Here is a 57,671-nt window from a genome sequence, read left to right as displayed (position 1 = left end):
GAGGCGTTTGTGATGGCTCTGTTGGCAATGAATGCACATCGTATGCGGACTTTTCTAACAATGCTTGGGGTGATTATCGGTATTGGGGCGATTATTGCTATGGTGGCTTTAGGGAATGGTACACGAGAGAAAATTTTGGAAAATTTTAAAAGTTTGGGTACTAATACATTAACCATTTTTCCTGGTAAAAGTTTTTCTGATCCACAAGCAGAAAAAATAACCAGTTTGGTTGAAGCTGATGCAGAAGCCTTGTCTGGATTACCTTATGTTTCTGGTGTAACACCACAGATTTCAGCAAGCTCGAAAGTGCGTTTTGGTGCAGTTGAAGTTAATGCCGTCATTGCGGGGGTGGGAGAACAATTTTTTCAGACACAGGGGCTCAAAGTTTTCAAAGGACAGTTTTTTGATCAAAAAAGTGTCCATGATCGGGCGGTTGATCTCGTGATCGAGAAAGAAGCATTGTCTGTTCTTTTCCCCCATAGCTATGAAAGCCCCCTTGGAAAGGTGGTGCATGTGGGGAATGTTCCAGCGCGTATTATTGGTGTTGTTGATTCGCAAAATAATGCAAGTGGAGATACATCAAATACGTTACAGCTTTATTTGCCCTATACAACAGTGCAGACACGTTTTCTTGGCACAACAGAAGTTCGTGCAATTACTGTTAGAATTGCTGATGATATTGATTCACATTTAGCGGAGACCATGATAAAACGTTTTCTCATTATGCGGCATGGTGGGGAGGACTTTTTCATTAGAAATTCTGAATTCTTCCGTGAACGTGTTATGGAGAGTACAAATATTTTAACACTTTTAATTTCTTCAATTGCAGCTATTTCCCTGATTGTGGGGGGTATTGGGGTGATGAATATTATGTTGGTCACTGTTTCTGAGCGGATCAATGAAATCGGCGTGCGTATGGCAGTTGGTGCACGGCAAAGTGATATTTTACAGCAATTTCTCATTGAAGCGATTTTGGTTTGTGTGATTGGTGGTGGTTTGGGGATCTTGCTTGGGCTTTCTATCGGTGGCTTATTTCTTCTGTTTAAGGCGCCTATCCATTTGGTTTATACTATTGAATCGATCATTATGTCTCTTACTTTTTCAACACTCATTGGAATATGTTTTGGCTTTTCTCCAGCGCGGCAAGCTTCACGGCTTGACCCTGTTGTCGCTCTTTCACGCGATTAAGCTTTATCAATTGGGTCATGTTTGTTCGTGATGCTTTCCACTTGGATGAAGCGTTTATGAAGCGAAACATGAATGGGAAAAGTTTGGCATTATTTGCTGCTCTATTTTAGAAAACGCTTTGTTTATTAAGTGGAGCATACCACTAGAGGTGAACGTTTCTTATAGCACACCACATCATGTGAGATATGATAGGCATATAAGCCTTCTTGAGGCATTGAATGTTTTGAGAATGCATAATGAATATTTTTAAATCTTTCTTGTCGAGTCTTATGGAAGTAAATCCTATTAAGGAGAAGTTAAATGGAACCCGTTAGAATGAGATTGCTTGCAGACTGAATTTTGTTAAAAATCTTCGTCTTCTGAGATATGAAGAGGAGAACAAATGAAATAGATTGCGCGACGGTTCTTAAGATTTAATTTAAAAAGAGGCGGGGAAGTGAATAGTGTATCTGCTAACAAACAAAAGAACAAAAAAGAAGGTTGATGCCAAAAACAGCTTAAACCTCCATTCTTCCAAAAAAATGAACTGGTATCGAGATAGCTGAGAAGTTTAAGAGGTTTCGTTTAGTATTTTTAAGATTTTCGGAAAAGAGGTTATGAGTATTTCTCACTTTTGGTTTTGCAGAGGGTGGTGCAAATTATAGGTGTTTAGGTTTATGCAAATAAATTATGATTGTGCTCAAGTTTTAAAATGTGACCTAAGACACAGCCATTTTCTGTTCCTTTATGCGAGTAACTTAGCTTTCTTTAGAATATTTTGTTTAAGGCATCGCTTTTTTCTGCCTTATCTCATGATTTTGGAGCTGAAGGATAAACAAGCCATTTGAGTTTCTAGGGTAAGGATGCCGTCAGATACTCGGTAGGGGGGCGTGATCTTAAGAACTAATACCGTGAAATGCGGGTTTAATTTAATGGTTTTGGTGAGGAAGACAAAAAGTTTGAGAGGCGGATAGCTTCTTATTTTGAATGATGTATCAATGAAAAGGGCTTTCATTTATTGAAAAAGAATAAGCTCATATTCAGCAGGTGTGAGATGAAGTAAGAGAACATCGTAATACCAAGCTGCAGTTATGCTGCTAAAGAACATAATGGCGCTAGTGATGAGCAATGGTATGTCTAGTTGGTATGGTGGTTATTCTCCCTCCTGCTACAAGTCCGATACAGAGCGCCATTGGTTTGCACATTCACGGGCTTGTTTTAAAGAGACATCTCTTAAGGCACCCAATCCCATTTCACGACGGCGCTCGTGAATGGTACAACGGTAAATCCATTGAGCACCTCCATCTTTACGCTTATGAAGTAACAAGCCGGCACCATCATTATATTTGCCAGCTCGTGGGTGTTGCGATAGACCTTGCATTAAGACGGTTCATAAGAGCCATTTTTAGTCATTTCTTGTACAGTTTTTATCCACACACTCATCCCGCTTGTGATGTGCAAGTAAGTGGTTTTAGTTGATTCAATAGAGAACAGATTTGAAATGAGAGAATCTGATGATATTGAGAGCTCTCATTCAAGTTGTAGCGTAATAAAATTTCATTATAAATCAATATGTTGTATGTAATAAAGCACCTTAGGCAGTGAGGTCACTAAAATTATGACGCATGAGCTTTAGCGGCAGTGATGAATATTCTCAGGCAGGGGTTTTCTTGTCGAGCTTTATGTGAGTAAACCATATAAATGGGGAAGCTGAGAGGAACCTGTCCAGAGAAAGTGAACTGTTTACAAATCGTTGCTGATAGGAATCATCGTCCTTTGAGATGTTGAGAGGAAATCACAATTCTTATGAAATCTGTCTTTTGAGGTGTTCTGATATTGAAGTGAGCAGGTGGAACGCGTTAGACAAGAAGCTGAGTTATTATTGTTTACAGATCAATAGAGTTTAAAAATTTTCGTTCTTTTTCTGGGAGGAAACCAGACAAAAAGTGATCTTAGAGAGCAAAATGATTTCAAAAAAGATTGCGATAAAAAACGTGGGGTATTTGTAGCTGTGTGCGTTTTGAGCTTATTCCTATCTGTGATCTAAAATGCTCTTAAGAAGATGCTTTTTAGAATAAGAGATTGTTACTAATATATTGACTTATAATGATAGTTTAACATTCTCTCTGTTGAATGAGAAATCTAACTATCATAAATTTTCTCATTTTAAATCTATTAAAATTACTTCTTTGCATGTCATATGAGATTGGTATGTTTGTGTTTAAGAAAGGCGTAATGCATGCCTCTTACCAATCATCCCAAGAGGCTTGAGCTATCGTAATACTTGGGGGGCGGCAAAATATAGGGTGGAGCGGTTTGTATTTTTATGAAGCGTAAAGACGGTGGTATCAATAGATCTCCTATAACAAGTCGGGAGATCTTATAGTTGTCTGGGGGCTCTATTTACAAGAGCTTATATATTGAGATGGCATGTACAGATCCCGTGCTGTGAGATATGTTTGGGATGTAAGAGATGTTTTGGGTGAATGTGCAATACAGTGATACATGTATTGTGGGGTGTTCTGTGTTGTATGAAGGTAGCTCTGTCGAGCTTTTATAGAAGCAACCTCTTGTGGAAGAGTATGAGAGAAAGGTATGAAGAGGTCAGAAGATGGCAAGGTTTTTAAAAAGTCAGAAGGATAAAGATTAGAATGCGGTTCTGATATAGACTTGGAGCGTTTTAATATATTGGAATATGAGAATGCGGATTTGATTGATCTGTTGTATTGCGCTTTCAGCATTGTTCTTTTTAACAGGATAGGCAATGAAATGGATATCAGGCATTAAATATTTAAGTTCTCGCATCGAGCGCCACACATGGTAATCATGGGTGACGATATAAAGGGTTTTATAGTGGTGTTTTTTGATCCAATCGGCGCTTTCTTTAGCATTTCCTCTGGTGTTAATCGCTTGATGCCCGATGTCAATACAACAGGAGATAAGCCGTCGGGTAATATGCATGTTATGCATGAGACTTTTCAGGTTGGTTGTGGTATTTACACCACTGATGAGGAGACGTGAACCAAGCCCCCTTTGTAAGAGATTAAGTCCTGTCTCTATTCGGTTTTCTCCGCCTGTCAGCACAATGATGGCATCAGCTTTGGGGAGAGGCTGTGGGGGAGAAAGTCGTTCAGTTTTTTCAGAAAAAATGATAAAACCGCTCCAGAAAATGAAAACAATGATTGAAAGAGTAAGGGTTGTCGGTGGAAAATAGCGAAATAAAAAGCGGGGAGACCAACTATAGTGGAGCCGTTTTGGAAGAGGACGTTCTAAATTGTTTTGCGTCAATGAGTTGTAAGTGTTGTGAGTCATAAAATTAAAATAAACCGTTTTCACATTGATCGATTTTTTTCAGTTGTGTTAAAATAGTCATGCGGTTTGTAAGGGTGGTAAGAAAAGAAACGAAAATAATAAGAAAAATGATTTTTCCGTAAGGAATGGAACTTATGGAAAGATGTCCAAACAAAGCTGTTATTTGGCTAGCTTCCACTCTTCCCAAGTTATAATTCGTCCAGAGACAAAAGGCTGAAAACAGAAATATGCTTGTAAGACCACCATATAAAGAACCACGCAGCGCGGTTTTAAAAAAATGCCAGTCAAATTGGCGGGCAATGAAAAGAGTTTCAGTACCAAGGAAATATAAGACATTGATAATATGTGTATTTTCTGCCAATGCATTGCGGGTGGCAAAAATGATGGTGAGGATAAGAGAACCTAGAACCAATGCTAAAATTGAAAAACCAATGAAAACAGTGGTGTGTGCCATGGTCGCAAAACGATGAACCCAAACACGGTGATCATCAAATTGACCTCCTGGAATTTGGGTTTTAATGGCGTGATTAATGGCTGCAAAATTGATTTTTTCATCCCCATTCAGGGTCACAATGATGAGGCGGGGAAGGGGTAGTTCATTGACATTGAAGCCTGTTCCAAGCCATGGCTCCAGTAACTTTTCTGTAGCTTTTTGGTCAACAATTTTTGCATCTTGTACACCAGAAAATGTTTTAACCAATTGTACGGCATCACGGAGTGCTTTGTTGATATCAACATTGTCAATGGGACGTATTTGTATTGTTGCTTCATAGCTAATCTGATTACTCCAATTTTGGGCAGCATGTTGGACTAAATCAACACCGATTAAGGTGAGGCTTGAAAGAAATGTCATAATAGCAATTACGGCAACCAATGCTTTTCCAGAAATATTACCACTGGGAATAATCGCTGTTGTATTTTTTTTATTGCTTGTAAAAATGGGGAAAGACTTATTCATGAATCGTCATCCGTCCGTTATGGAGAAGCATACGCCGTGCTGCAACTTGTTCCATTAAGGCAATATCATGGGTGGCAATGATAACAGCCGTTCCAAAACGGTTTAATTCAATAAACAAACGGAGGAGGCGTTTTGCCAAGGGCGGATCGACATTTCCAGTGGGTTCATCGGCAAGTAGAATTTCAGGTTGATCAATGAGTGCGCGTGCAATGGCTACCCTTTGTTTTTCCCCACCGGAAAGAACCGGTGGTAAAACATGAATATGATCTCCAAGACCTACCCAACAGAGAAGATCTTCCACTTCACTGCGATAGGTTGCTTCTTCCTGTCCTTTAATGCGTAAAGGTAAGGAGACATTTTCATAAGTGGTCATGTGGTCGAGTAAACGAAAATCTTGAAAAACCACACCGATACGTTGTCGCAGCGCAGGGAGCTCTTGTCGTTTGAGTAATGCTGTGTCTGTTCCAAAGAGATCAATATGACCGCGGGTGGGTTTGAGTGCCAAAAACATAAGACGCATCAGCGACGTTTTCCCTGCTCCAGAGGCACCTGTGAGAAATTGAAATGATCCAGGAGGAATATGAAAGCTAATATCACGAAGGACCTCAGGGCCCATTCCATAGCGTAGGCCGACATTTTCAAAATGAATCACTTTTTATTATTACTCCTGATTTTATATTGCATCATTTATTCTAAAAACTCTTACTTTCATTGCTTTAGATTTTTGTTGTAAGCTTGTTTATTTTAGATTTCATGGTTTTCAATATTTTTTATACACCCTCGTTATCGATAAATATTTTTGCTCAAGAATATTATCACTTATACTTTCTTTTTTTAGCTTTATTTATGATTTTAGCAGGAATTTCAAAGGGATTCTAGCATAAACATCAGAACTATTTTTCCTTCTTACTCAGAGGCTTTTTTTGCATTGAGTGGACATTGGGTGATTTTAAAAAGCTATGTTGCTCTTTTTATCTTACTTTCTTATTCTTGTTCGCATCCCAATCTTGAGGTTTTTGCTTAAATTATTTCTTACCTGTTATGAAAAAAAGCGTTTGTTGTTAGAATGATTGAGCTTCTCATGCATTGTTTTGTTTTTTATTCTCCTTGGTGGTTTTCGTAATAATGCTGAGATAATTTTAGCAAAAAAAACAAAAACCACCGTATGTTGTATTGCGTCGTGTTTTTTAGTTTTGTCGGTTGGCAATCAGATCTTCAACAACTTGTGGTTCGGCAAGGGTTGAAATATCTCCGAGAGTATCAAAATCGTTTTCAGCGATTTTTCGTAAAATACGTCTCATAATTTTCCCTGATCGTGTTTTGGGAAGCTGCGGAGCAAACTGAATTTTATCCAATATGGCAATAGAGCCTATTTCTTGTCTCACATGCTTGATAAGGTCTTTTTGCAATTCTTCACTTGGCTCTGTTCCTTCCATGAGAGTCACAAAACTATAAATTCCTTGTCCTTTAATGGGATGCGGGTAACCCACAATAGCTGCTTCTGATACAGCGGGATGAGAAACAAGAGCTGATTCAATTTCAGCAGTTCCTAACCTGTGCCCCGAGACATTGAGAATGTCATCAACTCGTCCTGTGATCCAATAATAACCGTCGCTATCGCGCCTACAGCTATCGCCTGAAAAATATTTTCCTTTATAGGAGGAAAAATAAGTTTGAATAAAGCGTTCATGATCCTTATAAAGTGTGCGCATTTGTCCGGGCCATGAATCACTGATACAAAGATTGCCTTCTGCTTCACCTTCTAAAACATTGCCTTGGGCATCAACAATTTGGGGTTGAACACCAAAAAAAGGACGTGTGGCCGATCCTGCTTTGAGGGGTGTTGCACCGGGCAAGGGCGTGATCATATGCCCTCCTGTTTCCGTTTGCCACCATGTATCGAGAATCGGACAACGGTCATTTCCAATTATATGATAAAACCATTCCCATGCTTCTGGATTAATCGGTTCTCCTACCGTGCCTAAAAGACGCAACGATGTTCTGTCTGAGTGTTCAACAAACGAATTTCCTGCTCCCATTAAGGCGCGGATAGCTGTTGGTGCTGTATAGAGCGTATTGACTTGGTGTTTGTCGACAATTTCCCAGAATCTGCCTTTGTCAGGAAAGGTTGGTGTGCCTTCAAACATTAAAGTGGTCGCACCATTGCATAAAGGTCCATAAACCAAGTAAGAATGACCGGTAATCCACCCAATATCAGCTGTGCACCAGTAAACTTCATTGGGGTGGTAATCAAAAACATATTGGTGAGTCATCGAGGCAAAAACAAGATAGCCCGCTGTGGTATGCAAAACACCTTTAGGTTTGCCGGTGGAGCCTGAAGTATAAAGAATAAAAAGTGGATCTTCAGCATTCATTGGTTCTGGTGGACAAGCTGTTTTGGCATGAGCTATCTCTTCGTGGTACCAAAAATCACGCCCCTCTACCCATTGAATGGGTCCACAAGTTCGCCGTATAACCATGACTTGGTCCACCTGCACGTTTTGGCGCGCGGCTATCTCAATAGCATGATCAACATTGTCTTTTAAGTTGATCCGTTTGCTGCCACGCAAGCCTTGATCAGCGGTAATAATGAAGGTTGATTCACAATCGACAAGGCGTCCTGCTATTGCCTCAGCAGAAAAGCCAGCAAAAATAACCGAATGAATAGCTCCAATGCGAGCACAAGCAAGCATGGCATAGGCTGCTTCGGGTACCATGGGGAGATAAATGGTTACTTTATCGCCTTTCTTAATGCCACGACTTTTCAAAAGATTAGCAAAACGACAAACATGTTCATAAAGCTCGTTATAGGTTATTTTTTTATCATGGTAAGGATTATCTCCTTCCCAAATGAGTGCGATTTTGTCTCCATGGGTTTTCAGGTGGCGATCAATGCAATTATAGGCAACATTTGTTATCCCATCTTCGTACCATTGAATGGAGACATCTCCGTTAAAAGAAGTGTTTTTTACTTTTGTAAAAGGTTTAAACCATTCAATGCGTTGACCATGTTTTGCCCAGAAGCTTTCTGGATCATCGATGCTTTCTCGATACCATTGTTGATAAGTTTCCTCATCGAGTAAAGTATTTTTTTTGATCTCTTCTGATACTGGATAGATTTTTTCAGTCATGTTTCCCTCTTTTTATTGTTTTGAAAATCTGCCTCTGTATTTTTGTATGGTTATATTTGTGGCAGAGTTTTCCCAAAAGCTTTTCATTGTGAGGTTAGACTAAATGACAAAGATTAGAATAGTCAATTTTTAAATCTGATGTGATGATATTAAAGAGGGTATTCTATGTTTTTAGGATACTCAAATATAGCAAAACCTATTGCGGTATAGAGCTTTTTATAAACACACTAAGACATTTTAAAAATGTCTATTATAAAATATTTCTCAAAATTTGATATAAACCAATATAGTTAAATAAAAGACTAACAAGAAATAATATTGAGCTTATTAATAATGATTTTTTTAGAGAATCTTTCCAACTATAATAAATAAACTTATAATAAAAAAGATATATTAAACCAAAAAAAATGTTGCTATAAGCGTTTCAATAATTTTATGAGTAAAATCTGTCATCACGCAATCCAAATTATAATATAATTACAAATTATTAACTTCAGAGATATCTTTATAGTTGCTCTCTAAAAATTAGAACCAACACTCATGAACTTTCTGTACGAACCTTAAACCAAAACCTCCGAAGAAACCAGTCGTGGCACCAGTAAGTCCACCCATAAGTGCACCTGGACCAGTTGCAGCTCCCAATGCTGCTCCGGTTATCCCTCCTGCAACTGCATAGTCAAAACCTTGTGCATTCATGTGAGAAAGAAAAGCATTAGGACTGCATGCATTTCCATGAGTAGGTCTTGAATTGTGCGAATGACCAAAAGAAGGCTTTGTCGCTATATGACCGAATGTGCTGCATGAACCAAAAATATTAATTCTCCTTAATTATCTACATTAAAAGTAGTATCATAATGATACATTTCAAATGTCTATCATGTATTTTTAGAAAAATGTCAAATATAAATTTTAAAAATAACAATAAAAATACTGTATAAATAATATCTATACTATGTATACATGAAATCTTCTTCTTAAGAAGATAATAATATTATTTGCAATATTTTAAAATATAAGAAATATCCCCTGTTTTTCCTTAATTAAAGTTTAAAATTAGAAAAATTAGGCATATGAAAAGTTGAAGTTTTTCTCTTTGTTTACGAGATCGACAAAGGAATAATGATAAAGGAATATCGTTATTGAAATCGTTCTCATTTCCATTGTTTTGCGTGCATGTATTATGCGCATATGCTTGGGATTAGTTCTTTTATTTTTCAGGCGGATATTGACTGTATTTTACGCTTTGTAGAGCATAGAAAGGCTCTATGCTATCGTTGACCTTATAGATTGCTATCATGTTGTTTAGCGCGGTTCTTGGTGCTCTATTGAGCATTTGAGATGTTTATTTTGCTCAAGTGACTTACATGAAAGAGTTTTGTTACTGTATTATGTAACCATAAGCCTCTTTTTGTCTGCTTTATGCCATTGGCATGTGGGGAAATTGTTTACGCGTGTTGGAGAAGTTAAGAGAATTCATGATTTTCAATGGAAATCATTGCGATGATCTTATTCAATATTCTTTTGTAATTATTTATTTCGCGACAGTTTTTTCATTCATGCGCAACGCCCCTCTTATCATTTTGCCTTTATATAAGGATTTATTTTTTATATTGCTTTTGCTGGAGAGGCGGTCAGAGGGGAGTAAAGTAGAGCCAATGTGCGAGAATATGAGAGCCAAATTGCAATGCTATCTTGAAGCTATTGTACGTGTTGTGGATGTGCCGGTGAGAGATTTGAGAAACCAGCTTTTGCTAACAGGATGAAAGAGGGACTGGAATCTTTTTTGCTAGAATTGCTCTTTTATTGATATTGAAGGAAATATTTTTTCTCATTTCTGCTGTTTTTGGCTTGTTCGTAGAATTTTCAAGGGAGATTATATGAAGGGGGAATGAATTTACACAGGACGTTTTCCAAATAAAGCAGAGCCAATGCGAAGGACGTTAGAGCCAAACTGTAGAGCGGTTTTGAAGTCACTGGACATGCCCATGGAAAGCTTTGGAAGACCTGCTTGTTTTGCTAATTTTGCTAACAGTGCGAAATAGGGGCCGGGGTTTTCATCGACAGGGGGAATGCCCATAAGTCCGATGATATCAAGTCCATAGTTGTTTTTGCATTGGTTGACAAAAGATGTAGCTTCTTGTGGTGCGATACCACTTTTTTGCGGTTCTAAGCCAATGTTAACCTGAACATAGCAAGGAAGATGCCTTTTTTGTTTTTCCATTTCTTCAGCTAAGCTTTTGGCTATTTTTTCACGGTCAACCGTTTGAATAACATCAAAAAGTTTGATCGCCTCTGCTGTTTTATTTGATTGTAGGGGACCGATGAGATGAAGTTTAATATTTTCAAATTGTTGACGTAAAGCAGGCCATTTTTGTGCTGCTTCTTGTACGCGGTTTTCTGCAAACAAAGATTGGCCTGCTTGCAAAAGGGGTCGTATATCAATAGCAGAAACAGTTTTTGAAACAGCGATAAGTTCAATTTCTTCTACAGGGCGTTGTAGCTCTTGGCATATTGCTGCAATGTCTTTTTGAAGGTTTTGCCATGCTTCAACGGAAGGGGCATCGAGGGGCGTTTGTGTATTCATATTTTTGTGCTTTACCTTTTTTGTTCAAGAGTTGGTCGTTTTTTTTAAAGTTTTATAAAATACTTAGGGAAATATTTCACGAAAATGTTGACGATGAGGTTAATCCATGGTCAAGCATAATAAAACAAGTTTTTGGTTCTGTTTTATTAAAAGAGTATAATGGGAATGACAATTGGACATTATAATATAGGCGAACGCTATAATCCACGTGCGAGAGAAAAAAAATGGCAAGAAATTTGGGATGAAAAGAAAATTTTTCAGACTCTTCAAGAAGATGCTCGTGAAAAATATTATGTTTTAGAAATGTTTCCTTATCCTTCTGGCCGTATTCACATGGGGCATGTGCGCAATTATGCCATGGGGGATGTGGTGGCACGCTATAAAAGGGCAAAGGGTTTTAATGTGCTTCATCCCATGGGGTGGGATGCTTTTGGTATGCCAGCTGAAAATGCTGCTCTGCAAAGTAAAGTGCATCCTAAAACTTGGACCTATCAAAATATTGCGGTCATGCGCGGGCAATTAAAACAATTAGGACTCTCACTCGATTGGGCGCGTGAATTTGCAACTTGTGATGTGGAATATTACCACCGCCAACAAATGTTGTTCCTTGATTTCTATCAAAAGGGGTTGGTAGCACGTAAAGTGGCTAAGGTGAATTGGGACCCTGTTGATCATACTGTTTTGGCCAATGAACAGGTTGTTGATGGGCGGGGATGGCGTTCTGGTGCGTTGGTGGAACAACGTGAGTTGACGCAGTGGTTTTTCAAAATTAGCGACTTTAGTGAAGATCTCTTGGCAGGGCTTGAAGAGCTGAACCAATGGCCGGAAAAAGTTCGCACCATGCAAAAAAACTGGATTGGAAAATCACAAGGTTTGCTGATTCGTTGGGCTTTAAAGTCGGCGGGTGATGCTGATGATGTTTGTGAGAAATTTGATGAGGTTGTTTGTTATTCAACGCGTCCTGATACACTGTTTGGCGCTTCCTTTTTGGCTCTGTCTGTTGATCATCCTATTGCACAAGCTTTGGCAAAAAAAGACAAAGCGTTGAGTGCTTTTATTGAAAATTGTCGGTGTGGTGGAACGACAACAGCAGCACTTGAAACAGCTGAAAAACAAGGGTTTCTCACGCCCCTTTTGGCTGTTCATCCTTTCGATTCAACAGTACATATTCCCGTTTATATCGCGAATTTTGTGCTTATGGACTATGGAACAGGGGTTGTTTTTGGTTGTCCGGCTCATGATCAGAGAGATTTCGATTTTGCGCGTAAATATGATCTTCCAATAAAACCGGTGGTTTTACCAAAAGGAGAGCAAGCAGAAGATTTTGTTATTACTGAAACAGCTTATACGGGTGATGGGGTGATGATCAATTCCAGTTTTTTGGATGGTTTAACACCCCAACAAGCTTTTGAAGAAGCTGCTAAAAAGCTTGAAAAACAAATGCTCAATGGGCAACCGCAAGGGAAGAAAACAGTGCAATTTCGTTTGCGTGATTGGGGGATTTCGCGTCAACGTTATTGGGGGTGTCCCATTCCGATGATCCATTGTACAACTTGTGGGGTTGTTCCTGTTCCACGTGCCAATTTACCGGTTGTGTTGCCTGATGATGTTACTTTTGATCAACCAGGAAATCCTCTTGCACGACATGAAAGGTGGCAGAATGTTACTTGTCCTTCCTGTGGTCAACCTGCCAAACGCGAAACCGATACCATGGACACATTTGTTGACTCTTCTTGGTATTATGCACGCTTTACGGCTCCTTTTGCGCAGGGACCTGTTGACAAACAAGCAACAGCTGAATGGTTGCCTGTGCAACAATATATTGGTGGAATTGAGCATGCCATTTTGCATCTTCTTTATGCGCGCTTTTTTATGCGTGCTATGAAATTGGTCGGTCATGTGACGGTAGATGAGCCTTTTAAGGGGCTTTTTACCCAAGGGATGGTGGTGCATGAAACCTATCGGGATGATCAAGGGTGGGTTTCTCCAGCAGAAATTTCGATTGTTGAAAAAGATGGAAAGCGGTGTGCTTATAAATTAACCGATCAAAGTGAAGTGACGATTGGTTTGATTGAGAAAATGTCAAAATCAAAAAAGAATGTCGTTGATCCTGATGATATTATTGCATCTTATGGCGCTGATACTGTGCGTTGGTTTGTGTTGTCAGATTCTCCTCCCGAGCGGGATGTCATTTGGACAGAATCTGGTGTTGAAGGTGCACATCGCTTTGTACAGCGTGTTTGGCGCCATGTGGCTGTGAGTGCTTCTATTTTAAAGGATGTGGCACCTTGTGCAGGGCATCAGGGGGCGGCTTTGGAACTCTCAAAGGTCGCACATCGCACGCTTTGCGCTGTAGAAGATGATTTGGAAAAATTCGCTTTTAATCGGGCTATTGCACGCCTTTATGAATTCTTGAATATTATGGCACCGTTGTTAAATAGGATAGAAAGTGTTGACGATGAAATGAAAGCTTCTTTACGTCAAGCTATGGATTTTTTTCTTGCCATGATTGCACCCATGATGCCCCATTTAGCAGAAGAATGTCATGCTGCTTTAGGAGGAAAAACTTTAATGTCTGCGCTTGCTTGGCCTGTTTATGATCGTGCGTTAACCGTTGCGGAATGCTATACTTTGCCAGTACAAATTAATGGTAAAAAACGCGGTGAGGTGAGCGTTGCAGCAACTGCTGATGAGGTGATGATTAAAGAAGCGGTTTTGGCGTTAGATTTTGTAAAGGCGCAGCTGGTTGAAAAGCCTGTGAAAAAAATCATTGTTGTTCCACAAAGGATTGTGAATGTCGTTTTTTAGAAGTTCTATTCTTGTCATTTTAGCTGGTGTATTCACACTGTTGTGTGGATGCAAAGTTGAACCGCTTTACCGTCAAGAGTTGCAGAGTGCAATGACAATGGATTCTGCTTCTTATGGGAATCCTGCTTCTGGACATCCTTCTGGACAAGCTTCTTTGGGGTTAGCGCAAAAGCTTGCTTCTATTGTTGTGGAAGAACCTTCGGATCGTTTTGGTCAAATGGTGCGCAATCATCTGCTTTTTCTTTTGTATGGAAATGGTGCTAAACCTTCTCTACCTGCTTATCAATTGGCATTACAGATATCCGTCTTTACAAGAGAATCTATGCAGATAGAGGTTGATTTCGAGAAAAAGAGAAAGGGACGACCTTCTGTTGGAACTGTTATGAGCAGAGCTTCTTATACTTTGCAGGATATGAAAAATACTCTTGTTGCAAAAGGAACAGCAATGATGAATGCATCTTTTGAGCAACTTCGTCAAGAATATGCAACGCTGCAAGCAGAAGAAGATGCAAAAAAACGTGTTGCGGAAGAGTTGGCTGAACAGATCTTTTTGTTACTTTCAAAAGATCTTTCCAATAAAATTTCTAGACATTAAGCAATATTTTGTCCTGTTTTTTTCCAGTCGTCGAGGAATATTTGCAACCCTTTGTCGGTGAGAGGATGTTTGACTAGTGCTTTTAAGATTGCTGGTGGAACTGTTGCAACGTCAGCACCGCTTAGTGCTGCTTCTTTGACATGATTAACGGTGCGGATTGAAGCGGCCAAGATTTGTGTTTCAAAGTTATAGTTATCATAAATTGTGCGAATTTCATGAAGCAGTTCACTTCCATCATTTCCACAATCATCAAGTCTACCAATAAAAGGTGAAACGAATGTTGCGCCTGCTTTGGCGGCTAATAAGGCTTGATTGGCAGAAAAACAAAGTGTGAGATTTGTTTTTAGTCCTGCTGCTGTGAGGGCTTTACAGGCTTTTAATCCATCGAGTGTTAAAGGAAGCTTGATACAAATATTGTCGGCAACCTTTGCTAAAACAGCTGCTTCTTTCATGATGCTTTCAAATTCCGTTGCTGCAACTTCAGCAGAAACAGGTCCGCTAACGAGAGCACAAATTTCTTTTGTAACATCAAGAATATTGCGTCCTGATTTTAGGATAAGAGAGGGATTGGTGGTAACACCATCAACAAGGCTTAAATTCTGTAACTCTTGAATTTCTTCAATATTGGCGCTATCCACAAAAAATTTCATCTCTAACCTCTTTTTTTAGCTTTATCCTATTTTTTGTTATGCGCTATTGTTGACTGCAAAAGCAAGAGAAAGAATTAATATCTGTGTAAAGAACAAGAATGCTATGGTGTTAATCATGTATCCGTTTTCGGTAAAGAAATATGATTTATCGTTTCCACACCCATTTCATAGTGTTGCTCGTGATAAGGCATAGAATTCATTGCGTACCAACATTTTTGCGTATTGGCATCTTTGCGTAGCGGTGTTTTTATATTTATGGAAATAAGCTAGCATTATCAAACACTTTGCTCATTTCCTATTTGCGATTGCTCTTGATATTTGAGAGTGCATCATAAGATACCTTCCTTTTTTAGGGGGTATGTTTAACTTTATTTTTGATGAAAGCGGATGGATTTATTTTGTCGTAAAACACTGTTGAAGAACGCCTGTAAAATTTTACGCATGAAGGGTTTTTTTTATGGTCAATTACATTGATTTATTCTGTTTTCCCCATTCTTCAAAAATACGCTTTTGTGCTGCTTGTATTGTTGCTTGATTTTCAATCAAGCTGAAAGATGTATACACGTGTTTTCACTTTTTGGCACAAAGCCAAGGTGAATATTGTAACGGCTCCATTTGCAATATTATTCTCCTTATAATTAAAATCATGGGATACTTTTTCATCAATAAGGATTTACAAATGTTCCTCGATGGGTTTGAAATGAAAAAAAATCATCGTATTGAGGGTTTTTATTACAATAGGTAAAATAATGATTATATCTTTATAAATCAGTTTATTGAAGATAAATTGAGATATGAGGCGGTAAAAAAATAAACGTGTGCGTTGGGAAGAGGTCATACTATGGGATCGCTTTGTTGAAGGATGCACTTAACCGATAGCATGTTGAATGCTTAATAGTGATGCGTTTTATTTACACAGAAGAATAGTGCTGTTTTTTTGCTATAGAGTTTTTTGTTATAGACGATGAGATTGGTTCTTTATATTGGCACTTTGGTGAGGGAATGCGTGTTAAAAAGAATTTTTGTTAGAAAAGTGTTGTGATCGGGGGGGATTGAATCCTGCAATGAATTTTATAAGAGTGTTTAAAGATAAGGTGTAGACTTGTTGATGCTCAATAGGTCGTAGATTGGTTTACAAGATGAATTCAAGCATGATAGAGGAAAAGATTGTATCCGTATTGGTTCCTCTTCCTGTTGCTCACGCTTATAGTTATAAAGTTCCATCTTCTATGGAGGTGAACGTTGGTTCCTTTGTTCGGGTTCCGTTGATGGGGCGTGAGCTTTGCGGTTTTGTTGTAGATGTTGGAGAGCAGACAGCCGATGGGCACAAGTCTGCTTCGGTGGCGCGTGAAAAATTACGCTTTCTGCTTCATGTTTTTGATTGCCCCCCATTAAAAGCAGAAATGATCACATTTTTGCGTTTTGTTAGTCGCTATACAATGGCACCTTTTGGTCTTGTAGCACGATTGGTTTTGTCGGTACCGGCTGCTTTAGAGCCGGAAGCGCAGATGCTGGGTTTGCGATATTGTGGTGGAAATGTAGAACGTCTCACACCAGCGCGATCACGGGTTTTGGAATTGGTGCGTAATGAGAAGATATGGACACGTTCTGGTCTGGCACATGCGGCTGGAACTTCGGTTTCTGTTGTTGAAGGTTTAAAAGCGCTAGGAATTTTTGAAGATGTTAAGGTTCCTGCTCCTGATCTTGTGGCAATGCCTGATCCTGATTTTTGTCCCCCTCAGTTGCAGGGAGCGCAAAGTGAAGCAGCAACATTATTGCGGGAAGGTGTTTTATCTTCTCAGTTTCAAGTTTTTTTGCTTGATGGTGTTACGGGTTCAGGAAAGACAGAGGTTTATTTTGAAGCGGTTTCTCAAGCCTTTAAAGAGGGCAAGCAGGTTTTAATTTTATTGCCGGAAATTGCTTTAACACAGCAGTTTTTAGATCGTTTTTATGCACGTTTTGGCGCTGCGGCAGCAGAATGGCATTCTGATTTGACGCCACGTCGTAGAGAACGCGTCTGGCGACAAGTTGCAGAAGGGCGGGTGCGTGTCGTTGCGGGGGCTCGTTCGGCGCTTTTTCTTCCCTTTCATGAGCTTGGCTTGATTGTTGTCGATGAAGAGCACGATAGCGCTTATAAACAAGAAGAGCGCATTTTTTATCATGCGCGTGATATGGCTGTTGCACGGGGCTCTTTTGAGCATTTTCCTGTTATTTTATCTTCAGCCACACCGTCGATTGAAAGCCAAGCCAATGTTTTAAAAGGGCGTTATCAAAAGGTGCATTTACCTTCCCGTTTTAAAGAAGCTGCACTTCCACAGTTGCGGGTGGTTGATATGCGCCAAGGAGGGGTGCAAAAGGGGCGCTTTATTTCCTTTGCTCTTGAAAGGGCTTTAAAACAAACGCTTGATAAGGGCGAACAAGCTCTTCTTTTTCTTAATCGTCGTGGTTATGCACCTTTAACTTTATGCCGAATTTGCGGACATCGTTTTCATTGTACCGATTGTTCAAGTTGGTTGGTCGAACATCGTGCGCAAGGGCAACTGAAATGTCATCATTGTGGATATCATGAACCACTTCCTCAAGCCTGTCCTGAATGTGGGACATTAGATCATCTCGTGGCTTGTGGACCGGGTGTGGAAAGAATTGCCGAAGAAACACAAATGCTTTTTCCTCAAGCGCGATCATTGATCCTTTCAACAGATCTCAAAGGAGGGATTGGGAAGTTGCGAAGCGAATTACAAGCCATTGCAAATGGCGATGTGGACATTATTATTGGAACACAGTTAGTCGCTAAAGGACATCATTTTCCCAAGCTCTCTCTGGTTGGCGTTATTGATGCTGATCTTGGTCTTGCCAATGGCGATTTACGCGCAAGTGAACGTACCTATCAGCTGCTTTCTCAAGTTACCGGAAGAGCAGGGCGTGTGGGATTGAAAAGTTTAGGATTATTGCAAACTTATCAACCAGATCATCCGGTTATCAAAGCCTTACTTGCATGCCAGCCAGAAGATTTTTACACACGTGAGATTGCAGCGCGTCAGCATTATCATTTGCCCCCCTATGGGCGGCTTGCCTCTTTGATTATCTCTGCACAACAGCGCCAAGCAGCAGAACATTATGCGCGCGCATTGCGTCAGGCAGCGCCACGGGAAAAAAATATCTCGGTTATGGGACCAGCAGAAGCGCCTTTGGCTTTGGTTCGGGGGCGTTATCGTTTTCGGCTTTTGCTGCAAGGACAGCGTTCTTTTGATATACAAGGGTTTATACGTGCAATGCTTAGCGGTACACCCAAAATGCCCAGTTCCGTTCGGGTTCAAATTGATATTGATCCGCAAAGTTTTTTCTAAAACCAGTATCGCATAAAGTGAAGGTCTCTTTGCTTAAGATGCTTTACTTGAACTCTTATATTATTCAGAATAAGCATCCAAGCAGCAAAATATGATACATGTCCATTGCATTAAGTAGAGCTACGGGAAAAAATATCTTTGTTATAGAACCAGCAGAAGCGCCTCTCTTCTTCGAGGGCACTATCATTTCGGCTTTTACTCCTTTTTTGTATGAGGGACAGTATCTTTTTGATAGGCGGATTCTTTTTATAAGGGCTGAAAATGCTTAGCTGTACACCCAAAATACCCAATTCTATTCGCGTTCAAATTGATATTGATCTATGCTTTTTCTAAATCAGTGCAATATAGTGCCATATAAAGTGACGCTATGTGGGCTTAATGAGGGACGTGTTTTTGATGTTATTTGACCTTAAAGCCTTATGAAGCAGCGTTCATAAGATGTATCAGCGCTGTACGAGTCGTACCTGCGTTTGTATGCTAGATTAGGGCGAGAATATTGCATATATCTATTTTATTTATCTTTGACGAGAACACGGACTCATTTTGGAGCGTGAAGGTCAAAATGAGCATTCATCGTTGTCATCCTTATTCATTCGGCTCTAGAATTTTCAAAAGCATCCATAATAATAATTTTTATAAATAATAAATATTGATTTATAGTGATAATATGCCGTTATTCATATTATAGCCTCAACTATCGTAGGATTCTCTTATTTAAAATCTATTTATATTGATCAATCAAAACCATTCGTTTGCATGTTACAGATGGGGGAGCCTGTGTCGCGTAAAACTATACAAGAGAGGACCAAAATACCTAATCATCTCAAGAATTAAGGGCTGTCGTAAAATTGGGAGATGGCAAAGTGTGTGATGGTGCCGGCTTGTTCTTTCATAAGTGTAAAGATGGGGCTGCTCAATGGGGTTACCATTATAGCATTCATAGGCGTTGTCGTGAAATGGAGATTATCCATTGTTTCATGCTTTTATTACTTTCGTTCTTTAACGGGGCACATTTTTCATGTAAAGCAGAACGCCCAAAGCGGAATATTACAGAACATCTATTGTATTACTACATTCATATGCTTGTTTAAGCAAATGTTTCTCAGCATACTCGAATTCATTTTACGATGTTTTTCGAGTGTAGAATATCAAAGCTTTCATGAATGAAAAAACCACGTTAAGGCTCCCCATCTTTATTTCATAAAGGTATAAAATGGCGCCATTTATTATTTAGCTTTGAGTATTACGAAAACTCTTAGTACTTGAGAGCGTTTATAAGAGGTGTTGTTTTCTTTAATCATTTCCTTTTTTGTTTGTGATGAAGCAAGGGAGTGATTTTGATAAAAAAATTTGAAAAGAGAGAATCTTTCGATATTTGAAGCTCATCCGGTATGGAAAATGATATATTATCATTATAAATCAATGTTTTGTATATTAAAAGAGTGTGCTTACAAGAAAATATTACTTGGTAAAATTTTTTAAAAGGAGTGGGTGTTTGAAGAAAAAAGATCAATTTTTTCTTTAATTTTTAGGAGGATATTCATTGTTTTTTCTTTCTTATCAGTTTGAAATAATAGACTTTTTCAGTCGCCGTCGTCTTTCGTTAAAGGTTTTGTGGTGATAAAGGGAATGTTTTGTTATGGTGACAAGAGCGTTTGGTGACAAGAGCGTTTGAAGAAAAATCAAAGAGAGTGAAAAAATCGCTCAGAGAATGTCAAAAAGAGGCATAAAAAAACTGTGATGCCATCCTGTATATCTAAAAAAATGCTTTTCAAAAATATTTTGAATATTTTATTAAAATTTTTAAAAAGCAGCGATTTGTGGTGTTGCGAGTCGGCTATGTCTATGCTAGAAACCAAGTGATTTTTGTTCTAGGTTTTAAGAAGAAGATTCTTAAGATTGAGAATGTCTGTTTCATTTCATCTGATAACTATCAGAGAGTCGCTCAAGGGAAAGAGGCGGTATTTCGTGTCGGATTCATTTTCTCTCATACCGCTGCCGTTGGTAGATCAACGCTATGCGCAAGCGCTTTTTGATTGCGTTCAAGAAGCCGGAAACGTCGAAAAGGTTGAAAAGGCAGTAGAGGATCTTTTGCTTGTTTTGGAGAATAAGGATTTAAAATTCTTTGTGCTTAGTCCATTCTTTTCAGTTAAAGAGCAAATTAAGGTGATGCAATCTGTTTGTGCAAACATCAAATTTGCTGATAAAAACGCAGGGCAGGTCATTGGTAATTTTTTACGCGTTATTGTAATAAACCGTAGGCTTAGTGCCGTATTTGGTATTTTACATGCTTTCCAGCGTTGTGTTGCACGCGCTCGTAGGCAGGTTACTGCGCAAATTGTTTCTGCGCGCCCCTTAAGTTCTCAACAAAGACAAGAGTTGTGTGAGGCTTTGGAAGGTGTTGTTGGAGGAAAAGTCTTGCTGCACATCATTGTGGATCCAACAATTCTTGGTGGATTAATCGTTCGTGTGGGGTCGTCTCAAATTGATACGTCTCTTCTCACAAAATTGTCTTCGCTTAAGCTTGCATTGAAAAAAGAGGTCAGCTGATGGATATTAGACCATCTGAAATTTCAAAAATTCTAAAAGAGCAAATCAAAAACTTTGACCAAAAGGCTGAGGTTTCAGAAATTGGTTGGGTTCTCTCTGTGGGAGATGGTATTGCTCGCGTTTATGGTTTGGATAATGTCCAAGCAGGGGAAATGGTCGCCTTTCCAAACGGTGTGCGCGGTATGGCACTCAATTTGGAAGTTGATAATGTTGGTGTGGTCATTTTTGGCTCAGATCGTGATATTCGTGAAGGTGATTGTGTAAAGCGGTTAGGCGCTATCGTCGATGTTCCTGTGGGCCCCGCTTTGCTTGGGCGTGTGGTTGATGCGTTGGGAAACCCTATAGATGGTAAGGGGCCCATTAAAGCAACAGAGCGTCGTCGTGTCGATGTTAAGGCTCCTGGAATTATTCCGCGTCAGTCTGTCCATGAACCGATGTCGACCGGATTGAAAGCGATTGACGCACTCATCCCTATTGGACGGGGGCAGCGTGAATTGGTGATTGGTGATCGCCAAACAGGAAAAACAGCAATTTTGCTCGATACATTTTTAAACCAAAAACCTTTTCATGAAAAAGGGGCTGGACGAGAGCAAGATAAAGTTTATTGTATTTATGTGGCTATCGGTCAAAAACGTTCGACGGTGGCACAATTCGTTAAAGTTTTAGAAGAACGTGGAGCGCTGGAATATTCTATTATTGTTGCAGCGACTGCTTCTGATCCAGCACCACTGCAATTTATTGCACCTCTTGCTGGATGTGCTATGGGTGAGTATTTCCGTGATAATGGGCAACATGCTTTGATCGGTTATGATGACTTGTCAAAACAGGCGGTAGCGTATCGTCAGATGTCTCTTTTATTGCGTCGTCCTCCAGGTCGTGAAGCTTATCCGGGAGATGTTTTCTATCTGCATTCTCGTCTTTTAGAGCGGGCTGCAAAGTTGAATGCGGAAAATGGATCTGGGTCGTTGACAGCTTTGCCAGTTATTGAAACGCAAGCAAATGATGTTTCTGCCTATATTCCTACAAATGTGATTTCGATTACTGATGGACAAATTTTTCTAGAGACTAATTTGTTTTATCAAGGAATTCGTCCTGCTGTAAATGTTGGTCTTTCTGTATCGCGTGTTGGTTCTGCTGCACAAATTAAGGCGATGAAGCAAGTTGCTGGCTCGATTAAAGGTGAATTGGCGCAATATCGTGAAATGGCAGCTTTTGCGCAGTTTGGCTCTGATTTGGATGCGTCAACCCAGCGTTTGTTAAATCGGGGTGCGCGCTTGACAGAGTTGTTGAAGCAGCCGCAATTTTCTCCACTCAAAACAGAAGAACAGGTGGTGGTTATTTTCGCGGGTGTGAATGGCTATCTTGATGCTTTGGCGGTTTCTGATGTTGCGCGGTTTGAGCAGGGACTTTTGGTGCTTTTGCGTAGTGATTATCAAGATCTCTTAAAGGCAATTGCTGAGCAAAAGCAAATAACAGATGAGCTGAAAGATAAGTTGATAACTGTTCTTGATACTTATGCGAAAAATTTCTCGTGATGAATTGATGGAATGCTTGAATGGCTTCACTAAAAGATCTTAGAGACCGTATCGCTTCGGTTAAAGCAACACAAAAGATTACCAAAGCTATGCAAATGGTTGCAGCGGCAAGGTTGCATCGTGCTCAAGAGGCAGCGCAGTCTGCACGCCCTTATGCGAAGAAAATGGCTGATATTTTGACCAGTGTTGCTGCTGATGTAGATGGTGTTGATGCGCCTGCTCTTATGCGTGGTACGGGGCGCGATGATGTGCATCTTTTGGTGGTGTGTACTGCTGAGCGCGGTTTGTGTGGTGCTTTTAATGTGCAAATTGCTCGTCGTGCACGTGAACAGATTAAGGCATTGTTGGCGGCTGATAAAATAGTAAAAATTATCACTGTGGGTAAAAAGGGCGCGGATATTTTATCGCGTGATTACAAAGGCTTGATAATTGACCATATCGATTTGCATGCTGTAAAGCGAATTGGTTTTGCAGAGGCAGTGATGATTAGTCAACGGATTGTTGATTTATTCAATGAAGGCGCTTTCGATGTCTGTACGCTGTTTTATTCTGAATTTGTTTCCGTAATTAATCAGCGTCCAACAGCTTTGGATTTGATTCCAATGGTTGCTCCAAAAGCAGCTGTTGGGGCAATAGATGTTGTGGAGCAAACCGATCATAACACAGGTTCACAATCGATTGTTTATGAATATGAACCTGATGCTGCGTCTCTTTTAGAGGCCCTTGTACCACGTAATCTTTCGGTGCAAATCTTTCGGGCTTTGCTGGAAAATGTTGCTGGTGAGATGGGCGCCAAGATGACAGCTATGGATAATGCATCGCGCAATGCGGGTGAAATGATTAGTAAATTGACGGTGGCTTATAATCGTCAACGTCAAGCACAGATTACGACAGAATTGATCGAAATTATTGCGGGCGCTGAAGCGCTTTAAATGGAGAAGGTAAGGATTGATGGTAAAAGCAGTAACCTCAAGCAAAGGAACAGAAAAAGGTGAAAAAAAGAAACCAGCTGCTCGTTCCAGCGTGAAAAAAGCCGCTTCGAAATCTCAAGTGGATGTAAAGGCTTCCTCTGTACCTGCGCGTGATGCAGCTAAAGATACACCTGTAAAAAAAGATACATCCGCAAAAAAAGAAGAGCGTGCAAAAGGCGCTGTTGGTGAAATCAAGCAGATTATTGGTGCTGTCGTTGATGTGCAATTTGAAGGTGCATTGCCAAATATTCTCAACGCTTTGGAAACAGAGAATTTAGGTAATCGCTTGGTATTAGAAGTTGCGCAGCATTTGGGTGAAAATACCGTGCGTACGATTGCTATGGATACGACTGATGGTTTGATGCGGGGCCAAAAGGTTGTGGATACAGGCACACAAATTAGCGTTCCTGTAGGAGAAGCAACGTTGGGACGTATTATGAATGTGATTGGGGAACCGGTGGATAATGTGGGACCAATCGCTTCAACCAAAACACGTTCTATTCACCAAGAGGCACCTGAATATGTTGAGCAATCGACTGTTTCGGAAATTCTCGTCACCGGTATTAAAGTCGTGGATTTGTTAGCCCCTTATTCTAAAGGGGGTAAAATTGGCTTGTTTGGTGGTGCTGGTGTTGGAAAAACCGTTCTCATTATGGAGCTTATAAACAATATTGCAAAGGCACATGGTGGCTATTCTGTATTTGCTGGTGTGGGAGAACGTACACGTGAAGGAAATGATCTTTATTATGAAATGATCGAAAGCCGCGTGAATGTGAATCCAAAAGAGAATAATGGTTCAACGGAAGGGTCAAAGTGTGCCCTTGTTTACGGGCAAATGAATGAACCACCAGGAGCACGTGCGCGTGTGGCTCTTTCAGGATTGACAATTGCAGAAAGTTTCCGTGATGAAGGACAAGATGTTCTCTTCTTTGTGGATAATATTTTCCGTTTCACGCAAGCAGGAGCTGAGGTATCTGCTCTTTTAGGGCGTATTCCTTCTGCTGTTGGGTATCAGCCTACCTTGGCAACGGATATGGGGGCGTTGCAAGAACGTATTACCAGTACAAAAACAGGCTCTATTACTTCCGTTCAGGCAATTTATGTTCCGGCAGATGACTTGACGGATCCGGCGCCTGCAGCGTCTTTTGCTCATTTGGATGCAACAACTGTGCTTTCGCGCTCTATTGCGGAAAAGGGAATTTATCCGGCGGTTGATCCGCTTGACTCTTTTTCACGTATGTTGGATCCATTGATTGTGGGGGAAGAGCATTACACAGTTGCTTGTCAAGTACAAACCATTTTACAACGTTATAGAGCGCTTCAGGATATTATTGCTATTCTTGGAATGGATGAACTTTCTGAAGATGACAAGTTGCTGGTGGGGCGGGCGCGTAAAATTGAACGTTTCCTTTCACAACCTTTCCATGTTGCGGAAGCCTTTACTGGTTCGCCGGGGAAACTCGTTCCTTTAGAAGAGACAATCAAAGGCTTTAAAGGTCTTTGTGCTGGCGATTATGATGATTTGCCAGAAGCTGCTTTTTATATGGTTGGTTCGATTGATGAAGCACTTGAAAAAGGAAAGCGTCTCATGGCAGAGGCTTCTTAGTAAGAAGCTTCTTATTCAAGAAAAAACTGTCATGGGTATTTTTCGTTAAAAAGGACGCATCGTTGAAGAAAACAGAGAGTCCTTATATCGGGTATTGTGGAGATTTTTGTGGAAAACAATAGAGAAGAGCATTTTTTATTTGAGCTTGTATCGCCTGAAAAAATTGTGTTTTCAGAGCAGGTAGTGTCTGTTGTTCTTCCTTCAGCCTCAGGTTATTTGACAGTTATGGCGCATCATGCGCCATTGGTGGCAAGTATTGTGTTGGGTAGTGTTCGTGTTCGCACCTCTTTGGGTGAAAAATTATTTGCTGTATGCGGGGGCGTTGCAAATATTACCTTTTCGGGCTGCTCTTTATTGGTAGAGCACGTTGTGGCTGTAGAGAATCTTTCTTTTGATGCATTAGAACAGCAGATTTTGCAGATTCAAGCGACGTTAGAAGGAGGGACAAGTGATGAGGACAATCATAAAATAGAGTCTTTTTTCCAGCAGTTGTCAGCTGATGGTGCTGTATTGATAGAAGCGTAGCAGAGTATACAGGAAAAGGTGACATGAGCGGAAAAAAGAGTACGGTTGTGTCTGCTAAAAGGAGCGCAAAACCCTTTCCTCGTCCTGGTCGTGTCTTTGCGGGACCTTTGCCAAAGTGCTTTGTTTATATTTTGGCTTCTCTTATTTTGCAATGGGCTTATGGTTTAGGGGCTAATATTGTTCAGTCTAATATTGTTCATCTTACGGGTGATTTTCATGCAACTTTGGCCGAGACGACATGGCTGGTAGCGGCCTATATGGCGCCAAATGTGAGTGTAGCGATTATGTTGATCAAAATCCGCTATCAATTTGGGCTACGCGCTTTTGCTGAATTATCAATTCTTGGCTTTGTTTTGGTTTGCGTGTTGCAGCTCTTTGTTACGGATTTGCGTTCTGCATTGATTATTCGCTTTTTTGCTGGGATTGCTGCTGCTCCTTTGGCTTCGCTTGCGCTGCTTTATATGATGGAGGCTTTTGCTCCAGCAAAGAAGTTTACTATTGGTCTTAGTTTGAATTATATGAATGCGGCTTTAGCGGCACCTTTATCACGTTTGATTTCTCCTGATTTGCTGGAAAATGGTGGTTTTTCCAGTCTTTCCGCTCTGGAAATGGGGTTGGTTCTTATCAGCTTGGTCTGTATCTATACTTTGCCTCTTACTCCTGTTGTGCGTAGTAAGGTTATTCAAAAATTAGATTGGATAAGCTATGGTTTGATTGCTCTTGGTCTTGGATTAAATGCTGTGATCATGTCTGTTGGCATATTGTATTGGTGGTATGAAGCACCATGGATTGGTTGGGGGCTCGCACTTGCTATTTTCTCGTTGGCTATTGCTATTATTATTGAGCTTAATAGAGAAAAACCGTTGATTGATTTACGTTGGATTTTCAGTAAAGAAATGATCCAATCTGTTTTTATTTTATTGATCTTTCATGTTTTTTTATTGGAGCGGTCAAATTTGCCCGTAGGTTTTTTTAATCTTTTTGGTTTGCTCAATCGTGAGATGGCGCCCATGTATCTTGCGGTGACATTAGGGATTCTGTTAGGGGGGGCTGTTTGTGTCTTTTTTTTACGGGCGGGGCGTGAGGATTATTTTTATTTGTTATCTTTAGGTTGTTTGGCGTTGGGAGCTTATTTAGACAGTCATGTAAACTATTTAACGCGTCCGAAAGATATGATGTTGAGCCAAGGGTTGGTGAGTTTTAGTTATGCACTTTTTTTGCCTCCTGCTCTTTTCAAAGGGTTTGTGATCGCTGGTGAGCGAGGACCGCGTTACGTTTTAAGTTTTATTGCTGTTTTTTTGTTAACGCAAGTGACAGGGGGATTGATGGGGTCGGCTTTTTTTGGCAGCCTACAGTTTTATTTTGCCCATAAGAACTTTGAGTCCTTAACACAAAATATTATTATTACTGATCCACTTATTTCTGGTGAGATGAATACTTTATTTTCGCCTTCTTATGGTATTTCTGTTCCCAATGGCTTGAGAAGTGAGCAAGGTACTTCTATGTTGATAGAGAAATTTAAGTTAACAGCAAATATTTTTGCTTATGATGACGTTTTTCGGCTTTATTTTTATATTTCAATGGTTGTATTCGTTATTTTTCTTGTCACAATGATTGTTAAGTCATGCTCTTTGCGCGCATTAGAAAAGTAGAGTAATGTCATAGAAAGAGGGGTGCAAAAAAATGATAAAAACATTACGGTCAAAAGCTACGATTGTTGCATTCCTATCGGGTATTACGGGTGTTTTGCTGATTTTGTGGGCTTGGAGACTTCCTCCTTTTGTGAGTAACATTCAAATAACCGATAATGCTTCCATTAAGGGCAATGTTACTCTGGTTAGTTCACAGATCTCTGGGGTGATTGCACGGATTTATGTGCAAGATTATCAACGCGTTGAAAAGGGAATGCTGCTCTTTGAGCTCGATGATTCTCTTTTTCGCCAGCAGCTTGCACGGGCACAGGCTGTTCTCGATTCAAAAAATGCAAAACTGGCAAGTATTGAATTACAAGCACAGCTTTTGCAGGGCGAGATTAATACAGCAGAGGTGGAGTTGGCGCGTTCACGAGCATTTTCAAATGTTGTTCCAGATAGTAAAAAGTTAGGTTTTGGTGATGCGGCAAGTTCTGTTTCTCGTCCTCTTTCACAACTCTTGACAGCTCTCGAAACAAAACGCCAATTGCAAAAACAATTGGATCTTGAACGGCAAAGTTTACAGTCAGAAATTTCTGGAGCGAAGGTGAGTGTTGAGTTGGCAAAACTTAATCTCGATCATACAAAGATTTTATCTCCTCGAACAGGCTATATTGGATTAGTTGGAGCGCGGGTAGGGCAATATGTTATGCCGGGGACACAATTGGTCTCTGTTATTTCTGATGATATTTGGATTATTGCTAATTATAAGGAAACGCAACTTTCTCAGATGCGTGTGGGACAACCGGTTGTTTTTTCTGTTGATGCATTGAACAACAAAAAGTTAACAGGGCGTGTGGTTCGTTTTGCACCTGCTACAGGCTCAGAGTTTTCATTGTTAAAAACGGATACGACAATTGGTAATTTTATCAAAATTGCGCAACGTATTTCAGTACGGATTGCTTTAGATCCTGGACAGGAAGGGATTGAAAAACTCATTCCTGGCATGTCCGTGGTTACCTATGTAGATACTTCGCAGCGAGTCGATTCTGGAGGATAAAATTTTGGGTTTTTTCAGTTTAATTTTTGCGTCATTTACTTATAGCAAATGGATATTCACGTTAGAAGATTTCGTTTGGTTTGCTATACTACATCTTTTAAAGCTCTTAAGCTTCTTATTATTCTATTTCATGATGTAAAATAATGTGCCTTAGAATATTAAAGCGCATGCATCTTTACTCACTTCCATTTCTTTTGAAATAACTCAGTAGGGGGGGATGGAGTATTGGAAGCTTTGCCTGTCGTTTCTAGCAACATCATCTTTTGAGGTGTGGAAAGGAGGCTCTTCTTTTTATCTGAGTGTACTCTTTATGTGATATTTGCATGATGTGAGGCAGATCATTGAAAAATCTATCTCTGACAGATGTGTTGTTATTATCAATCTGTATTGTGTGTATAACAATGATGCTAAGTTTGAAAACTGTCGCAATAATCTAGCTAAAAAACGCTTATACATAATATTGTACTTTATGGGGACACACTATAGAGCGTATAAAATGTAGTTACCGGAGCAGATATAGCCGATGAAAGATGTGTAATGGTGTTGTCTATTTGTCTTTGTAAGGGACTAAATCGTTATCTATCTAGGTCAATATGCCTTCGTTTTCTTTTTGTTTTTCAGTTCCAAACATTTTACGAATACTCTCTTGTTATGTTCACTGTAATTCTTAAAGTTTAGCTCGTCCTCTAACTTCACTTTCAGCTCTCCGTTTTTCAGCTTCAGCTTCCCATTTTCATATTCGGCTTTTCGTTTAGCTTCCTCTTCAGCTTTTTTCTGACGTTCTATGGCAAGTTCATGATCAGCTACTCGTACGTTTTCACAATTTTTTTAGTTTAATGACTATAGAGTGGTTGGGTATAATCTTTGTGTCGTTTTCTAAATTCTTTCGCTTCACATTCTTCTTTTCCTTGTTGGGTTATTGCCGAGGCTTTCATTTGTAGAACTCGTATTCGTGAATCTGTAGGGCTGCGTAGAGTGTTTGAATGGGCTGAATTTGATCAGTATCTTTAGGACTTTTAAGTTGATCAATAAGCTGTTTTATGGTTTTTTTGTTTTTCACGCGCTTTTTCGTAAATAGCTTGTTCTATGTTGTGTTTTGGCTTTTTGTTCATCAAAAATATCAACTGCGGCTTTTGATTTTGCGTTTTTTAATGGCTCTTTAGTATAAGAATTTTTCTTTCCTCTTTTCAGTATTTTTGCTGCTGCTGATACCTGTCAATTTTTGAAAGTGACTAAAATTAGAGCGATGGAGGCCATGACTCTTTTGCTTTTTGAATGTTCTTTGAAGAGCTGCGGATGTTTTATTTAAGAAACCATGTCGTTTTTTTATTTCATCGAGTGGATTTTTAAAATGTGCAAGCTGTTGTTTTTCTTGTTTAATCTGTTCTATATTTTGGCAAAATGAGTTGGAAAAAATAGAAGAATTATTGCAAATACGCTCGTGTGAAATTCAAAGGAAAATGCAATGATTGTTGTTGAGAAACATTTCTTTTGTCTAAAGGTATTTTTTATAAAAAATACCTGGTAGTGAGAGGAGTGTGGGTTTTCAATATCAAAATATCCTCCCCTTTCCCCAATTAAAATGACAATCGGGGGCGTATAGAGTAAAAGTGTAAGCTTTTCCAGTATTAATTCTTTATTTTTAGTCTATATACACAATGAAGTTTTGGGAAGGCTGGGAAATTGGGGGAAGTTTTGGATTGAATATTTGAGTTGTTATCTTATTGTCCCGTGAATATCCTCATTTTAGGTGTGGTATCAGGCATCTTTTTGATGCGTTAAGTGTTTGTGTGGGGAGCACATTCGTTGTAGGGCTTGTTTGTTGCCTTTAGAAATGTTTTCCTTTGAGGGGTGGTGATGTGAATCGCATGCGTTGATAGGTTTCCGATAGACAAAAGCTGGATTATAGACTGGCTGGATGGCTGGAAAACTTATCCTTTTGGGAGAGGGCGTAAAGTTAGGAGAAAGACGTAAAGTTTATATTTTGTAAACCATAAAAATGCCCGCTTTGAATCGGGCATTAAAAGGGAAGGTTATTGATTGTGTTATTAATGTTTACGGATTAGCAAGAAGCTTACTAAAACAATTCCTGCTGCTAATGCGAGGGTTTTTTTAGGATTTTCTTTCGCTTTTTTCTTTAATTCTGTAGCATGTTCGTTGAGGTGATAAAGTGCGTGACGGCCTTTTTGTTTCCATGTGTTAAACAGCTCAGAAATGTTTTCAAAGCTATCATTTTGAAAACTCCAATGATTTACGGGGACCAGCTCTCTTTTTAATTGTGCTATACGTTTTTTAATTTTAGCATTTTTTCTATGGGGTGAAAATAGACACATTTATTGACTCCTTCATGTGTTAAATTGTTGCGTGACAGTTGGAATTGTGTTTGGGGTTTTGCTATAACGGCTTGAAAATTGAAAAGTTGCATTGATAATGCCGCGCGTGGGTGAGATGAAAATTAAGAGTTTGAGTTTAATGAGGCATTTTTTAATGTGTCCGAGTTCATTTCATGATGGTTTTTGTTAAGGATGTAAGGTAAAAATTTTTACAAAATGGTGTAAGATTCATCATAAAGATGGTGGGCGATGTCTTTCATGCATTTTAAAAATGGTGTTTTGTTAGGCGTTATCTGTTGTGTTGTAAAACACTGTTTTGTGATGACGTTGATGTAAGGTATCGGCATGCAACTAAAAATACAGTATTGTCTCTGTTTGGTTTCAGTTTCTTTTTGAATCAACCAAGTGTAGAAGTATAAACTTGAACAGAAGTAGTAGAACTTATCCGGTGCGTCTATAGAATGAATCCACCTATGAGTTGAATTGCATCAGTGTTAGTAGGTAGAACCTTTTGAGAGCAATCTGTTAAGATTGGTGGGCGGTGTAATTTTCGTCCTTTGAAGCGCGGAGGAAGTCAATGTAAGTAATGATTGATAGCGCAGGTTTTAAAAATTTGAGGACTTGATGAATACGACCTATTTTTTATCTAAACCACTTGAGCGTCGTCGATCTGTTGGTGTTGCTGTTGGTGATGTGATCATTGGGGGGCAGAGCCCGATAGTTGTACAGTCAATGACCAATACAGATACCGCTGATGTTGATGCAACTGTTGCTCAAGTGGCTGCTCTTTGGCAAGCTGGTTCACAATTGGTTCGAATTACTGTTGATCGCGATGAAGCGGCGGCTGCTGTACCAAAAATACGGGAGCGATTGGAGAGGTTAGGATTTTTTGTACCATTGGTTGGGGATTTTCATTATATTGGTCATAAGCTTTTATCTGAGCATCCTGCGTGTGCTGAGGCGCTTGCAAAATATCGCATCAATCCTGGAAATGTTGGTTTTGGCGCAAAAAAAGATCGTCAATTTGCAGAAATTATTGAGATTGCTTGTCGGTATCATAAACCTATTCGCATTGGCGTGAATTGGGGCTCTCTTGATAATGCATTGTTAACACGGCTTATGGATGAAAATGCACAGCAAGAAAATCCTTTATCGGTTGCTGAAGTGATGCGGGAAACTGTTGTGCAGTCTGCTCTGCAATCGGCTCTTTGCGCTGAAGAGATGGGGTTGGGACGTGATAAAATTATTCTTTCTGCTAAAGTGAGTGACGTCCAAGATCTTATTGCTGTTTATACCACCTTAGCGGCGCGTTGTGATTATGCTCTTCATTTGGGATTAACGGAAGCTGGGATGGGAACAAAGGGCGTTGTTGCTTCTTCGGTGGCTTTGGGCATTTTATTACAGCAAGGGATTGGCGATACGATACGAATTTCCTTAACGCCAAAACCTGGTGGTGATCGGACACGAGAAGTAAAGGTGGGGCAAGAACTTTTGCAAGTGATGGGGTTTCGGCAATTTTTGCCTGTTGTTGCGGCTTGTCCTGGTTGTGGGCGCACAACCTCAACGGTCTTTCAACAATTGGCGCAAAAAATTGAAGCAGATTTATACAAAAATATGCCTATTTGGCGTGAAAAATACCCTGGCGTTGAAAGCTTGAAGGTTGCTGTGATGGGATGTATCGTCAATGGACCGGGGGAGTCAAAGCATGCGGATATTGGAATCTCTTTGCCTGGAGTGGGGGAAAGTCCTGCGGCACCTGTTTTCATTGAGGGACAAAAGGTAAAAACTTTGCGGGGTGATCACATTGCTGAAGAATTTGAAGCGCTTTTGAGTGATTATATTCATACACGCTTTGGGCAAGGTTGAGGTAAAAATCGCATAAGGTTGAAGTAAAAATGGTGTGTCGTTTTTTAAAACAAGCTGTCTTCAATGTGAAGAGGGTGCTGTTGTATGCTGCTTTAGCTATGGTCAATACTGTTGTTGGTTGCTTATTATTTTAGGTAAAACCAGATGATATGCCTGTTTTAGAATCAGAAGCTTATGAAGGATATTAATGAGTTTGAGTGTGTTAAGACTATTAAGCAAAACGATATGAATACTTTAATAGATCCGTAAATGTTGTTGCTGGTTTTTTGGCTGCTCTTGAGACAGTAAAATATTTAACGGATTCTTCAAATATCAAATTATAGAAAGAACATTGTTTATTGATTTTTCAGGCATTTTCCCAGCATTTTTTGGGGTATCAAATTGATAGGATTGGAAATCCTTATAGCGATTATAGTCCTATTTGTCGTAAAATGTAAGCTTTTATATTGATATAAAATGATGTATACGGGTGCCTTTTTGGGCGTTATTGGGGGAATGCATGACAAGTATATTAGCGTTTGGCTTTTTATTTAATGGTATAAGGATTTTAACTGGCGCCTTTATTGTCTTTTATATGCTTGAAAAAGGCTTAACGCTTATTGATATAGGTGTCATTAAGTCGTTTCAGGCTTTTATTATGATGGTTACCGATATTCCTCTGGGATATTTTGCTGATCGAAAAAGTTATAAAATATCGATCGTTTTGGCAGCTGCTTTTGCTGCTACATGGCTCTTTCTCATGGGATTTTCTACAAGCTTTTATGGTTTTCTTTTGGCAGAAACTTTTAATGCCTTATCGCTAACATTAATTGCTGGGGCTTATAATGCTTTACTTGTTCAATATGCAAAAGCAAAAGTGACATCCACTAAAAAAGTGCTTGGTTCCAGCTCTCAATATAATTACATCGGCATGTTTATATTCAGTTTAATCGGGGCATATTTTGCTGATTATTCTAGCCAATATATATGGTATATCGCGGCGTTTTTAATGTTGATGACAACACTATTTGGTTTGTTTTTTCTTGATGACTTGAAGGGGGAGAAAAAACCAAATAAAGCGAATTCTCTCATTTGTGAAGCTAAGGAGATGTTATCTATTTTTATTAAAGTTCCTTATATCTCTTTATGCTTTTATTTTTCATTGATTTTTTTCAATATATTCTCGCAGTATTGGCAGTGGATATTTAAAGATTATGATATTAATGTCACTTATTTTGATCTTGGTGTGACATTTTCATTGATATTGCTCTCTCAGCTCTTGGCTAGTTTTCTCTTTACAAAACTAAGTGAAAGAGTGAATTTTATTTTACTGTTGTTTCTTTCGGCTTCACTGATTTTTACCGTTGCTTTCTTTGAACCAAGAAAAGAAATTGCTGTCATTTTAGTCTGTATGATTTTTTATCTCATTAAGTATACATATCTTCGTGTAGAAGTTGTTTTGCATGATAGTATTAGTGATCATTTCAGGGCTACATATGAATCTTTCTTGTCAACCGTTGGGAGATTTAGCTTATTGGTATTTTTTTACATGAGTGCGTATATGGTCAATATATTTGGCTTTTTCTCACTCGTTTATATTTTTGCTATTTATTTATTGATTTACTTGTTGGCGGTATTTTTTTTAGAAGGAACTCTCAAAAAAGTTCAGTGAAAATATTAACTTATTACGATACGTGTTTTATAGGGTTTCATAGTGGGGCAAGGCTTTTATTTATTAAGGCACATCGTTGTTTTTGCATGTTGAATGAGAAAGCTGAATAGTGTCAGTTACTCTTATTTAAAATCTATGTATGTTGAAGCAATCAAAGTCATCCGCTTGTCCTTATAAGTGGGCGTGGCATAATAATCGTTAAAAAGGAAATAAAAATGCTGCTCATGAATATTGCGCCAAGAGTTGCTGATAAGATTGGACGCTGATAAAGAAAATGATTGTGCTGGATTATATGCTTATTAAGGAATGGTGATGGAGCAGTTTTCCCCATTTTCATTGGTTCCTTGCTGGTAACACTTTATCTCATTAGAGCTAATTTAAACAGTCGGACAATTTATAGCCTGTCCTCATAAGAATTCCCTTATGATCGATTTTGATATTTTGATGATCTATTTTATTGTTGGTATATTTAGCGGATTTTACCATTGCCTCCTTTAAAATATCAATCATCTTGTTGAGATATTTTCTTACATCTTTCATTCTCATTATAGCTCATTTTTGAGTATTTTCTCTTTGGTTGTGGCGTTAGCTTTGTATTTTCTGATGTTAGAAAATACTCTTATCCAGATAATAAACTTATCTATGGAAACTTTGAATGACAGCCCCCTCTTTGAGAGGGAATAAAATCAAGTACAGAAATATTGTTGAGTACAATTTGCTATAAATAAGCCACAAGAAACCAGCACATATTGATATATTTGATAGGAATCTGTTAGGCTGTACAAATTGTAGTTATTAAAAGATAAAGCGGTGAAATCGTTATCCATAACGCATATTGTAACATTTATAACTCTTTTTTTTGTATCCGTGTTGTTGGGATGTACGCGCGTAGATAGTCTAGAGCAGTACAATAACCTTTACGAAGCATATATAAGTGAAAAATACGAGACTTTTGAACATTTTCAAAAGCAGGAACAAGCAAGAAATTTCGTCTATAGCCGTGGCTATCAGAATATAGCGCCCAAATTTGATATTATATGGCATCGTCACATACTGATTGTTTTATGTGGACGTTTTGTTAATTTATTGCGCGGTGATTATAATGAGGAGATGTCATGGGCAATGCTACCCAATGTCATAAGCAGTTTGCGGAATGACTATAATTGGAGAGAAAGCGATTTTATTTGGGCTTATAATATGTCTATGAATTCTACCGACCCCATGATTGATTATGCGAAAAAATTTCTTAATTCTTCAAGTGGAAATGGTATTAGCCCAACAACACAAATTATTGACCTTGTGTCTAGTATGAGAGCTGGTCATGATGACAATACTAAACAAATAGCGCGTTTTTGCATAGAGCTAAACACGATATATGACATGATGAAACCAAGAAGAATTTACAAATGATATTGAATGGGTAATGAAAAAAATTCTCTCGAAGGATATTCAATGGCTATAATACTCTTGATAATCGCGGCATTTTCTTGGCCATGTTGCATGTTTTTTTATTATGGCTTCAAAAGGTGGACATATTTTCCAGCTTTTACAACAGGTATAGGCTCACTTACAATGATGCTCTTCATTTTAATAAGAAAATTTCACTTGAAGGAGGAAATTTGCACTTGGATTGAAAAAACTACTTATCACAAATTAGATTGCGCTATTATATATAATAATAAGGATTTTCTTTATCTTTCTGTTGCAATGATCATTCTCTGTTTAATCTTATCAATTCTCTTTTTATGCGATGAATTGAATAAACGAGATAAAGAGTGTGACGAATTAAAGTTGTACGGTGATCATGATTATTATTCAATTGAAGTTATTACACAATTTTGTAAATAAAAATGTTTCTGCTTTTGAAGGAGCATGCCGACACAATCATTCACTTTTCTCGCCCCTAATGTTGCGGACAGCCCTTGGCTTTTAAGACGGTTCATAAGAGGCATTTTTTTAGTCTTTTCTTTGATGTTTTGCCCCACACGGCTTTTCCCGCTTGTGACGTGCAAGCAAGTGATTTTGATTGATTTAACATACACAGATTTGAAATGAGAGAATCTTATGATATTCAGGGTTCTTATTCAAGTTGAACAACCACGAATTATCATTATAAATCAATGTGTTATATCTTTCTTGCTAAGAAAAGAGAGATCGGTAATAATACTGCTTTGGTTTTTCGTTCTATTGAAATTAGTGGTTTTATTTATCCTGTTATGCCGTAACATACTGTCATTTGAGGGGTGGTGAAGGTATCCTGTTTGATACATTAAGTATTTTAAGAAGTGCATGGTGAATATTCTTAAGTCTTGTTTATTGCGTCTTTAGTTTAAGTGAATCGCATGCGTGGAAAGCGAGAGAAACCTACTCGGTAGGAAACTAGACTGTTTACAGAGCAGATTAGGTTAAAAGACTTTGTTCTTTGAGGGTGGCATAAAAATCAAAATAGCCATTATGTTCATTTTTTTCTGATATTTTAAATACGAGCTTCAAAAAAATGATGCTTAAACTAAACAACGAGCACTTTTGTAAAAGTGTTTTTAGAGAGCAAGCAATACACGAGTGAATTTACAGAATATAACCATATTTGATCTTCTACAACAAGATAGCGTGGAAAGGCATAAAAATTACGATTCTCTACTGAGGGCATTGTACTTCTTTTATTGTTTTTTGCGGGTTTATAAAATGCCTGGTTTTATACTTATTCTGTTTATCTTTTGCCTTATCGTTAGAAGATTAAAGACATAAAGGAGAAAACGAGTTTTCCTCTTTCGGTCGTTTTTTATTTGGCTTTAAAGCATCTACGGTAATATCTTTTAAAGCATAGTGATTGCGCATTGTTTCACATTTTCTTTCATTCTTTAATGGAAGGCATTTTTTATGCAAAATAGGATACCCAGAATGCATTTGTGTTATAAATTCACGTGGCTTGTTTTAATGAAATTCCTTTTAAGATTTGTCGCACCCATTTCATGATAAGGACTATAATGGAGATTAATGGTAACGTTTCTTTGAAAAGTCTATTATGCATTCAATAAATATGATGGTGTACACTATGTACAATAGGGCGGATGAAGTTTAATTTTGGCGTATTGCACTAAAGTGTGCTGCTTGTTGGAGGGGGAGTGCTTTAGCGCCAAAAGGATGTAAGAATGCTTCTGCTTTACTGATGAGTGTATCTCGCTTTTTTTGGGTTTCTTTAATGCCGTAAAGATGAACAAAAGTGGCTTTTTGTGCCGTTTCATCTTTTCCAGCCGTTTTTCCTAGGGTTTGCGTGTTGGCGGTGACATCAAGAAGGTCATCGGTTAATTGAAAGGCTAAACCAAGATAGGTACCAAAATCAGTAAGCTTTTCAGTTAATTCTTTAGATGCATTGCCAATGATGGCACCTGCTTGGCAAGCAAAGCTTATCAGGGCTGCTGTTTTCATGTGTTGTAGAGTGATGATGTCAGTACTTTCTTGCGGTCTTTTTTCAGCTTCAAGGTCCAGCATTTGTCCACCTAACATACCGCCAAGCCCTGCCGATTGTGCAAGAGACGTGATCAGCTTGATTCTAATATCTGTAGATAAAATACTAGCTTTATGAGCAATAATTTCAAAGGCAAATGTTAAGAGGGCATTGCCTGCTAGAATTGCTGTTGCTTCATCAAATGCTACATGGACAGTGGGTTTTCCACGCCGGAGTATATCGTTATCCATAGCGGGAAGATCATCATGAATGAGCGAATAACAATGGATACATTCTAAGGCACATGCAACATCAAGAGAATGTTCTACAGGGACATCAAAAAGTGCAGCACTTTGAATTACAAGAAAAGGACGCAAGCGTTTTCCACCGTTCAGCACACCATAACGCATGGCTTTGATTAAGTTTTTAGGGCGTGAAATTTCACCATTTTGGATTTGATCACTTAACAGGGTATCAAGCCGCTTTTCAACGGTGTCTCTATGTTTTGCAAGAAGGGTGGTAAATTCGTGCATTCTTGCTTCCTTTGTTTTTACAAAAATGAAATTATGAAGTTTAAAGAGAAAGGTTGTCGCTTTTTCTTGTTTTCATAAATTGGCGTCGTTTTTTATTAAAAATCAACTTCTCTTTTTATCCGTATCTCTACTGTATGCGCAAATCCCTTTTTAAACCAAATAAAAATTGAATGAAGGTCTTATAAAAAAGCTTTCATTGGTGTATAAAATTCTCAAATTTTGCAGTGTTTTTGATATTCCTTTGATTATTGTGACACCATTTTTGATAACAAGAAGGTCATTTTTAGTAAGAGGAGGATCATTTTGACATTGCCTCTTCTTTTTTATCAGTGTATAATATCTTAAAATTTTATGGTGTTTTTAAATGAAGCATTGTCATTTTTGACATTGCTTTTTCTGTTTTAATGGATTTGGAGTGTCTTTTTATGGCTGTACCTAAACGAAAAACCTCTCCAGCGAAGAGGGGCATGCGCCGTTCGGCTGATGCTCTGAAGGCGCCGACTTATATCGAAGATAAAAATTCTGGTGAATTACGTCGTCCTCATCACATTGATTTGAAAACGGGAATGTATCGTGGGCGTTCCGTTTTAGTGGTTAAAGACTGAGCGTTTTCTTTCTTTTCCAGTGGTGAACTTCTTTTATTTCATCGATCAATGCACGCTTGGGGCGTGCATTTTCGCTTTAAGGTGAATGTTGAGGTTCTCTTGCATCGTCTTCTATCGATGTGGAACAGGGGATGTATCGTGGACGTTCTGTTTTAGTGGTTAAAACTTTAGCGTTTTCTTTCTTTTCCAGTGGTGAACTTCTTTTATTTCATCGATCAATGCACGCTTGGGGCGTGCATTTTCGCTTTAAGGTGAATGTTGAGGTTCTCTTGCATCGTCTTCTATCGATGTGGAACAGGGGATGTATCGTGGACGTTCTGTTTTAGTGGTTAAAACTTTAGCGTTTTCTTTCTTTTCCAGTGGTGAACTTCTTTTATTTCATCGATCAATGCACGCTTGGGGCGTGCATTTTCGCTTTAAGGTGAATGTTGAGGTTCTCTTGCATCGTCTTCTATCGATGTGGAACAGGGGATGTATCGTGGACGTTCCGTTTTAGTGGTTAAAACTTTAGCGTTTTCTTTCTTTTACAGTGGTGAACTTCTTTTATTTCATCGATCAATGCATGTTTGGGGCGTGCATTTTCGCTTTAAGGTGAATGTTGAGGTTCCCTTGTATCGTCTTCTATCGATGTGGAACAGGGAATGTATCGTGAGCGTTCTGTTTTAGTGGTTAAAACTTTAGCGTTTTCTTTCTTTTCCAGTGGTGAACTTCTTTTATTGCATCGATCAATGCACGCTTGGGGCATGCATTTTCGCTTTAAGATGAGTGTTGAGGTTCCCTTGCATCGTCTTCTATCGATGTGGAACAGGGAATGTATCGTGGGCGTTCCGTTTTAGTGGTTAAAACTTTAGCGTTTTATCTCTTTCAGTGGTAAGTTTCTCTTGATTCATTAGTGAATGCATTGGGTAAGATGCGTTTTTCGCTTTTTCTTGGGAACATATGTGGGATAAAGTTTTGCCGTAGAGAAATGATTCTATTGTGGGAGATGATTTTCTTGTTTTCTTGAGAGGCTATAAAGGGCTACTTGTATCAGTGTCTTTTATGATGACTTCGTTAAGAGCTTGGGTATTGATATAAGTTAGCTCAGTAATAGAATCATTTTGTATCGCACTTAATCTTTATTGATTATAGAGAGAATCCTATTAGACCGTAAAATATCATCGTTTAAGGCAGTTGATCTATGTAAGGCTTTAAGCATATCGGTGTTTTTTATGAGAATATTTAAGGCAATGGTTGTCTATAGGCTTATATTGTGACATGTGATTCTCCTTAAAAAAATAGAGATCGACATCACATTGATTTATAAAGATCATTTGTTGTTTTGCGCCTTGAATGGAAGGTCTATCGTAGGATTTTCTCATTTCAAATTTCTCTCATGTTGAATCAATGACAATCACTTGCTTTTCGGTCACAAGTGGGGATGGTATGTGAGTAAAAACTCTATAAAAAGGAAAAAATGTCTATAATGAATACTTTCAAATGTAAGAATTGTTGTAACATTGGGATTAAGTGTATGCTGATGCCAGCGTGCTTTCTTATGAGCAGAAAAGAGACAACCGTTACAAGACAGAAGGTGTACACATTCAATGATCTTTAGTGCTTTTGATTGATAAAGGTACATGAGACTTTTCTATGAATATCACGCTGTCTTTTCATATTTTTGAACTAAGAATTGTCCATATATTTTTCTTATTTTTGTGAATATAAGGGATTTGTTGCGAACAGCTTGTAAAAATAAGTAAACTTAAAACCAAATGTGTTGTGTATGGGGATGAGCAAAGTATTTTATCAAAGCCGGTACGACTCTCCAGTTCATAGCTGGTTTATGAGTGATTTTATGGTGGTGCTTACCTAAGTTTATGATTTTTTGTTATCTGTTCATCACTAGACAATATATTGATTTATATATATAATTCACTGTTTTCATATTGAATTAGAACCCCGAATAACGTAAGATTCACTCATTTCAAATCTCTCTATCTAGAATCAATCAAAACCACTCGCTTGCACGTCACAAGCGGGATGAGTGTGTGGATAAAATTTGTATAAGAAAGGACTCTTATGAATTGTCTTAAGAGCCAAGGGCTGTAGCACAACACCCACGAGCTGACAAATATAACGATGGTGCCGGCTTGCTTCTTCACAAACGTAAGAGATGGGGGTGGTCAATGGATTTACTGTTATACCTTTCCGGGGGCTGCGAAATGGGCTTGGGTGCCTTGAGAGATGTTTCTTTAAAACAAGCCCGTAATTGGCAACTGGGTGGCGGGCTGTTTTACGTGAGGGGCGTGATCCCATTAAAGAACGTGAGAAACAAAAGCGTGAGGCAATGCGCAATCTCTATTATTTAAAAGATATCGTGTTGGATGCTTTTGAAAGCCGTAAAGCTGAATTAAAAAGAGATGGTAAAGCTTGTGATTGGTTTTTACACTTACGCCTTTATATTCTCCCTAAATTAGGCTGTCTGCCCGTTTCAGAGATTACGCAAACTGAGATACGCAATACGCTTTCTCCCATTTGGCATGCAAAAGCTGGAACAGCTCAGACAGCACTGAAGCGTCTTAATCTTTGTCTTAAACATGCGGTTGCATTAGGGTTTGGATGTTGATTTACAAGCAACGATAAAAGCACGCGCGCTCTTAGGGAAACAACGTCATAAAAAACAAAGCTTACCAGCCATGGATTGGAGAGATGTGCCGGTTTTTTATCAGTTACTCTGTAAAACACAAAACATAACACAACTGGCTTTGTGTTTGCTTATCCTGACAGGCGTTCATACTAATCCTTTGCGTCATATTCGTGAAGATCAGATTGAAGATGATATCTGGACAATTCCTGCTGAGAATATCCAATCTTTAGCGGTTTGTTTGAAACAGAGATTGAGACTTTTAAGAGTTCTATGAATCATTCTAGATTTTATGTGTCCGATTGGAGTAAGAATATTGCGTATATCTCGTAATCTCTGAAATGAGAAACCTCATTTGGGAAAAATATGAAATTGAAAGGGCAATGCTAACGTTCATTTTTATTGCTATTTTTTACGTTAGCTTTACTGCTTTCAAAAGTATTTGGCATGCTTTTTACAGAATGGAGATGATGGTTTTAGTTCATGTTTTTTTTATCGCGTTCTTTAATGAGGAGGAATGCTTCTCATACAAAATAGAGCGCCCAAGACAAAATATGCTTATGTTGTACCGTCACGCGTTTTTTAAAAGGAATATTTTTCAATATTTGTGGCATCCATTTTATGACGGCGTTTTTGAATGTTATAATGGTTTTATAGAAGGGTAAATGGTAAAGTCTCGGTGTAGTGTATAAACGGCACTATGATCTTTACGCTTCATGAAAAAGCAAGCCTGCTGCCTTACACATTTTGCCAGATTCCAATGTTGGTATATCCTTTGGTGCTTGAGACAGTGTCTTGCTCTTTTTGTACAGTTTTTACCCACAGATCAGCCTCGCTTATGATTGACAAGCAAGTGATTTGATTAATTCAACATGAGAGCAATTTGAAATGAGTAATCTTACCATATTCAAGATTCTAATTTAATATGAATAATGCTAGATTATGATGATTAATCAGTTTGTTATCTATGAAGAAAGAAAATAAGGAGGAATTTGTCGAAAAGTTAGATTGTTTATAGATTGGCGCTGGTTAAGAAACTTTGTCCTTAAGGGCAGAGAGGATGTTAAAAAATAAAACCAGCTTTTCGCTGGTTTTATCGAAATATCATCATTATGATGAGAGAGTGTATTATGCAGCGTAGACAGCTTTACTGTTTTCATCTGTTTCTTCTCTCTCAGTTTTAAACTCGCGTTCCGGCTTGTTGGAGAGATGCATCTCTATGAGATTGATAGCTTCTGTTTCAGAAAGACTATTAATAACCGCAATTTCGCGGGCCATTCTTTCAAGAGCAGCTGTATAAAGTTGGCGCTCAGAGTAAGATTGTTCAGGTTGTAGATTAGAGCGGAAAAGATCACGGACCACTTCGGCGATACAAATAAGATCTCCTGAGTTGATTTTGGCATCATATTCTTGTGCACGACGTGACCACATGGTCCGTTTAACACGTGCTTTTCCACGTAAAACTTTTAAGGCACGTTCGACAGAGTCACTAGCAGATAATTTACGCATTCCAACGGAAAGGGCTTTTGCAATGGGGACTTTGACATCCATCTTATCTTTCGCGAAATGAATGACAAAAAGTTTCAATTTATGTCCTGCAACTTCTTGATCTTCAATCGCTATAATTTGTCCTACTCCATGTGTAGGGTAGACGATATATTCAGAGGTTGCAAATTCTTTGGTCTTGGAAGACGTTCCATGTTGGGATGCCATATTTTAGTTTACTCCCTTATGATCAACAAATGTATCGGAAAACAGGTTATAAACCTGAGGGTTGAGTTTTCTTTAACCAAGTATATTGTACCAATTAAGTGAGCATAAAAGCCGAGTACTTTTAAATCCAAAAAAAATACATTGCTTTACTGTAAAAAGCAAAGAAAAATACTTAGAAAGATGATCATGTTAAAATAACACTAACATCAAACTTTAAAAGAATCAATCATTTCGCTTAAGGATTTTTTTATTTTTACAAGAGAAGTCTTTCAGTCGTTGAAGGAGGAGGGTGTACACTGTATCATTACTCTTCGCCACTTCCTGGATTTTCTGAAAAATACTTTTCTAATTTATTTGGAACGCCATCCATTTCTTTTGCTTGAGAAAGGGGATCTTTTCGGGTGGTTAGATTAGGCCATTTGTTTGCATAATGAAGATTAAGTTCTAACCACTTTTCTAATCCTGGTTCTGTATCAGGTAAAATCGCTTCTGCTGGGCATTCTGGCACACAAACACCACAATCGATGCATTCATCGGGGTGAATAACAAGCATATTTTCCCCTTCATAAAAACAATCAACAGGGCAGACTTCAACGCAATCCGTATATTTGCAGTGAATGCAGTTGTCGGTTACTACGTGGGTCAAGATCAAACTCCATTTGTTACTTTAATTCTCTTTAGAGGAAAGTGGGTGCGTGTTTTTATGATTGGTGAGTTGATCGCGTAGTACAGCTAGTTTCGCAAAAGGTGAATCAGGATTAAGGCGCTTTTCTTTGTGAAAAGGCTTATGATTTGCATGTTTTCCTTGGGATTTGTGGAACTTATGAGAGCGTTTTGCTTGTGATAGTGCTTCTTGAGGGGAATTTTCATTTGTGTGTTCCGCTTTTTTTACAGCGTTCTTCGATTTATTTTGCCACTTATTTCCTAATTTATCATGTTTTTTTTGTGCGTGGTGGTGAAATTGATGCTTATAATGCCATAATAAAATAACTTTACCTTCTTCTGTAGAGCGAGGGGATTTGGCAAAATTCCCAACAGGTTCAGCTGCTGGTAAGCGATTGGTTTTATGGAGATGTTTTTCAATACCAGAGGATAAAGTGTTTGGGTATGAGGTATTTTTTTCTTCTCGTGTTGTTTTTAAATCGCTTATTGTTTGCCATTGACTTCCAACGCATTCTGCTGCAGGAACATCTTGTATTGTCCTATTGACAGGGGAAGAGGCTTGGTGTGCAAAGAGATTTTGTTCAAAAACAGTATTGCTTATGCTGTACGATTGATAACCAAGTCCTTTGAGGATTTCTTCCATATCATTTCCATTGGCCCCAAGAATGGACATCATGGCTGGTGTAACAAAAAAACTTTTGCCATCATAGGCTCCATCGGGTCTGGGATCACTTCCTTGTTTCCAATGAAGTGCGGGGCGGATGAGATTGGCAAGACGTTCTAAAATATCAATCCGTACAGCACGTTGTCCTAAGATTCGGTAGCCGGCTAATTGATAAAATTGGCGGTTATAGGTAGGGTCAACAATCAAAGAGGTTCGACCAGCAGATAATGCTGAAAAAATTTCACCCAAACCAGTTTGATCTTGTCCCGCATTTTGAAGATTCCACAGGAGAGTAATGGCTTGAACCGGAGCAGGTTTAAGCATTCCGGCAACATAGATGTGAAAAGCGCCAAAACGCACGCCTAGACGCCGAAGCACGGCACGTGATTCTTGCGCAAGTTTTTTGACAATGTCTAAAACTTCGCGGCGTGGTAAAATCCCTAAAGAGTTAAAAAGTTGTAAAGCAAGACTGTTTGTTGAATCCGTTAAATTATCAGCATTGCGCAAATCAAACAGGGGTTTTAAAGTCGTTTCAAAATGAAAGGTGACAAAGCGTTCTAATCGCTTCACAACGTTATTGCGGGATTCTCCCGTGAGTTGTTCATCTGCTAAAACAATCAGTTTTGGTTTGAAAAAATCTTCTGTTGCTACAAGTTGTCCTACGGGTTGACCAATCCAGCGCACAATTCCATCAGAACTGAGGGTAAAATCTCCATTTGCACAAGCACAAAAACGTGTCGCGCGTTTGGAAAAAGCAAGAATCAAATTCTCATTCTCTGTTGAAATTTGCTTCTCAGCTATTTGATCGGTACTGTTTTTGTTGGCATAAAAACGAAAACCTTCAAATTTACCCCTTCCGTGTTTTTCAATGAGAATATCATCTTGAAGAATCTCATTCTGTTGAACAATCTTGCTATCCATGATCATTTTCTTTCTCAGTGTGACACTGGTCAAAAGCTTTTTGCGACAATTTCATAATGGTGCTCTTTCTTTAACACGTTTGTTGCGTTTGCTTCAATCACTCTTGTCATTTTTTGCTGTTTCTTTGCGCCTTTAAAACTTGAATGATTCTTTTTTTATTCAGTTTTCATTCAGTTTAGATGCTTTATATTTGCAAATTACACTTATTAGTTGTATTGTAAAGCTGAAAGCATGAATAAATTCTTCAATTTAAAAGGAAACGGAATTGGTTATCAAAAAACAGCATTTGTTTTGCGTGATCACTTTATTTTTTTTGCTGTTTTGTCATGAAAAGTGGAGAGAAAGTTTTTTCAAATATTTCATAGGCTAAAAGGCATGTTGTAAAGGCATTTTGCAGGTGAAATTGTGTCTTATGACAAGAAGTTTTACCATGACAGTAAAAAAAACAATTGCGATTATAAAATTACACGTTAAAGTAGTAGGTACAGAAGTTAACAACTTTTGCGTTCTTTTTAAGCAAAGAACAATGATGTCGTTGCCAAATCAATTTTGATAATTTTAATCGCAAGGGGTTATTATGGGTAATCTTTCAAATGCTGTTTATAAAAGCAGCAAAAATTATAGCGATGCAGACAAAAGCTTAGGACGTAATATGATGCGTTCTGCTATGCAAGCACCTTATCTTGAACGACAAAAAGAGCATGATTTGGCTCTGCGGTGGAAAGACAAACGTGATGATGATGCCATGCATCAAATTGCAGCGGCTCATATGCGTTTAGTGATTGCTATTGCTAATCGCTTTAAACGTTTCAAAATGCCATTGGGAGATTTGGTCCAAGAAGGGTATGTGGGACTATTGGAAGCAGCTGCACGTTTTGAACCTGATCGGGAAGTGCGTTTTTCAACGTATGCAACGTGGTGGATACGCGCTTCTATTCAAGATTATATTTTGCGAAATTGGTCAATCGTTCGAGGGGGAACGAGTTCTTCGCAAAAAGCACTTTTCTTTAATCTTCGGCGTTTGCGTGCAAAACTGATACAAGATGATAGTGCTTTGTCAAAACAGGATATTTTTTGCACAATCGCTGAAAAGCTTGGCGTTTCCGTGCGCGATGTTGAAACGATGGATTTTCGTTTTTCCAGTTCTGATAATTCCTTGAGTGTTTCTGTTTCTGAGAACAGTGATAATCCCATTGCTAAGATGGATGTTTTGGTGGATGATAGTCCTCTTCCTGATGCTTTAATTGAGCAAGTCATTGATGGTCAACGGCGTACACAGTGGCTTTACGATGCGTTGCAAATTCTCAACGAACGGGAGTTGGAAATTATTCGCTTTCGTCGCTTAAATGAAGAGGGGGCGACTCTCGAAGTTTTGGGTGAAAAGTTAGGAATCTCGAAAGAGCGCGTGCGTCAAATTGAAGCTAGGGCTTTGCAAAAATTGCGTTCTGCTCTCCTTACGGTTCATTCAGAAGACGCTTACGATATATAAGCAGTGAAATGCTTTGGGGGGGAGGAGGAAAGAGAATATATTAAGTGGGGGCATATGAGAATATGATGAAGTCAGTTTTAGGGGGTGTTCATATTTGTTTAGGAATATGCCTCCTTGGGGGCGCTACTGATAAACAGAGGAAGACAGGGGGCAGAGTTAGTTGGAGAAAATATGTATCACACGGAGGCCTATAGAGGCATGATGAAATTGGATTTTAAAGTGTTCCTCCTTATTTTCGAATATGCTTTAAGGGGGAGGGCGTGATACAGATAGAAAAGAATTAAAACTGTAGCAGATGAGAAAAAGGGCTTATTCTGTAATAATTTTCACTTTGGTACCTGCGGGTAAAGTTTGCGTTGGTGAGAGGGCGTTGAGGATGCGAAAGAGTTTTTCTTTATATGGTGTGTATTGCATTTTATCTGCAAGATTTGCAACGGTTTCTCCTTGTTTAACACGAACAACACGGATTTTTAAGGGCTGCAATTTTTTTAACTGTGAAGATGAAAGAGAATGAAAGCTTTGTAGCGTTTTTTGGGCAACCTCTGCAAAATTTCGAGAATTATGTGGAGCGGCCGTCAAAAAACGAAAGATGTGGTTGTTGAATGGAATGGCAACCACATCAAATTGCCATTGATCATTGGTAGCATAGGCCTGTGCTCCAAGTAAACTTTGGCTTTGGAATCCTTGACGCGTAAATTCTTGATTGGGGAGCCCTTGAATTGTGATGGGGCGGATAGATGATTGGTCTAGCCCGAGAATCCAGCCGCTTTTCAAATAATCACTCGCAGATATTTCAGCAGGATGTGGAATAGCGTCAAAACGAATCGCAATTTTATCTGGTCCACTGGCCCAAACAGTGTGTGCTGAATGTTCTATTGTAAAATTGTTTGGAACAGAAAAAGTTATGCGCAATTGTGGGTGAATAAATTGGTTGCCTCGTACAAAACCTGTATAAAAGCCTCCTCCAAAAATCATGCCATCAATGCTTTTGAGAAAAGAATCATGATCGGATATTGTACTATTCCCTTTACTGATTTTACGCGCTTTTTCTATCGCAAGCCGAATGCGTTGAGGGGTGGTTGGGTGAGAAGCTAGAAAATCTAGAGAGGCATTTTGGGTGCCGGAGATATTACGAAAAGCACTATAGGCTTCCATTGTTTGAAGAAAGCGCGGTGAAGCAAATGGATCATATCCTGATTGTTGGAGCATTTCGAGTGCAAGGGAATCAGCTTCCAGCTCTTGATTGCGGGAAAATTGCGCGAGTTGTTGCTTGTTTTGCATAGGGTTATGAAGTTTTTTGCCAATAGAAGAAAGAAGACGTGAAGACATGTGATTGGTCATCTTTAATTGGGCTTCTTTTTGCAGGCGTAAAATGCCATGATTGGCTCTGATATGTGCTATCTCATGGGCTAAAATGGCTGCAACTTCTGAAGAATCATTGGCTAATGCCAGCATACCACGAGTGATGTAGATCGAGCCATTGGGGAGCGCAAAGGCATTGACAGTTTCTGAGTTTAAAATTGTTACAGAATAGCTTTGATGAGAACTATGTGATGCAACTGCCAGTTTACGGACAATCTTTGCTAAAAGGTGTTCAAGTTTTGCATCATGATAAGCGCCACCATACATTTGCAGAATACGTGGGTGTTGCAGAGCGCTTAATGTGACATAGATATTGTGGTTGTTGGTACGTTTGATCGTTTTAGAAGAAGTGGAAGAAAGCCTATCATTTTGAGAAAGTGGTGTATGACAAGCCGAAAGGAGAAACGTTAAACTTATGAGAGTGGCTTTATACAGGCACGAGCGAAAAAGAAAATTGGGGTGCGTTGGACCATGGTGCACATTATTTCTGCGGAGTAATTTGGCAAATTGCATTTGTATCTTTGTATCGTATGTTTCTTTAAGAAAGGCATTAGAGATAAGGATTCGTTTGGCTATATCATGCTTTTTGTTTATAAAAAATGACTCTCACTTATAAAAAGATGCACTGTAAAGAAAATTTTGTGAAAGGCAAAGTATGGCATGACAACATTTACGATATTATTAAATGGGGATGTTCATATCACTGATCGTTTGCTTAATCAAATTCAAAACAGTCGGGTAATTGCTGCTGATGGTGGTATGCGTCATGCGGCAGCGCTTAATGCGACGCCTGAGTTGTGGTTAGGGGATTTTGATTCATCAGATGAGAATTTAATACGTCAATATAGTCATGTTCCGCGTGAAGTTTTTCCCTCTGATAAAGATATGACAGATAGTGCTCTGGCATGTGAAAGAGCGCTGCAAAATGGCGCTAAAAAGCTTATTTTGTGCGGTGCTTTGGGAGGGGAGCGAAGTGATCACAGCCTTTCTCATATAACGCAAGCGTTGATGATGGCTGAAAGGGGTATTTCAGTGTTGTTGACAAGCGGTTTGGAAGAAGGTTGGCCGGTTTTGTCAAAACCTTGTTCGTATGATTTGCCTAAGGGATGTTTGTTTAGTATTATCGGTTTTTCTGATTTAAAAGGTTTAACTCTTAAAGGGGTAAAATGGCCAATTTGTGACAAAAATGTGTCATTTGGCTCTTCTTTAACACTTTCTAACCGTATTTGTGGAACCTTTTCTTGCCATTTAGGTTCTGGAAAAGCTATATTGTTAGTGTCTGTACCTATTCCATAAAGCTCTTCCAATATATTTTGAATAAGGCAGGGGGGGGCCTAGTGATGAAGTGCCGACATAAACGATATATGTATTGATCTTGAGAAGGAAAGGTTTTGATATGTTAAAATCAATTTTTAAAGTGGCCGTTGTTTCAGCCATTGGTTTCAGTTCAGTCGCTTGTACTACAAACGATGAACGCGTTGCACGTTACGGCGTAGGAGGAGCAGCAATCGGTGCTTTGGCTGGAACTGCTATTGCTGGAAGTACGCCTGGAGCAGCACTGACCGGTGCAGCATTTGGTGCTTTGGCTGGAACAGTAACAGGTGCAGCTGCAAATCAAAGAAAACAACAAAGACAGGTATCACAATTGTGCACGTATCGTGGTCGTAGAGGGCATGTTTACCAAGCACCTTGTGGACAGAGAGTTCCTGTACGACAATTATGTGCTTACCGTGATGCAAGAGGGGTGATGTATAAAGCACCTTGTCCGCGCCGCGTTCGTTAATGGCGGTGCCGCTTCTGCGGCTTGACCGCATTTTCTTAAATTTTGGAAAAACGCCTTTGCTCAATCAAGCTTGTTTATCGGTTGAGCAGGGGGCGCGTATTGCGCTGGTCGGCCGTAATGGTTGTGGAAAATCGACCCTATTAAAAATTGCCGCAGGAATATTAGAACCTCATGGTGGCGAAATTTTTCGCCACCCGCGAGTAACGCTCCGTTATGTCTCACAAAATCCGGATTGTTCAGGATTTGAAGATATTAATGCTTATATGGAAGCGGGGCTGGACGATACATCTGATGTCCAGTGGATCAATACGCTTCGCACAAATTTAGGGTTTTCTGGGGCGGAAAAATTGGAAACGCTTTCGGGAGGCGAAAAGCGGCGTGTTTCACTGTTACGGGCCATTGCTGCAAAACCCGATATTTTGTTCTTAGATGAACCAACCAATCATCTTGATTTACCAACCATTGAATGGCTGGAAGCTGTTTTGGCTTCTTTGCGTTCAGCGATTGTGGTGATTTCCCATGATCGGCGATTTTTAGAAAATGTTACGCGGTCAACGGTATGGCTTGATCGTGGCACAACCAAAAGACTGGAAAAGCGTTTTTCTGAGTTTGAAAATTGGCGTGATAAAGCACTGGAAGAAGAAGCCATCGAACAGCATAAATTGGGGCGCCAAATTGCTCGTGAAGAGCAATGGTTGCGTTATGGCGTGAGCGCACGGCGTAAGCGTAATGTACGGCGCTTAGGCGAATTAAAAGACTTAAGACAGCGTCATCAAACCTATAAAGGGCAGCCGGGAAATGCACTTTTGACAGCAGCAAAAAGTCATGATTCTGGGCAATTGGTGCTTGAAGCAAAGAAAATTTCAAAATCCTATGGTGATCGCATTATTGTGAAAGATTTCTCTTTGCGCATTCAGCGGGGTGATCGAATCGGGTTGGTGGGACCCAATGGAATCGGAAAGACAACGCTCCTTTCTGCATTAATTGGGCAAGAAGCCGTGGATAGTGGAACGGTGAGGCATGGCTATAACCTCTCTATGGCATTGCTTGATCAGCAACGTATTTTAAATGAAGAAGAAACTTTAGCGCATTATTTAACGGGAGGAAGAGGTGATACTCTTGTGATCAATGGGCTGGAGCGGCATGTGGTTTCTTATATGAAAGACTTTTTATTTTCACCGGAACAAGCACGCACTCCCCTTAAAGAATTTTCCGGGGGAGAAAGAGCACGCCTCATGCTTGCACGACTTCTTTCTCGTCCTGCAAATTTTTTGATTCTTGATGAACCGACCAATGATTTGGATATGGAAACTTTGGATTTGTTGCAAGAATTTATTGCTGATTTTGCGGGAACTGTATTGTTGGTCAGCCATGACAGAGACTTTTTAGATCGTACTGTAACGCATATGTTGGCACCTCAAGGTGATGGTCATTGGGTTTTGTATGCGGGCGGCTACAGTGATATGATGGCGCAAAACCAGCATGCTCTTCGTTTACAACGCAAAAAAACAGAATTATCGCAGCGTAAAGCACCTTCAAAATCTCATGCGGGAGAGCTTTCAAAGCAGGACACATCAACAGATCATGGCTTGATAGGGCGGGAGAAAAAAACACGAAGTAAATTGTCTTATAAGCAGGTTTATGCATTGGAAAAATTGCCTGAAGAAATTGCTGTTTTGCAGGACGAAATCAAAAAAATTGAGCAAGAACTCTCTGATCCAGCTCTCTATCGCAGTGATAAAGAGCGTTTTGAGCGTTTATCAACAACGTTGGAAAAAAAGAAAAATACTTGCACACAAAAAGAAGAAGAATGGTTAGAGCTTGAAATTTTACGCGAAGAAATGGAAGCGTGTTCACGGTAATGTTTTAGATATTAATATCTAAGCATTTTAATTCGTATTGCATCATCGCTTTTCTTTGATTTGTTACAAGATCTTATGGCTGATTTTGCGCGAACAGTGTTGTTGACGAGTTATGGCAGAGACTTTTTAGATCGCACTGTAACATATAGCACCTCAAGGTGATGGTCATTGGGATTTGTATACGGGGGGACAGTGATATGATAGCGCAAAACAAGCATGCTCTGAGCTTACAAGGCAAAGAAACAAAACTATCTTTGCCGTGAGTTTTTTCAAAATTTCGTATATGGAAGTATGCCAGTTCCATTGCATACTTTGCCAGTCCCCAATGTTGCTACAGCGCCCCTTGGAACTTGAGAGCATTCATAAGAAATATTCCCTTGTCTTTACCTTATGCTTTAAACATACCACCTCCGCTTATGATGGAAAAGCAAATGATCCTCATTGATGCTAACGTAAGAAGTGTTGTGATGAGGAAAGCTTACTGTATTCGACATTATGATTTGAGTTTAAAAATGATGATTTGTTAAGATAAATCAACGTGTTATTGTAATATTGTTTAGGAGGAGAAAATGATGGCAATTAAAACAAAGCAAACAATTTCTACATTGATCGGTTTAGAAGATGCAGCTGAACTGTCTTCTTATTACCTCCGTAATGCGAATCATCTGCATCCTTTTGAACCTGTTAGATCTGACGATTACCATACCCTAACAGCTTGGGAAACACGAGCCAATGCATTTGCTTGTGAAAGTGCACAGGGACAAGCATATCGATATGCTGTACGATTAAAAAATGAAAACACAGTCATCGGTGTTGTGAATTTTACAAATGTGGTTCGGGGTGTTTTTCAAGCCTGTCATCTTGGTTTTTCTCTTGATGAAAAACAACAAGGCAAAGGTCTCATGTTTGAGAGTTTATCGGCTCTAATACGCCATATCTTTCATGTTTATCATCTACATAGAGTGATGGCAAATTATAGACCTGAGAACATAAAAAGCGAACGTTTATTAAAACGCCTTCATTTTGAAAAAGAGGGCTATGCCAAAGACTATTTGATGATTTCTGGAAAATGGAGAGATCACATTCTAACCTCTCGAATCAATGATCTTTATGAGTCCGTTAATAGATTCCAATAAAGTTTTGTTAAGGGTCTTTTTATCAAATGTGTAAATATGCTGAATTTCTCCCTATCCTCAAAGATTAAGATCTTTAACCACCTCTTCTTTTATAAATAGTTTAGAATCTCGTTTAGCGGATTTCAACTGCTGACCATTTTCATATGTTTCTTTTCGTAGATAATAAATTGATTTATCATCATAATTCATTTTTTTTCAATTTGAAGAGAGTCCTCAATATCGGAAGACTTTCTCACTTCAAATTTATTGATGTTTAATCATAAAAAACACCTCTCTTGCACATCACAAACTGGGTTGGCATACAAGTGAGGGTTTATGTGGATAAACAATGATTGAAGAATAAGAATAAAAATTCTCTGTATAAATCCTTTTAAATGTGAGGGCTGTTGCAATATTGTGTATTCTGTGACCGATAGTCTCGTTACAAGTTACACAAACGGCTTATTGTTGGGTGAAATTTTTATACATTCATTTATTTTTTGCCATTTGTTTTTTGTATTTTCTTTTCTTAAGAAAATTTCCAATGTTATCAATGGCTTTAATTCATACCAAGCGCATTTTTATAAAGTTCAATGATTGCTTCTTCTTCCATTCTTTCATGCTCTTCTTTTTTACGCAGCCGTATAATGCTTCGAACAGCTTTACTATCAAAGCCAGAGCCTTTAAGTTCAGTATAAACGTCTTTAATATCATCAGAAATGGTTTTTTTCTCTTCTTCTAGTCGTTCAATACGTTCGATAAAAGAGCGTAATTGGTTTACGGATATAGCGTGTGTTTGATCGGTTACTGTATCGTTCATTGTATTTTTCTCCAAGTTATATATTTAAAGTTGTTTTTCGACGACGAATTTATGTTAAAAAAGCTTGAAAATAAAAAGTAAATCAAGCTACACAGCTTTTTTACAAATTGACTTTAAATATTTTGTAAAATTTTTAAGATATATGCATTGATAAAAGGGCTATAAAAAGAAAAATATGAAAATATACGTTTTAGATTTGAAAAGCTTTTAAAAAAGAAATGTGTAATTTGTTTTGAGAATTTGACATTATAGAGGAAGTTTTGTGATTTTAAAAAAACGATATTGGGTGTTTCAGAAAGGATTAAAAGTTTTTCTCTTGAGTATTTTGCTCTTGTTTCCCCTCGTTGTTTTTGCAAAAGCTGACTTTAGAGTTTGTAATACAACCCAACAGTCTGTAGGGGTTGCTCTTGGATATCGTACATTTTCAGGGTGGGTGAGCGAAGGCTGGTGGACGGTACCAGTGACGGAATGTAAAACTTTAATTGAGGGGCCTCTTGCTTCACGGTTTTATTATTTTTATGCGGAAGGAGCACAAAAAAAAGGGAACTGGGCAGGCTCTGTGACCATGTGTGTACAAGATAGCCAATTTACCATTCAAGGGGTTCATGATTGTTTCCCTCGAGGATATCAAAAGGCTGAATTTAAAGAGATCGATACCGGAAATCAAACCAGTTGGATGGTACAGTTGACGGATGAGTCTTTGTTAAACAATTCAGTTATACCTTCTCTTTCAGGAAATTCTCCACCGTGAAACGTGCACGTAAAGTAAAAATTATTGCGACTCTTGGTCCTTCTTCTTTTTCTCGTTTGATGATTGAGAAGCTTTTTAGGGCAGGGGCAGACGTTTTTCGTCTTAATATGAGCCATACTGATCGTGATATGCTGGGTGATTTGGTCAAGTCTATACGAGAAGTTGAAAAAACAGTTCGACGCCCCATTGGTATTTTAGTGGATCTTCAGGGGCCAAAACTGCGTGTGGGGCGTTTTGCTAAGGGGCAAGAAGATTTGCGTGTTGGGCAAAGCTTTACATTAGATAATCGCGATGTTCTTGGTGATGCACAGCGTGTTTTTTTCCCTCATGAGGATGTATTTTCGGCTGTTAAACCAGGGGATCGGTTGTTGATTGATGATGGAAGGGTGGAACTGCGTGCGCAAGTTTGTGATGGTCATTCTGTACAGTGTCGCGTGGTTTCTGGAACCCGTATTTCTGATCGAAAGGGTGTCAGTTTTCCCGATACAATTTTGCCTTTTGATTCGATGACGTCAAAAGATAAGGAGGATCTTCAGGCTCTTTTACAGCAGCCTGTTGATTGGGTTGCTCTTTCTTTTATTCAACGTCCAGAAGATATTATAGCGGTGCGTCAGTTGACGAAAAGCAAGGTGTCTTTGATGGCTAAAATCGAAAAGCCTCAAGCCTTGGAGCATATAGAGAAAATTATTGAGGTATCCGATGGTATTATGATTGCACGGGGTGATCTTGGAGTGGAAATGCCCTTGGAAAAGGTCCCTGCACTTCAGATGGAGCTCATAAAAGCTTGTCGTTTAGCAGGAAAGCCTGTTGTGGTGGCAACACAAATGCTCGAATCAATGATTACATCTCCTGTTCCCACACGCGCAGAAGTGTCGGATGTTGCTACAGCAGTTTATGCAGGAACAGATGCGGTGATGTTGTCTGCTGAATCTGCTTCTGGTCGCTATCCTGAAGAAGCTGTGCTTATGATGGACCGAATCGCGCGGCAAATCGAACAGGATCACACTTATGCCGCTCAGGTTGGAGCACAACATCCAGCACCAGAATCAACAGGAACGGATGCGATTTCTCTTGCTGCACGTCAGATTGCTGAAACACTTGCTCTATCCGCTATCGTTGCCTATACGGCTTCAGGAACAACGGGGGTGCGCGCCTCTCGTGAACGCCCTAATAGACCGATTATTGCTTTATCGCCCATTGTGGAAACAGCACGGCGTTTGGCTTTAGTTTGGGGGCTTCATTGTGTGGTTACGCAAGATGCACGGAGTTTAGAGGATATGGTTGATCGTGCAGCAGCTATTGCATTTCAGGAAGGCTTTTGCAAAGGAGGAGATCGCTTCCTTGTGACAGCTGGGGTTCCCCTTGGAACGCCCGGTGCGACAAATCTCTTGCGTATTGCTTCTGTCTCTCAAGATGGAACGAAAGGGATTTGAGCCGTTTACGCATGGTGTTTTTTCATGCGCCTTTGAACAGGCTTTAAAAACAACGGGTGCGCGCCTCTCGTGAACGCCCTAATAGACCGATTATTGCTTTATCGCCCATTGTGGAAACAGCACGGCGTTTGGCTTTAGTTTGGGGGCTTCATTGTGTGGTCACGCAAGATGCACGGAGTTTAGAGGATATGGTTGATCGTGCAGCAGCTATTGCATTTCAGGAAGGCTTTTGCAAAGGAGGAGATCGCTTCCTTGTGACAGCTGGGGTTCCCCTTGGAACGCCCGGTGCGACAAATCTCTTACGTATTGCTTCTGTCTCTCAAGATGGAACGAAAGGGATTTGAGCCGTTTACGCATGGTGTTTTTTCATGCGCCTTTGAACAGGCTTTAAAAACAACGGGTGCGCGCCTCTTGTGAATGCCTCCATAGAACCCATTATTCTTTTATCTCTTATCGTAAGATAGAAAGGTATTGCGTTAGGTTGTCCAGTTTGGGGATGGGAGCAGATGCGGTGATGTTGTCTGTTGATTTTGTTTTAGTTCTGAGGAAGCTGCTTTTACGGTAGGGCATTTAATGGGAGCCCCCCTTTTATTTCATTAAGGCATATTGGGGATTGCTTTATTGAGTTTATACGAGCGAGATGTTCATTGATAATGAGAATTTATTCTTTTTCTTTTTGAATGAGAGTCTTGAAATTGTTCTCATTTTAAACTTTTGCAGACAGAATTGAATAAAATTAAAATTATGTGCCTAAAAAATCGTACTGGTATGTTATGAGAAAAAGTGATGGGTGAATGTGTTTTTAAAATATGCTTTGTCTGATCATTTGCAACATATTGATTTATAATGATAATTTATCGTTATTAAACTTGAATTAGAACCCCGAATTCCGTAAAATTCTCTTCAATTTATTTATGTTTTGTTAATTATAACTCTTTGCTTGTACGTCACAAGCGGGTGGGACATGTGGGTAAAAATTGTACAAGAAAGGCATACTTCTTATGAACCGTTTTAAGAGCCAAGGGGGCTGTCGCAATATTGAGGGCTGGTTATAATGATGGTGCCGACTTGCTCTTTTATTAAGCTTGGAGATTTTGGGGGGTGGGGAGAGGAATATGGATTATTTGTTATAAGGATAAAAATAGCGGTAGAGGATGTTTTCAAGAGCTATTATTGTTGTTTATGATGTTTGAGGTTGTATGAGATTAACATACTCTTCGGTTTTGACTTTTTTCTTGCTCTAAAGGATGAAAATACTTAATTCACGCTGGTTTATAAATGATACGGTTCTTTTCGGTGGGTTTCATCGGATGGACATTCTAGGTGCAAAGACTCTATGGTGCTTATATTATCAAATAGCGGTGTTTTACGGTATAATAGATAAGGTTATTTTTTTAATATATTGAATCTGCTTGATATTATCTAGGGGCAAGGATTTTGGACATGCATTCATAGGGAACATGAATATAGTTCTTTTTTTCGAAGGGTGCTTTATTTGTTTGTTGCTGTTGTCATTTATATGATTTTTTTTACATGATGTTGGTTTTGTTATCTTATTGCGCTGTGAAAAGACATCTCATTTGAAGTGTGGTGATATAAGGCA

The 57,671-nt window shown here is 39.1% G+C and carries 41 protein-coding genes and 3 pseudogenes (1 of these 44 only partly in view); 28 read left to right on the top strand and 16 right to left on the bottom strand.

Annotated features, from left to right (window positions below; genetic code table 11):
- Nucleotides 1-1,188 carry the 3' portion of a MacB family efflux pump subunit gene (locus PVV63_RS02735; protein WP_273790526.1) on the top strand. 801 nt of this gene lie to the left of the window's left edge, so the window shows 1,188 of its 1,989 coding nt (coding positions 802-1,989); its start codon lies off the left edge, out of view; the stop codon is at nt 1,186-1,188.
- Between the two features lie 1,159 nt (nt 1,189-2,347).
- Here PVV63_RS02735 and PVV63_RS02730 read toward each other — a convergent pair.
- The 6 genes and pseudogenes from PVV63_RS02730 to PVV63_RS02705 all read right to left on the bottom strand — a co-directional run.
- Nucleotides 2,348-2,570, bottom strand: a pseudogene (locus PVV63_RS02730) (Arm DNA-binding domain-containing protein); the annotation flags it as partial.
- A gap of 1,243 nt (nt 2,571-3,813) precedes the next feature.
- Complete coding sequence (locus PVV63_RS02725) at nt 3,814-4,479, bottom strand: YdcF family protein (protein WP_273790525.1); 666 nt, start codon at nt 4,477-4,479, stop codon at nt 3,814-3,816.
- A gap of 4 nt (nt 4,480-4,483) precedes the next feature.
- On the bottom strand, nt 4,484-5,437 hold the full coding sequence (locus PVV63_RS02720; RefSeq protein ID WP_273790524.1) for an ABC transporter permease: 954 nt from the start codon (nt 5,435-5,437) through the stop codon (nt 4,484-4,486).
- On the bottom strand, nt 5,430-6,089 hold the full coding sequence (ftsE, locus tag PVV63_RS02715) for a cell division ATP-binding protein FtsE (RefSeq protein ID WP_273723097.1): 660 nt from the start codon (nt 6,087-6,089) through the stop codon (nt 5,430-5,432). Before ftsE ends, PVV63_RS02720 begins: the two co-directional genes overlap by 8 nt.
- Before the next feature lie 535 nt (nt 6,090-6,624).
- Complete coding sequence (gene acs / locus PVV63_RS02710) at nt 6,625-8,568, bottom strand: acetate--CoA ligase (protein ID WP_273790523.1); 1,944 nt, start codon at nt 8,566-8,568, stop codon at nt 6,625-6,627.
- A gap of 525 nt (nt 8,569-9,093) precedes the next feature.
- Complete coding sequence (locus PVV63_RS02705) at nt 9,094-9,264, bottom strand: hypothetical protein (protein WP_273790522.1); 171 nt, start codon at nt 9,262-9,264, stop codon at nt 9,094-9,096.
- A gap of 779 nt (nt 9,265-10,043) precedes the next feature.
- Between PVV63_RS02705 and PVV63_RS02700 the strand changes: the two genes are divergently transcribed.
- Nucleotides 10,044-10,331, top strand: a complete 288-nt coding sequence (locus PVV63_RS02700; protein WP_273790521.1) for a hypothetical protein — start codon at nt 10,044-10,046, stop codon at nt 10,329-10,331.
- Between the two features lie 131 nt (nt 10,332-10,462).
- On the opposite strand, the gene PVV63_RS02695 is transcribed toward PVV63_RS02700, so the two are convergent.
- Nucleotides 10,463-11,152, bottom strand: a complete 690-nt coding sequence (locus PVV63_RS02695) for a YggS family pyridoxal phosphate-dependent enzyme (protein WP_273790520.1) — start codon at nt 11,150-11,152, stop codon at nt 10,463-10,465.
- A gap of 165 nt (nt 11,153-11,317) precedes the next feature.
- Here PVV63_RS02695 and leuS point away from each other — a divergent pair, with 165 nt between their 5' ends.
- On the top strand, nt 11,318-13,960 hold the full coding sequence (gene leuS / locus PVV63_RS02690) for a leucine--tRNA ligase (protein WP_273790519.1): 2,643 nt from the start codon (nt 11,318-11,320) through the stop codon (nt 13,958-13,960).
- Nucleotides 13,947-14,555 carry an LPS assembly lipoprotein LptE gene (gene lptE, locus PVV63_RS02685; protein WP_273790518.1) on the top strand — a complete coding sequence of 203 codons (609 nt, stop codon included), beginning with the start codon at nt 13,947-13,949 and terminating at the stop codon, nt 14,553-14,555. The genes leuS and lptE overlap by 14 nt, the downstream gene beginning before the upstream one ends.
- Here the strand turns inward: lptE and fsa are convergent.
- On the bottom strand, nt 14,552-15,205 hold the full coding sequence (gene fsa, locus PVV63_RS02680) for a fructose-6-phosphate aldolase (protein ID WP_273790517.1): 654 nt from the start codon (nt 15,203-15,205) through the stop codon (nt 14,552-14,554). The genes lptE and fsa overlap by 4 nt on opposite strands.
- Before the next feature lie 1,151 nt (nt 15,206-16,356).
- On the opposite strand from fsa, the gene PVV63_RS02675 reads away from it, so the two are divergent.
- The gene (locus PVV63_RS02675) at nt 16,357-18,552 is read left to right on the top strand and encodes a primosomal protein N' (protein ID WP_273790516.1); all 2,196 of its coding nucleotides are present in this window, start codon (nt 16,357-16,359) and stop codon (nt 18,550-18,552) included.
- An 830-nt stretch (nt 18,553-19,382) separates the two neighbouring features.
- Here PVV63_RS02675 and PVV63_RS02670 read toward each other — a convergent pair.
- Nucleotides 19,383-19,523 (bottom strand): hypothetical protein, encoded by a 141-nt coding sequence (locus PVV63_RS02670; protein ID WP_273790515.1) that lies wholly within the window; start codon nt 19,521-19,523, stop codon nt 19,383-19,385.
- 997 nt (nt 19,524-20,520) lie between these two features.
- Between PVV63_RS02670 and atpH the strand changes: the two genes are divergently transcribed.
- From atpH to PVV63_RS02635, 7 genes are all read left to right on the top strand, one after another.
- Nucleotides 20,521-21,102 carry an ATP synthase F1 subunit delta gene (gene atpH / locus PVV63_RS02665; RefSeq protein ID WP_273790514.1) on the top strand — a complete coding sequence of 194 codons (582 nt, stop codon included), beginning with the start codon at nt 20,521-20,523 and terminating at the stop codon, nt 21,100-21,102.
- Nucleotides 21,102-22,637, top strand: a complete 1,536-nt coding sequence (gene atpA, locus PVV63_RS02660; protein WP_273790513.1) for a F0F1 ATP synthase subunit alpha — start codon at nt 21,102-21,104, stop codon at nt 22,635-22,637. Before atpH ends, atpA begins: the two co-directional genes overlap by 1 nt.
- 20 nt (nt 22,638-22,657) lie before the next feature.
- Nucleotides 22,658-23,569 carry a F0F1 ATP synthase subunit gamma gene (locus tag PVV63_RS02655; RefSeq protein WP_273790512.1) on the top strand — a complete coding sequence of 304 codons (912 nt, stop codon included), beginning with the start codon at nt 22,658-22,660 and terminating at the stop codon, nt 23,567-23,569.
- A 19-nt stretch (nt 23,570-23,588) separates the two neighbouring features.
- On the top strand, nt 23,589-25,214 hold the full coding sequence (atpD, locus tag PVV63_RS02650; RefSeq protein WP_273790511.1) for a F0F1 ATP synthase subunit beta: 1,626 nt from the start codon (nt 23,589-23,591) through the stop codon (nt 25,212-25,214).
- Nucleotides 25,215-25,322: 108 nt separating this feature from the next.
- The gene (atpC, locus tag PVV63_RS02645; RefSeq protein WP_273790510.1) at nt 25,323-25,739 is read left to right on the top strand and encodes an ATP synthase F1 subunit epsilon; all 417 of its coding nucleotides are present in this window, start codon (nt 25,323-25,325) and stop codon (nt 25,737-25,739) included.
- Between the two features lie 23 nt (nt 25,740-25,762).
- Nucleotides 25,763-27,391 (top strand): MFS transporter, encoded by a 1,629-nt coding sequence (locus PVV63_RS02640; protein ID WP_273790509.1) that lies wholly within the window; start codon nt 25,763-25,765, stop codon nt 27,389-27,391.
- A gap of 31 nt (nt 27,392-27,422) precedes the next feature.
- Nucleotides 27,423-28,430, top strand: coding sequence for an HlyD family secretion protein (locus PVV63_RS02635; protein ID WP_273790508.1), 1,008 nt, complete (start codon nt 27,423-27,425; stop codon nt 28,428-28,430).
- A 2,048-nt stretch (nt 28,431-30,478) separates the two neighbouring features.
- Here the strand turns inward: PVV63_RS02635 and PVV63_RS02630 are convergent.
- Nucleotides 30,479-30,763, bottom strand: a complete 285-nt coding sequence (locus PVV63_RS02630; RefSeq protein WP_273790507.1) for a hypothetical protein — start codon at nt 30,761-30,763, stop codon at nt 30,479-30,481.
- A 624-nt stretch (nt 30,764-31,387) separates the two neighbouring features.
- On the opposite strand from PVV63_RS02630, the gene ispG reads away from it, so the two are divergent.
- The 3 genes from ispG (at nt 31,388) to PVV63_RS02615 (ending at nt 35,690) form a co-directional block, all read left to right on the top strand.
- Nucleotides 31,388-32,629 (top strand): flavodoxin-dependent (E)-4-hydroxy-3-methylbut-2-enyl-diphosphate synthase, encoded by a 1,242-nt coding sequence (gene ispG / locus PVV63_RS02625; RefSeq protein ID WP_273790506.1) that lies wholly within the window; start codon nt 31,388-31,390, stop codon nt 32,627-32,629.
- A 499-nt stretch (nt 32,630-33,128) separates the two neighbouring features.
- On the top strand, nt 33,129-34,280 hold the full coding sequence (locus PVV63_RS02620) for an MFS transporter (protein WP_273790505.1): 1,152 nt from the start codon (nt 33,129-33,131) through the stop codon (nt 34,278-34,280).
- Nucleotides 34,281-35,090: 810 nt separating this feature from the next.
- A complete protein-coding gene (locus PVV63_RS02615; RefSeq protein ID WP_273790504.1) occupies nt 35,091-35,690 on the top strand; it encodes a hypothetical protein in 600 nt (199 codons plus the stop codon).
- Nucleotides 35,691-37,358: 1,668 nt separating this feature from the next.
- Here the strand turns inward: PVV63_RS02615 and PVV63_RS02610 are convergent.
- Nucleotides 37,359-38,261, bottom strand: coding sequence for a polyprenyl synthetase family protein (locus tag PVV63_RS02610; protein ID WP_273790503.1), 903 nt, complete (start codon nt 38,259-38,261; stop codon nt 37,359-37,361).
- A gap of 425 nt (nt 38,262-38,686) precedes the next feature.
- Here PVV63_RS02610 and rpmF point away from each other — a divergent pair, with 425 nt between their 5' ends.
- From rpmF to PVV63_RS02585, 5 genes and pseudogenes are all read left to right on the top strand, one after another.
- On the top strand, nt 38,687-38,866 hold the full coding sequence (gene rpmF, locus PVV63_RS02605; protein WP_005774555.1) for a 50S ribosomal protein L32: 180 nt from the start codon (nt 38,687-38,689) through the stop codon (nt 38,864-38,866).
- A 131-nt stretch (nt 38,867-38,997) separates the two neighbouring features.
- A complete protein-coding gene (locus PVV63_RS02600) occupies nt 38,998-39,192 on the top strand; it encodes a hypothetical protein (protein ID WP_273790502.1) in 195 nt (64 codons plus the stop codon).
- Complete coding sequence (locus PVV63_RS02595; protein WP_273790501.1) at nt 39,168-39,362, top strand: hypothetical protein; 195 nt, start codon at nt 39,168-39,170, stop codon at nt 39,360-39,362. Before PVV63_RS02600 ends, PVV63_RS02595 begins: the two co-directional genes overlap by 25 nt.
- Before the next feature lie 145 nt (nt 39,363-39,507).
- Nucleotides 39,508-39,702, top strand: a complete 195-nt coding sequence (locus PVV63_RS02590; protein WP_273790500.1) for a hypothetical protein — start codon at nt 39,508-39,510, stop codon at nt 39,700-39,702.
- Nucleotides 39,703-40,998: 1,296 nt separating this feature from the next.
- A pseudogene (locus tag PVV63_RS02585) lies at nt 40,999-41,718 on the top strand (tyrosine-type recombinase/integrase); the annotation flags it as partial.
- A gap of 902 nt (nt 41,719-42,620) precedes the next feature.
- Here PVV63_RS02585 and PVV63_RS02580 read toward each other — a convergent pair.
- The 3 genes from PVV63_RS02580 to PVV63_RS02570 form a co-directional block, all read right to left on the bottom strand.
- Complete coding sequence (locus tag PVV63_RS02580) at nt 42,621-43,205, bottom strand: CarD family transcriptional regulator (protein WP_273790499.1); 585 nt, start codon at nt 43,203-43,205, stop codon at nt 42,621-42,623.
- 304 nt (nt 43,206-43,509) lie between these two features.
- Complete coding sequence (fdxA, locus tag PVV63_RS02575; protein ID WP_273790498.1) at nt 43,510-43,851, bottom strand: ferredoxin FdxA; 342 nt, start codon at nt 43,849-43,851, stop codon at nt 43,510-43,512.
- Nucleotides 43,852-43,872: 21 nt separating this feature from the next.
- Nucleotides 43,873-45,453, bottom strand: a complete 1,581-nt coding sequence (locus tag PVV63_RS02570) for a hypothetical protein (protein ID WP_273790497.1) — start codon at nt 45,451-45,453, stop codon at nt 43,873-43,875.
- 577 nt (nt 45,454-46,030) lie between these two features.
- Between PVV63_RS02570 and PVV63_RS02565 the strand changes: the two genes are divergently transcribed.
- Nucleotides 46,031-46,942 (top strand): RNA polymerase factor sigma-32, encoded by a 912-nt coding sequence (locus PVV63_RS02565; protein ID WP_273790496.1) that lies wholly within the window; start codon nt 46,031-46,033, stop codon nt 46,940-46,942.
- 309 nt (nt 46,943-47,251) lie between these two features.
- On the opposite strand, the gene PVV63_RS02560 is transcribed toward PVV63_RS02565, so the two are convergent.
- The gene (locus PVV63_RS02560) at nt 47,252-48,817 is read right to left on the bottom strand and encodes a M48 family metalloprotease (protein WP_273790495.1); all 1,566 of its coding nucleotides are present in this window, start codon (nt 48,815-48,817) and stop codon (nt 47,252-47,254) included.
- 147 nt (nt 48,818-48,964) lie between these two features.
- On the opposite strand from PVV63_RS02560, the gene PVV63_RS02555 reads away from it, so the two are divergent.
- The 4 genes from PVV63_RS02555 to rimJ all read left to right on the top strand — a co-directional run bounded on the left by PVV63_RS02555 (nt 48,965) and on the right by rimJ (nt 53,085).
- Nucleotides 48,965-49,600, top strand: a complete 636-nt coding sequence (locus PVV63_RS02555; RefSeq protein WP_273790494.1) for a thiamine diphosphokinase — start codon at nt 48,965-48,967, stop codon at nt 49,598-49,600.
- Between the two features lie 100 nt (nt 49,601-49,700).
- Nucleotides 49,701-50,087 (top strand): hypothetical protein, encoded by a 387-nt coding sequence (locus tag PVV63_RS02550; RefSeq protein WP_273790493.1) that lies wholly within the window; start codon nt 49,701-49,703, stop codon nt 50,085-50,087.
- Nucleotides 50,087-51,949, top strand: a complete 1,863-nt coding sequence (locus PVV63_RS02545) for an ABC-F family ATP-binding cassette domain-containing protein (RefSeq protein WP_273790552.1) — start codon at nt 50,087-50,089, stop codon at nt 51,947-51,949. The genes PVV63_RS02550 and PVV63_RS02545 overlap by 1 nt, the downstream gene beginning before the upstream one ends.
- Nucleotides 51,950-52,521: 572 nt before the next feature.
- Entirely contained in the window at nt 52,522-53,085 is a 564-nt protein-coding gene (gene rimJ, locus PVV63_RS02535) for a ribosomal protein S5-alanine N-acetyltransferase (protein WP_273790492.1), read from the top strand.
- 538 nt (nt 53,086-53,623) lie between these two features.
- On the opposite strand, the gene PVV63_RS02530 is transcribed toward rimJ, so the two are convergent.
- On the bottom strand, nt 53,624-53,884 hold the full coding sequence (locus PVV63_RS02530) for a DUF2312 domain-containing protein (protein WP_005774567.1): 261 nt from the start codon (nt 53,882-53,884) through the stop codon (nt 53,624-53,626).
- 262 nt (nt 53,885-54,146) lie between these two features.
- Here PVV63_RS02530 and PVV63_RS02525 point away from each other — a divergent pair, with 262 nt between their 5' ends.
- From PVV63_RS02525 to PVV63_RS02515, 3 genes and pseudogenes are all read left to right on the top strand, one after another.
- On the top strand, nt 54,147-54,635 hold the full coding sequence (locus PVV63_RS02525) for a DUF1036 domain-containing protein (RefSeq protein WP_273790491.1): 489 nt from the start codon (nt 54,147-54,149) through the stop codon (nt 54,633-54,635).
- The gene (gene pyk, locus PVV63_RS02520; RefSeq protein WP_273790490.1) at nt 54,632-56,068 is read left to right on the top strand and encodes a pyruvate kinase; all 1,437 of its coding nucleotides are present in this window, start codon (nt 54,632-54,634) and stop codon (nt 56,066-56,068) included. The genes PVV63_RS02525 and pyk overlap by 4 nt, the downstream gene beginning before the upstream one ends.
- Nucleotides 56,069-56,124: 56 nt before the next feature.
- Nucleotides 56,125-56,412, top strand: a pseudogene (locus tag PVV63_RS02515) (pyruvate kinase alpha/beta domain-containing protein); the annotation flags it as partial.
- Between the last annotated feature and the right edge of the window lie 1,259 nt (nt 56,413-57,671).

It is taken from the genome of Bartonella sp. CM31XJBT, assembly GCF_028618555.1.
Taxonomy (GTDB): domain Bacteria; phylum Pseudomonadota; class Alphaproteobacteria; order Rhizobiales; family Rhizobiaceae; genus Bartonella.
This window is presented reverse-complemented; position numbering and strand designations above follow the sequence as displayed.

Excerpts from the sequence above, each read along its gene's own strand:
- PVV63_RS02655 (WP_273790512.1), top strand. The coding sequence starts at position 22,658 with ATGGCTTCACTAAAAGATCTTAGAGACCGTATCGCTTCGGTTAAAGCA.
- leuS (WP_273790519.1), top strand. The coding sequence starts at position 11,318 with ATGACAATTGGACATTATAATATAGGCGAACGCTATAATCCACGTGCG.
- PVV63_RS02555 (WP_273790494.1), top strand. The coding sequence starts at position 48,965 with ATGACAACATTTACGATATTATTAAATGGGGATGTTCATATCACTGAT.
- PVV63_RS02590 (WP_273790500.1), top strand. The coding sequence starts at position 39,508 with ATGTATCGTGAGCGTTCTGTTTTAGTGGTTAAAACTTTAGCGTTTTCT.
- rimJ (WP_273790492.1), top strand. The coding sequence starts at position 52,522 with ATGGCAATTAAAACAAAGCAAACAATTTCTACATTGATCGGTTTAGAA.
- PVV63_RS02640 (WP_273790509.1), top strand. The coding sequence starts at position 25,763 with ATGAGCGGAAAAAAGAGTACGGTTGTGTCTGCTAAAAGGAGCGCAAAA.
- PVV63_RS02670 (WP_273790515.1), bottom strand. The coding sequence starts at position 19,523 with ATGGATAATCTCCATTTCACGACAACGCCTATGAATGCTATAATGGTA.
- PVV63_RS02620 (WP_273790505.1), top strand. The coding sequence starts at position 33,129 with ATGACAAGTATATTAGCGTTTGGCTTTTTATTTAATGGTATAAGGATT.
- PVV63_RS02725 (WP_273790525.1), bottom strand. The coding sequence starts at position 4,479 with ATGACTCACAACACTTACAACTCATTGACGCAAAACAATTTAGAACGT.
- PVV63_RS02720 (WP_273790524.1), bottom strand. The coding sequence starts at position 5,437 with ATGAATAAGTCTTTCCCCATTTTTACAAGCAATAAAAAAAATACAACA.
- PVV63_RS02595 (WP_273790501.1), top strand. The coding sequence starts at position 39,168 with ATGTATCGTGGACGTTCTGTTTTAGTGGTTAAAACTTTAGCGTTTTCT.
- acs (WP_273790523.1), bottom strand. The coding sequence starts at position 8,568 with ATGACTGAAAAAATCTATCCAGTATCAGAAGAGATCAAAAAAAATACT.
- PVV63_RS02700 (WP_273790521.1), top strand. The coding sequence starts at position 10,044 with ATGATTTTCAATGGAAATCATTGCGATGATCTTATTCAATATTCTTTT.
- PVV63_RS02545 (WP_273790552.1), top strand. The coding sequence starts at position 50,087 with ATGGCGGTGCCGCTTCTGCGGCTTGACCGCATTTTCTTAAATTTTGGA.
- PVV63_RS02610 (WP_273790503.1), bottom strand. The coding sequence starts at position 38,261 with ATGCACGAATTTACCACCCTTCTTGCAAAACATAGAGACACCGTTGAA.
- PVV63_RS02565 (WP_273790496.1), top strand. The coding sequence starts at position 46,031 with ATGGGTAATCTTTCAAATGCTGTTTATAAAAGCAGCAAAAATTATAGC.
- ispG (WP_273790506.1), top strand. The coding sequence starts at position 31,388 with ATGAATACGACCTATTTTTTATCTAAACCACTTGAGCGTCGTCGATCT.
- PVV63_RS02560 (WP_273790495.1), bottom strand. The coding sequence starts at position 48,817 with ATGCAATTTGCCAAATTACTCCGCAGAAATAATGTGCACCATGGTCCA.
- PVV63_RS02635 (WP_273790508.1), top strand. The coding sequence starts at position 27,423 with ATGATAAAAACATTACGGTCAAAAGCTACGATTGTTGCATTCCTATCG.
- PVV63_RS02600 (WP_273790502.1), top strand. The coding sequence starts at position 38,998 with ATGTATCGTGGACGTTCTGTTTTAGTGGTTAAAACTTTAGCGTTTTCT.
- PVV63_RS02630 (WP_273790507.1), bottom strand. The coding sequence starts at position 30,763 with ATGTGTCTATTTTCACCCCATAGAAAAAATGCTAAAATTAAAAAACGT.
- rpmF (WP_005774555.1), top strand. The coding sequence starts at position 38,687 with ATGGCTGTACCTAAACGAAAAACCTCTCCAGCGAAGAGGGGCATGCGC.
- fsa (WP_273790517.1), bottom strand. The coding sequence starts at position 15,205 with ATGAAATTTTTTGTGGATAGCGCCAATATTGAAGAAATTCAAGAGTTA.
- PVV63_RS02675 (WP_273790516.1), top strand. The coding sequence starts at position 16,357 with ATGATAGAGGAAAAGATTGTATCCGTATTGGTTCCTCTTCCTGTTGCT.
- PVV63_RS02530 (WP_005774567.1), bottom strand. The coding sequence starts at position 53,884 with ATGAACGATACAGTAACCGATCAAACACACGCTATATCCGTAAACCAA.
- atpA (WP_273790513.1), top strand. The coding sequence starts at position 21,102 with ATGGATATTAGACCATCTGAAATTTCAAAAATTCTAAAAGAGCAAATC.
- PVV63_RS02580 (WP_273790499.1), bottom strand. The coding sequence starts at position 43,205 with ATGGCATCCCAACATGGAACGTCTTCCAAGACCAAAGAATTTGCAACC.
- PVV63_RS02695 (WP_273790520.1), bottom strand. The coding sequence starts at position 11,152 with ATGAATACACAAACGCCCCTCGATGCCCCTTCCGTTGAAGCATGGCAA.
- atpD (WP_273790511.1), top strand. The coding sequence starts at position 23,589 with ATGGTAAAAGCAGTAACCTCAAGCAAAGGAACAGAAAAAGGTGAAAAA.
- PVV63_RS02570 (WP_273790497.1), bottom strand. The coding sequence starts at position 45,453 with ATGGATAGCAAGATTGTTCAACAGAATGAGATTCTTCAAGATGATATT.
- PVV63_RS02550 (WP_273790493.1), top strand. The coding sequence starts at position 49,701 with ATGTTAAAATCAATTTTTAAAGTGGCCGTTGTTTCAGCCATTGGTTTC.
- lptE (WP_273790518.1), top strand. The coding sequence starts at position 13,947 with ATGTCGTTTTTTAGAAGTTCTATTCTTGTCATTTTAGCTGGTGTATTC.
- PVV63_RS02705 (WP_273790522.1), bottom strand. The coding sequence starts at position 9,264 with ATGAATGCACAAGGTTTTGACTATGCAGTTGCAGGAGGGATAACCGGA.